This is a genomic window from Microbacterium sp. (assembly GCF_044508325.1).
GTDB lineage: Bacteria > Actinomycetota > Actinomycetes > Actinomycetales > Microbacteriaceae > Microbacterium.
The window spans coordinates 225,707-281,575 of the sequence record NZ_JBIQHX010000001.1 but is presented as its reverse complement, the minus strand read 5'-3'; the positions used below and the strand labels follow the sequence as shown (position 1 = coordinate 281,575).

The 55,869-nt window shown below is 72.0% G+C and carries 52 protein-coding genes, 2 tRNA genes and 1 pseudogene (2 of these 55 only partly in view); 36 read left to right on the top strand and 19 right to left on the bottom strand.

All coding sequences use genetic code 11. From position 1 onward, the window contains the following. On the top strand, positions 1 to 449 hold the final stretch of the coding sequence (locus tag ACIWQI_RS01340; protein WP_396655258.1) for a thioredoxin domain-containing protein. 1,357 nt of this gene lie to the left of the window's left edge; 449 of the gene's 1,806 nt are visible here — the last part of the coding sequence; its start codon lies off the left edge, out of view; it ends in the stop codon at positions 447 to 449. Here ACIWQI_RS01340 and ACIWQI_RS01335 read toward each other — a convergent pair. From ACIWQI_RS01335 to ACIWQI_RS01325, 3 genes are read right to left on the bottom strand one after another with little or no spacing between them, the layout of a single operon-like run. Next, a complete protein-coding gene (locus tag ACIWQI_RS01335) occupies positions 412 to 1,590 on the bottom strand; it encodes a cation:proton antiporter (RefSeq protein WP_396655257.1) in 1,179 nt (392 codons plus the stop codon). The genes ACIWQI_RS01340 and ACIWQI_RS01335 overlap by 38 nt on opposite strands. A gap of 14 nt (positions 1,591 to 1,604) precedes the next feature. Further along, positions 1,605 to 2,099, bottom strand: a complete 495-nt coding sequence (locus ACIWQI_RS01330) for a cation:proton antiporter regulatory subunit (protein ID WP_396655256.1) — start codon at positions 2,097 to 2,099, stop codon at positions 1,605 to 1,607. Positions 2,100 to 2,121: 22 nt separating this feature from the next. Next, entirely contained in the window at positions 2,122 to 3,720 is a 1,599-nt protein-coding gene (locus ACIWQI_RS01325) for a dolichyl-phosphate-mannose--protein mannosyltransferase (protein WP_396655255.1), read from the bottom strand. 24 nt (positions 3,721 to 3,744) lie between these two features. On the opposite strand from ACIWQI_RS01325, the gene rsmI reads away from it, so the two are divergent. The 3 genes from rsmI to ACIWQI_RS01310 all read left to right on the top strand — a co-directional run bounded on the left by rsmI (position 3,745) and on the right by ACIWQI_RS01310 (position 7,088). After that, the gene (rsmI, locus tag ACIWQI_RS01320) at positions 3,745 to 4,563 is read left to right on the top strand and encodes a 16S rRNA (cytidine(1402)-2'-O)-methyltransferase (protein WP_396655254.1); all 819 of its coding nucleotides are present in this window, start codon (positions 3,745 to 3,747) and stop codon (positions 4,561 to 4,563) included. 63 nt (positions 4,564 to 4,626) lie between these two features. Beyond that, positions 4,627 to 6,219: a methionine--tRNA ligase gene (metG, locus tag ACIWQI_RS01315; RefSeq protein WP_396655253.1), complete on the top strand. Its 1,593-nt coding sequence runs from the start codon at positions 4,627 to 4,629 to the stop codon at positions 6,217 to 6,219. Beyond that, a complete protein-coding gene (locus ACIWQI_RS01310; RefSeq protein WP_396655252.1) occupies positions 6,216 to 7,088 on the top strand; it encodes a TatD family hydrolase in 873 nt (290 codons plus the stop codon). The genes metG and ACIWQI_RS01310 overlap by 4 nt, the downstream gene beginning before the upstream one ends. Here the strand turns inward: ACIWQI_RS01310 and ACIWQI_RS01305 are convergent, their stop codons facing one another. Next, the gene (locus ACIWQI_RS01305) at positions 7,089 to 8,537 is read right to left on the bottom strand and encodes a sugar porter family MFS transporter (protein ID WP_396655251.1); all 1,449 of its coding nucleotides are present in this window, start codon (positions 8,535 to 8,537) and stop codon (positions 7,089 to 7,091) included. Between the two features lie 80 nt (positions 8,538 to 8,617). Here ACIWQI_RS01305 and rsmA point away from each other — a divergent pair, with 80 nt between their 5' ends. The 8 genes from rsmA (at position 8,618) to ACIWQI_RS01265 (ending at position 16,150) form a co-directional block, all read left to right on the top strand. Beyond that, the gene (rsmA, locus tag ACIWQI_RS01300) at positions 8,618 to 9,469 is read left to right on the top strand and encodes a 16S rRNA (adenine(1518)-N(6)/adenine(1519)-N(6))-dimethyltransferase RsmA (protein WP_396655250.1); all 852 of its coding nucleotides are present in this window, start codon (positions 8,618 to 8,620) and stop codon (positions 9,467 to 9,469) included. A 32-nt stretch (positions 9,470 to 9,501) separates the two neighbouring features. Next, positions 9,502 to 10,572, top strand: a complete 1,071-nt coding sequence (locus ACIWQI_RS01295) for an aldo/keto reductase (RefSeq protein ID WP_396655248.1) — start codon at positions 9,502 to 9,504, stop codon at positions 10,570 to 10,572. A 26-nt stretch (positions 10,573 to 10,598) separates the two neighbouring features. Next, positions 10,599 to 11,534 (top strand): 4-(cytidine 5'-diphospho)-2-C-methyl-D-erythritol kinase, encoded by a 936-nt coding sequence (locus tag ACIWQI_RS01290; protein ID WP_396655246.1) that lies wholly within the window; start codon positions 10,599 to 10,601, stop codon positions 11,532 to 11,534. 8 nt (positions 11,535 to 11,542) lie between these two features. After that, a complete protein-coding gene (locus tag ACIWQI_RS01285) occupies positions 11,543 to 12,856 on the top strand; it encodes a GNAT family N-acetyltransferase (RefSeq protein WP_396655245.1) in 1,314 nt (437 codons plus the stop codon). 116 nt (positions 12,857 to 12,972) lie between these two features. Next, entirely contained in the window at positions 12,973 to 13,809 is an 837-nt protein-coding gene (locus tag ACIWQI_RS01280; RefSeq protein ID WP_396655244.1) for an ABC transporter ATP-binding protein, read from the top strand. Further along, positions 13,806 to 14,489, top strand: coding sequence for an ABC transporter permease (locus ACIWQI_RS01275; RefSeq protein WP_396655243.1), 684 nt, complete (start codon positions 13,806 to 13,808; stop codon positions 14,487 to 14,489). Before ACIWQI_RS01280 ends, ACIWQI_RS01275 begins: the two co-directional genes overlap by 4 nt. Continuing rightward, entirely contained in the window at positions 14,486 to 15,205 is a 720-nt protein-coding gene (locus tag ACIWQI_RS01270) for an ABC transporter permease (protein ID WP_396655242.1), read from the top strand. The genes ACIWQI_RS01275 and ACIWQI_RS01270 overlap by 4 nt, the downstream gene beginning before the upstream one ends. 30 nt (positions 15,206 to 15,235) lie before the next feature. Next, a complete protein-coding gene (locus ACIWQI_RS01265; RefSeq protein ID WP_396655241.1) occupies positions 15,236 to 16,150 on the top strand; it encodes an ABC transporter substrate-binding protein in 915 nt (304 codons plus the stop codon). 18 nt (positions 16,151 to 16,168) lie between these two features. Here ACIWQI_RS01265 and ACIWQI_RS01260 read toward each other — a convergent pair whose 3' ends face one another. Further along, positions 16,169 to 17,992 carry an ABC-F family ATP-binding cassette domain-containing protein gene (locus ACIWQI_RS01260; RefSeq protein ID WP_396655240.1) on the bottom strand — a complete coding sequence of 608 codons (1,824 nt, stop codon included), beginning with the start codon at positions 17,990 to 17,992 and terminating at the stop codon, positions 16,169 to 16,171. Positions 17,993 to 18,095: 103 nt separating this feature from the next. Between ACIWQI_RS01260 and ACIWQI_RS01255 the strand changes: the two genes are divergently transcribed. Next, the gene (locus tag ACIWQI_RS01255) at positions 18,096 to 19,085 is read left to right on the top strand and encodes a flavin reductase (RefSeq protein ID WP_396655239.1); all 990 of its coding nucleotides are present in this window, start codon (positions 18,096 to 18,098) and stop codon (positions 19,083 to 19,085) included. Here ACIWQI_RS01255 and ACIWQI_RS01250 read toward each other — a convergent pair whose 3' ends face one another. Continuing rightward, the gene (locus ACIWQI_RS01250; protein WP_396655238.1) at positions 19,086 to 19,586 is read right to left on the bottom strand and encodes a MarR family winged helix-turn-helix transcriptional regulator; all 501 of its coding nucleotides are present in this window, start codon (positions 19,584 to 19,586) and stop codon (positions 19,086 to 19,088) included. A 75-nt stretch (positions 19,587 to 19,661) separates the two neighbouring features. On the opposite strand from ACIWQI_RS01250, the gene ACIWQI_RS01245 reads away from it, so the two are divergent. The 7 genes from ACIWQI_RS01245 (at position 19,662) to ACIWQI_RS01215 (ending at position 27,893) form a co-directional block, all read left to right on the top strand. After that, positions 19,662 to 19,733, top strand: a tRNA-Gln gene (locus tag ACIWQI_RS01245). Between the two features lies 1 nt (position 19,734). Then, on the top strand, positions 19,735 to 21,177 hold the full coding sequence (glmU, locus tag ACIWQI_RS01240) for a bifunctional UDP-N-acetylglucosamine diphosphorylase/glucosamine-1-phosphate N-acetyltransferase GlmU (protein ID WP_396655237.1): 1,443 nt from the start codon (positions 19,735 to 19,737) through the stop codon (positions 21,175 to 21,177). Positions 21,178 to 21,208: 31 nt separating this feature from the next. Continuing rightward, positions 21,209 to 22,186 (top strand): ribose-phosphate diphosphokinase, encoded by a 978-nt coding sequence (locus tag ACIWQI_RS01235; protein WP_396655297.1) that lies wholly within the window; start codon positions 21,209 to 21,211, stop codon positions 22,184 to 22,186. 8 nt (positions 22,187 to 22,194) lie between these two features. Further along, the gene (locus ACIWQI_RS01230; RefSeq protein WP_396655236.1) at positions 22,195 to 24,921 is read left to right on the top strand and encodes a cation-translocating P-type ATPase; all 2,727 of its coding nucleotides are present in this window, start codon (positions 22,195 to 22,197) and stop codon (positions 24,919 to 24,921) included. Between the two features lie 37 nt (positions 24,922 to 24,958). Then, a complete protein-coding gene (locus ACIWQI_RS01225) occupies positions 24,959 to 25,435 on the top strand; it encodes a hypothetical protein (protein ID WP_396655235.1) in 477 nt (158 codons plus the stop codon). A 3-nt stretch (positions 25,436 to 25,438) separates the two neighbouring features. Next, positions 25,439 to 26,314, top strand: a complete 876-nt coding sequence (locus tag ACIWQI_RS01220; protein WP_396655234.1) for an FAD:protein FMN transferase — start codon at positions 25,439 to 25,441, stop codon at positions 26,312 to 26,314. A 10-nt stretch (positions 26,315 to 26,324) separates the two neighbouring features. Continuing rightward, complete coding sequence (locus ACIWQI_RS01215) at positions 26,325 to 27,893, top strand: FAD-dependent oxidoreductase (RefSeq protein ID WP_396655233.1); 1,569 nt, start codon at positions 26,325 to 26,327, stop codon at positions 27,891 to 27,893. Here ACIWQI_RS01215 and ACIWQI_RS01210 read toward each other — a convergent pair. From ACIWQI_RS01210 to ACIWQI_RS01190, 5 genes are all read right to left on the bottom strand, one after another. Then, positions 27,887 to 29,392, bottom strand: coding sequence for a sensor histidine kinase (locus ACIWQI_RS01210; RefSeq protein ID WP_396655232.1), 1,506 nt, complete (start codon positions 29,390 to 29,392; stop codon positions 27,887 to 27,889). The genes ACIWQI_RS01215 and ACIWQI_RS01210 overlap by 7 nt on opposite strands. Continuing rightward, entirely contained in the window at positions 29,389 to 30,123 is a 735-nt protein-coding gene (locus ACIWQI_RS01205) for a response regulator transcription factor (RefSeq protein WP_396655231.1), read from the bottom strand. The genes ACIWQI_RS01210 and ACIWQI_RS01205 overlap by 4 nt, the downstream gene beginning before the upstream one ends. A gap of 70 nt (positions 30,124 to 30,193) precedes the next feature. Next, positions 30,194 to 31,666 (bottom strand): NADP-dependent phosphogluconate dehydrogenase, encoded by a 1,473-nt coding sequence (gndA, locus tag ACIWQI_RS01200; RefSeq protein WP_396655230.1) that lies wholly within the window; start codon positions 31,664 to 31,666, stop codon positions 30,194 to 30,196. 56 nt (positions 31,667 to 31,722) lie between these two features. After that, positions 31,723 to 32,250: a gluconokinase gene (locus ACIWQI_RS01195; RefSeq protein ID WP_396655229.1), complete on the bottom strand. Its 528-nt coding sequence runs from the start codon at positions 32,248 to 32,250 to the stop codon at positions 31,723 to 31,725. A gap of 4 nt (positions 32,251 to 32,254) precedes the next feature. After that, a complete protein-coding gene (locus ACIWQI_RS01190; RefSeq protein WP_396655228.1) occupies positions 32,255 to 32,377 on the bottom strand; it encodes a hypothetical protein in 123 nt (40 codons plus the stop codon). 214 nt (positions 32,378 to 32,591) lie between these two features. Between ACIWQI_RS01190 and ACIWQI_RS01185 the strand changes: the two genes are divergently transcribed. Next, entirely contained in the window at positions 32,592 to 33,233 is a 642-nt protein-coding gene (locus tag ACIWQI_RS01185) for a 50S ribosomal protein L25/general stress protein Ctc (RefSeq protein ID WP_396655227.1), read from the top strand. A gap of 18 nt (positions 33,234 to 33,251) precedes the next feature. Further along, positions 33,252 to 33,836 carry an aminoacyl-tRNA hydrolase gene (gene pth, locus ACIWQI_RS01180; protein ID WP_396655226.1) on the top strand — a complete coding sequence of 195 codons (585 nt, stop codon included), beginning with the start codon at positions 33,252 to 33,254 and terminating at the stop codon, positions 33,834 to 33,836. An 18-nt stretch (positions 33,837 to 33,854) separates the two neighbouring features. Here the strand turns inward: pth and ACIWQI_RS01175 are convergent, their stop codons facing one another. Next, positions 33,855 to 34,394 (bottom strand): hypothetical protein, encoded by a 540-nt coding sequence (locus ACIWQI_RS01175; RefSeq protein ID WP_396655225.1) that lies wholly within the window; start codon positions 34,392 to 34,394, stop codon positions 33,855 to 33,857. Positions 34,395 to 34,441: 47 nt separating this feature from the next. On the opposite strand from ACIWQI_RS01175, the gene mfd reads away from it, so the two are divergent. Next, positions 34,442 to 38,071 (top strand): transcription-repair coupling factor, encoded by a 3,630-nt coding sequence (gene mfd / locus ACIWQI_RS01170; RefSeq protein ID WP_396655224.1) that lies wholly within the window; start codon positions 34,442 to 34,444, stop codon positions 38,069 to 38,071. After that, complete coding sequence (locus tag ACIWQI_RS01165; protein ID WP_396655223.1) at positions 38,068 to 38,811, top strand: gamma-glutamyl-gamma-aminobutyrate hydrolase family protein; 744 nt, start codon at positions 38,068 to 38,070, stop codon at positions 38,809 to 38,811. The genes mfd and ACIWQI_RS01165 overlap by 4 nt, the downstream gene beginning before the upstream one ends. A 103-nt stretch (positions 38,812 to 38,914) precedes the next feature. Here ACIWQI_RS01165 and ACIWQI_RS01160 read toward each other — a convergent pair whose 3' ends face one another. Beyond that, positions 38,915 to 39,433, bottom strand: a complete 519-nt coding sequence (locus ACIWQI_RS01160; RefSeq protein ID WP_396655222.1) for a methylated-DNA--[protein]-cysteine S-methyltransferase — start codon at positions 39,431 to 39,433, stop codon at positions 38,915 to 38,917. A gap of 234 nt (positions 39,434 to 39,667) precedes the next feature. Between ACIWQI_RS01160 and ACIWQI_RS01155 the strand changes: the two genes are divergently transcribed. Both ACIWQI_RS01155 and ACIWQI_RS01150 read left to right on the top strand, forming a co-directional pair. Continuing rightward, the gene (locus tag ACIWQI_RS01155; RefSeq protein ID WP_396655296.1) at positions 39,668 to 43,351 is read left to right on the top strand and encodes an AAA family ATPase; all 3,684 of its coding nucleotides are present in this window, start codon (positions 39,668 to 39,670) and stop codon (positions 43,349 to 43,351) included. After that, positions 43,348 to 43,551: a hypothetical protein gene (locus tag ACIWQI_RS01150; RefSeq protein ID WP_396655220.1), complete on the top strand. Its 204-nt coding sequence runs from the start codon at positions 43,348 to 43,350 to the stop codon at positions 43,549 to 43,551. The genes ACIWQI_RS01155 and ACIWQI_RS01150 overlap by 4 nt, the downstream gene beginning before the upstream one ends. A 23-nt stretch (positions 43,552 to 43,574) precedes the next feature. Here the strand turns inward: ACIWQI_RS01150 and mscL are convergent, their stop codons facing one another. The 3 genes from mscL to ACIWQI_RS01135 are packed head-to-tail and all read right to left on the bottom strand — an operon-like array spanning position 43,575 to position 44,905. Further along, on the bottom strand, positions 43,575 to 43,952 hold the full coding sequence (mscL, locus tag ACIWQI_RS01145; protein WP_396655219.1) for a large conductance mechanosensitive channel protein MscL: 378 nt from the start codon (positions 43,950 to 43,952) through the stop codon (positions 43,575 to 43,577). A 31-nt stretch (positions 43,953 to 43,983) separates the two neighbouring features. Continuing rightward, entirely contained in the window at positions 43,984 to 44,292 is a 309-nt protein-coding gene (locus tag ACIWQI_RS01140; RefSeq protein ID WP_396655217.1) for an FmdB family zinc ribbon protein, read from the bottom strand. A 16-nt stretch (positions 44,293 to 44,308) separates the two neighbouring features. Continuing rightward, a complete protein-coding gene (locus tag ACIWQI_RS01135; RefSeq protein WP_396655215.1) occupies positions 44,309 to 44,905 on the bottom strand; it encodes a 5-formyltetrahydrofolate cyclo-ligase in 597 nt (198 codons plus the stop codon). A 32-nt stretch (positions 44,906 to 44,937) separates the two neighbouring features. On the opposite strand from ACIWQI_RS01135, the gene galU reads away from it, so the two are divergent. The 5 genes from galU to ACIWQI_RS01110 all read left to right on the top strand — a co-directional run bounded on the left by galU (position 44,938) and on the right by ACIWQI_RS01110 (position 48,365). Further along, the gene (gene galU / locus ACIWQI_RS01130) at positions 44,938 to 45,822 is read left to right on the top strand and encodes a UTP--glucose-1-phosphate uridylyltransferase GalU (protein WP_396655214.1); all 885 of its coding nucleotides are present in this window, start codon (positions 44,938 to 44,940) and stop codon (positions 45,820 to 45,822) included. Positions 45,823 to 45,829: 7 nt separating this feature from the next. After that, on the top strand, positions 45,830 to 46,474 hold the full coding sequence (locus ACIWQI_RS01125; protein ID WP_396655212.1) for a GNAT family N-acetyltransferase: 645 nt from the start codon (positions 45,830 to 45,832) through the stop codon (positions 46,472 to 46,474). A 191-nt stretch (positions 46,475 to 46,665) separates the two neighbouring features. Beyond that, positions 46,666 to 47,559 carry a large exoprotein gene (locus ACIWQI_RS01120; protein ID WP_396655211.1) on the top strand — a complete coding sequence of 298 codons (894 nt, stop codon included), beginning with the start codon at positions 46,666 to 46,668 and terminating at the stop codon, positions 47,557 to 47,559. A gap of 49 nt (positions 47,560 to 47,608) precedes the next feature. Then, positions 47,609 to 47,681, top strand: a tRNA-Ala gene (locus ACIWQI_RS01115). A 186-nt stretch (positions 47,682 to 47,867) separates the two neighbouring features. Next, the gene (locus ACIWQI_RS01110) at positions 47,868 to 48,365 is read left to right on the top strand and encodes a hypothetical protein (RefSeq protein WP_396655210.1); all 498 of its coding nucleotides are present in this window, start codon (positions 47,868 to 47,870) and stop codon (positions 48,363 to 48,365) included. A gap of 21 nt (positions 48,366 to 48,386) precedes the next feature. Here ACIWQI_RS01110 and ACIWQI_RS01105 read toward each other — a convergent pair whose 3' ends face one another. After that, on the bottom strand, positions 48,387 to 49,142 hold the full coding sequence (locus ACIWQI_RS01105) for a VIT family protein (RefSeq protein ID WP_396655209.1): 756 nt from the start codon (positions 49,140 to 49,142) through the stop codon (positions 48,387 to 48,389). Between the two features lie 68 nt (positions 49,143 to 49,210). Between ACIWQI_RS01105 and ACIWQI_RS01100 the strand changes: the two genes are divergently transcribed. Beyond that, positions 49,211 to 49,834 (top strand): ArsR/SmtB family transcription factor, encoded by a 624-nt coding sequence (locus ACIWQI_RS01100; protein ID WP_396655208.1) that lies wholly within the window; start codon positions 49,211 to 49,213, stop codon positions 49,832 to 49,834. Further along, positions 49,831 to 51,060 (top strand): MFS transporter, encoded by a 1,230-nt coding sequence (locus tag ACIWQI_RS01095; protein ID WP_396655207.1) that lies wholly within the window; start codon positions 49,831 to 49,833, stop codon positions 51,058 to 51,060. Before ACIWQI_RS01100 ends, ACIWQI_RS01095 begins: the two co-directional genes overlap by 4 nt. A gap of 1 nt (position 51,061) precedes the next feature. Here ACIWQI_RS01095 and ACIWQI_RS01090 read toward each other — a convergent pair whose 3' ends face one another. Further along, positions 51,062 to 52,135, bottom strand: coding sequence for a Glu/Leu/Phe/Val dehydrogenase dimerization domain-containing protein (locus ACIWQI_RS01090; protein WP_396655206.1), 1,074 nt, complete (start codon positions 52,133 to 52,135; stop codon positions 51,062 to 51,064). A gap of 117 nt (positions 52,136 to 52,252) precedes the next feature. On the opposite strand from ACIWQI_RS01090, the gene ACIWQI_RS01085 reads away from it, so the two are divergent. Then, positions 52,253 to 52,729 carry a YbaK/EbsC family protein gene (locus ACIWQI_RS01085; RefSeq protein WP_396655205.1) on the top strand — a complete coding sequence of 159 codons (477 nt, stop codon included), beginning with the start codon at positions 52,253 to 52,255 and terminating at the stop codon, positions 52,727 to 52,729. 3 nt (positions 52,730 to 52,732) lie between these two features. Here the strand turns inward: ACIWQI_RS01085 and ACIWQI_RS01080 are convergent, their stop codons facing one another. After that, positions 52,733 to 52,996, bottom strand: coding sequence for a PLDc N-terminal domain-containing protein (locus ACIWQI_RS01080; RefSeq protein WP_396655204.1), 264 nt, complete (start codon positions 52,994 to 52,996; stop codon positions 52,733 to 52,735). 140 nt (positions 52,997 to 53,136) lie between these two features. Here ACIWQI_RS01080 and ACIWQI_RS01075 point away from each other — a divergent pair, with 140 nt between their 5' ends. After that, positions 53,137 to 55,506, top strand: coding sequence for a LuxR C-terminal-related transcriptional regulator (locus tag ACIWQI_RS01075; protein WP_396655203.1), 2,370 nt, complete (start codon positions 53,137 to 53,139; stop codon positions 55,504 to 55,506). A gap of 60 nt (positions 55,507 to 55,566) precedes the next feature. Next, positions 55,567 to 55,869 (top strand): annotated as a pseudogene (locus tag ACIWQI_RS01070) (DUF998 domain-containing protein); its annotated part runs 228 nt beyond the window's last position; the annotation flags it as partial.

Here is a 55,869-nt window from a genome sequence, read left to right as displayed (position 1 = left end):
GCGACGACGGCACCCTGCCCTCGGGGCCGTCTGCGCTGGCCGAGGCGTGCCTGTCGCTGTGGCGGCTGGGCGCGGGCGACCGTTACCGCGACGCCGCCGAGGAGCGGGTGCGTCAGGCATCCGCCCGCGCCCTCGCCGAGCCGATCGGCTTCGGGGCGCTGCTGCGCACGGCGCACGGCCTCATCACCCCGCCCCGCCAGCTCGTGATCGTCACGGCCGATCCGGGGGCGGCCGCGCCGTTCCTCGCAGCGGCCCGCTCCCCGGGCCCCGGTGCGGATGTCACCGCCGTGGTCTCACCGGAGCAGGCGCTGCGGTTCGCCGAGGCCGGGTTCTCGCTCCTGGCCGGCAAGGTCGCCCTCGACGACCTGCCGACCGCCTACGACTGCCGTGACTTCGCCTGCCGGCTGCCTGTCACGGAACCGGAGCTGCTGCGGCCCGGCGCCGCGTGAGCCGCTTGAACCACCCGGCGTCGGCGACCCGGGCCAGCAGCGTCCCGGCGAAGATCGTGGTGAGCACGTAGACGGCCGCGAGGGGCGCGATGTCGGGCACGGTGATCGCGGCCAGTCCCGCGATGATGATCGAGAACTCGCCGCGCACGGTGAGCGCGAAGCCGGTGCGCCATCGTCCCGGGATGCCGATGCCCGCGCGCCGGGCCGCGTGATAGCCGGTCGCGACCTTGGTCGCCATCGTGATCACGCCGAGCACGATGCCCGGCAGCAGCATGCCGGGCAGGGTCGTCGCATCGGTCGCCAGCCCGAAGAAGACGAAGAACACCGCCGCGAACAGGTCGCGCAGGGGGCTCATGACCTCCTGCGCCTTGCGGGCGACCCGGCCCGACAGCGCGATGCCGACCAGGAACGCGCCCACCGCCGCCGACACGTTCACCTCCTCGGCGAGGCCGGCCACCAGCATCGTCGTGCCCAGCACCCCCAGCACGAGAGGCTCGGTGAGGTCGGGCGTGAACAGGCGCGAGACGACATGGCCGAACCGCACGACCAGGAAAAGGATCGCCAGGACCACGCCCACCGCGATCGCGACCGTGATCGCACCGCGAAGCAGGCTCACGCCGATCACGAGCGCCGACAGCAGCGGCAGATAGAACGCCATCGCAAGATCCTCGATCACGAGGATCGACAGGATCACCGGGGTCTCGCGGTTGCCGACGCGGCCCAGATCACGCAGCAGCTTCGCGACGACCCCGGACGAGGTGATCCAGGTGATGCCGCCCAGGGCGACCGCGCCGACCGGGCCCCATCCGAGGAGCAGACCGAAGGCGGCTCCGGGCAGGGCGTTGAGGAGCAGATCGACCGTGCCGGCGAGCTTCGAGCGTCGCAGTCCCTGCACGAGCTCGGTCGGCGAGTACTCCAGCCCGAGGAGGGCCAGCAGCAGGATGACGCCGATCTCGGCGCCCACGGAGAAGAACTCGGAGCTGTCGGCCAGCGGGATGACGCCGCCCGTTCCGAAGACGAGCCCGAGGATGAGGTAGAAGGGAATCGGCGACAGGCCGATGCGCGACGCGATGCGCGCGAGCAGGCTCATTCCGAACAGCACCGCACCGACTTCGATGAGGACGATCGTGGTGTGGTGCATCGCGGGGGCGGGTGCTATCCGGGTCCGTCTGTGATGAGGCGGGCCGCGGCATCCAATCCCTCTCTGGTCCCCACCGCGACGATGATGTCGCCGGCGGCCAGTCTCTCGGCCGGGGTGGGAGAGGGGATGACCTTCCGCTCGCGGATGATCGCGACGATCGACACGTGCGTGCGGGTGCGGGTCTTGGTGTCGCCGAGGGTCTTGTCGGCGAACGGGGAGTCCTCGGTGACCTCGATCTTCTCGGTGTACAGACCGTCGGTCTCCTCGCTCAGGCGGGTGAGCCGGCTCACCGCCACCGAGGCGCCGAACAGGTCGGCGAGGGCCTCGGCCTCGTCCTCGGTGATCGCGACCGCATAGCGGCACGAGTCGGGATCCTCGGAGTCGTAGATCGCGAGTTCGCGCTCGCCGTCGCGGTACGTGACCACGCCCAGGCGGCTGCCGCTCTCGGTCGCCAGGTCGTGACGCACGCCGATGCCCGGGAGGTCGACCTTCTCGATGCGAACTGTCACGGGTGACGACGATACGCCTGTTTCACACCCAGCTGGGCATCCAGTTGTGCAGGCGCCAGAAGTCGTAGGGAAGCTCCCAGCCCACCCACACCGGGTAGTAGAACGCCGAGACCAGCGTGACGACGACGAGGAAGACCAGCACCACCCAGCGGCCGGTCTGCGTGCGCTCGGGCGGCGAGCCCGGAACACCGGCGACCTCGCGCAGCGCCAGCGCCAGGGCCAGCAGCAGGAACGGCAGGATGACGATGGTGTAGAACTGGAAGATCGTGCGCTCCGGGTACAGGAGCCACGGCACGTACGTCGCAGCGACGCCGGTGAGGACGAAACCGAACCGCCAGTCGCGGGTGCGCACGAAGCGGTAGATCAGCCACAGCACCGCCGCGACCGCCGCGAACCAGATGATCGGGTTCGGCACGCTCGAGATCGACTCGGCACAGCCGCCGGGGCTCGTGCAGCCGCCCTCACCCTGCGGGGTGAGGTTCCAGTACATCCACGTCGGGCGGGTCAGCAGCGGCCAGGCCCAGGCCGGGTTCCCGTACGCGTGGTCGGACGTCAGCCCCACATGGAAGCGATAGATCGCCTCATGGAATCGCCACAGCGCCACGAACGGATTCGGGTCGGCGTCGCGGTCGTAGCCGCCGTCGGTGATGAGCCAGCCCGTCCACGACGCCACATACACGACCGCGGCGACGGGCACCAGCAGCAGGAAGGTCGCCGGACCCTGCCGGAAGGCGGCATCGGTCGGCCAGAAGCCCACGCCGGCCGCACGACGGACGAGGGCGTCGCTGACGACGAGGTAGATGCCGACCGCGGCGAGGACGTAGACGCCCGACCACTTCACCGCGCAGGCCGCACCTGCCGCTGCGCCCGCGGCGAGCACCCAGGGCCGGTTCCACAGCACGGGGCCCCACGGAACAGGCCGGTCGTCCCCGTCGTCCGCGCGGGCGGAGGCGCGCGCGGCGACCGCGTCGAGGATGCGCTCTCGTGTGCGGGACCGGTCCAGCAGCACGAAGTAGAACGTGAGCAGCACGAGGAGCATCAGGGAGTTGTCCAGCAGCACGACCCGGCTCAGCACGATGCCGATGCCGTCGATCGCGAGCAGGAAGGCGGCGACGACGCCCACCGTCGTCGACCCGGTGAGGCGACGTCCGACGACGAACAGCAGGAAGACCGCGGCCACGCCGACCAGTGCGGTCGTCAGGCGCCAGCCCCAGCCCGACCCGGGACCGAGCAGCAGCATCCCGAGCGCGATGATCCATTTCCCCAGCGGCGGGTGCACCACGAAACTCGGGTCGGACGTGAACACGTTCACGTCGCCGGCGAGGAACAGCTCGTTCGCGCCCTCGGGCCACTTGCCCTCGTACCCGAGGTGCAGGAGGGTCCAGGCATCCTTCACGTAGTACGTCTCGTCGAAGACGAGGGCGTGCGGATGCGCGAGGCCCTGCAGGCGGAGCACAGCGGCCAGCAGGGTGACCAGCAGCGGGGCGAGCCAGTCGTAGGCGCGCCGGGTGGAGGGATGCCGCAGCCACAGCAGCTGCAGGTGGTACCAGCGTGGCCGGCGCGGCGCCGGATCTGAGCCGGCGAGCGGCGTCTCGGGGAAGAGCGGCTCGACGGCGGTCACGCGCACCAGCCTATGCTGGGCCGCGTGATCATCCTGGCGGCGACCCCGATCGGCAATCTGGGCGATGCCAGTCGCCGGCTGGTCGACGCCCTGGAGGCGGCGACGGTGATCGCCGCCGAGGACACGCGGACGGCCCAGCGGCTGCTCGCGGCACTGGGGGTCGCGAACCGGCCGCGGCTGATCGCCCTGCACGACCACAACGAGAAGCAGAAGGCGGCGGAGCTGGTCGAGCTCGCCCGGGACGAGGATCTCCTGGTGCTGTCGGATGCCGGGATGCCCACCGTCTCCGACCCCGGATACGCCCTCGTGGCCGCCGCGGCGGAGGCCGGGGTGCCGGTGACCGCGCTGCCGGGGCCGAGCGCGGTGGTCACGGCGCTGGCCGTGTCGGGGCTTCCCACCGACCGGTTCGCCTTCGAGGGGTTCGCGCCGCGCAAGCCGGGGGAGCGGCGCGCGGCGCTGCAGGCCCTCGCCCGCGAGCCGCGCACGATGGTGTTCTTCGAGGCGCCGTCGCGGGTGGCGGCGACGCTGTCGGAGATGGCGGAGGTGTTCGGTGCGGATCGGCGCGCCGCGGTCAGCCGCGAGCTCACCAAGCTCCACGAGGAGACGGTGCGGGGACCGCTGGCCGAGCTGGCGGCGTGGGCGGATGCCGGGGTGCGCGGCGAGGTCGTCATCGTCGTCGCCGGCGCCCGGGCCGAAGAGGTGGCGTTCCCCGACGCGGTCACGCAGGTGCTCGAGCTCGTCCGCGCCGGCACGCGGCTCAAGGACGCCGCGGAGGAGGTGTCCGCCCACACCGGGCACTCCCGTCGCGAGCTCTATCAGGCGGCGCTCGCCGTCAAGCGCTGAGCGGGCGCCCCGGGCCGGCGACACACGGCGAGGGGCGGCATCCCGCGAAAGTAGACTCGGGGGGTGACTTCCGGCCGCTCCTTCTACATCACGACGCCGATCTACTATCCGAGCGACGTGCCCCACATCGGCCACGGCTACACCACCGTCGCCGTGGACGCGCTCGCCCGCTGGCACCGGCAGGCCGGCGACGACACCTGGATGCTCACCGGCACGGACGAGCACGGCCAGAAGATGCTGCGCGCCGCCGCCGCCAACGGGGTCACGCCGCAGGAGTGGGTCGACAAGCTCGTCAGCGAAGCCTGGTTCCCCCTGCTGAAGGACCTCGACGTCGCCAATGACGATTTCATCCGCACCACGCAGGAGCGCCACGAGCGCAGCGTCCAGGTGTTCTTCCAGGCGCTGTACGACCGCGGCTACATCTACGCCGGCGAGTACGAGGCCCTGTACTGCGTGGGCTGCGAGGAGTTCAAGCCGGACTCCGAGATCGTCGACGGCACCGGGCCGTTCGAGGGGCTCAAGGTCTGCGCGATCCACTCCAAGCCGCTGGAGCTGCTGCAGGAGAAGAACTACTTCTTCAAGCTCAGCGAGTTCCAGGACCGACTGCTCGCCCTGTACGACACCGGGTTCGTGCAGCCGGAGTCGGCGCGCAACGAGGTCGTCTCGTTCGTCAAGCACGGCCTCAAGGACCTGTCGGTCTCGCGGTCGACCTTCGACTGGGGCATCCGGGTGCCGTGGGACGAATCCCACGTCATCTACGTGTGGATCGACGCGCTGCTCAACTACGTCACGGCGATCGGCTACGGCTCGGACGAGGCGGAGTTCGAGCGCCGCTGGCCCGCCCACCACGTCGTCGGCAAAGACATCCTGCGCTTCCACGCCGTGATCTGGCCGGCCATGCTCATGGCTGCCGGGCTCGAGGTGCCCGCCGGCGTGTTCGCGCACGGCTGGCTGCTGGTCGGCGGCGAGAAGATGTCGAAATCGAAGCTCACCGGCATCGCACCGAGCGAGATCATCGACGTCTTCGGGTCGGACGCGTACCGGTTCTACTTCCTCTCGGCGATCCCGTTCGGGCACGACGGGTCGTTCTCGTGGGAGGACCTCGCTGCCCGGTACCACGCCGAGCTCGCCAACGGCTTCGGCAATCTCGCCTCGCGCACGACGGCGATGATCGAGCGGTATTTCGAAGGAATCGTCCCGGTGCCGGGGGAGTACACCGACGCGGATCGCGAGATCCAGCAGCTGGTGGCGGGTGCCGCGGCGAAGGCGGATGCCGCGATCGATCGCTTCCGCATCGACGAGGCGATCGACGCGATCTGGACGATCGTCGACGAGCTCAACGGATACATCACCGACAATGAGCCGTGGGTGCTCGCCAAGCGCCGCCCTGAGCGTGCCGAAGGGGACGACGCGCAGCGCGCGCGACTGGGCACCGTGCTCTACACCTGCGCCGAGGGACTGCGAGCGCTCGCGGTGCTGCTGTCGCCGGTGATGCCCGTGTCGACCGAGAAACTGTGGGTCGCGCTGGGCGCCGCCGAGTCGCTCGGCCGTCTGCAGGATCAGCCGATCCGCGAGGCGGGCGCCTGGGGTGTGCTCAAGCCCGGCACCTCCGTCAACGGCCTGGCTCCGCTGTTCCCGCGGGTGGAGCAGGCGTGACCGACCCCAGCCAGTACGTGCGCCGGCGGGAGAAGGGCGCACGGGACGTCACGTATCCCCCGGCGCCGGAGCGGCTGGCCGTCGCCGTCTACGACAATCACGCACACCTCGAGATCACCGACGGCGAGGGCTTGACCCTCGACGAGCAGCTGGCGCGTGCCGCAGCCGTCGGGGTGCACGGTGTCGTGCAGGCCGGGGGCGACATCGAGTCGAGCCGCTGGTCGGCGTGGGCTGCGGCATCCCACCCCCGCGTGCTCGCGGCGGTCGCGATCCATCCCAACGAGGCACCCGCGTACGCTGCCGCCGGTCGTCTCGACGAGGCGATCGGCGTCATCGACGAGCTCGCCGCTCAGCCGCGCGTACGGGCGATCGGCGAGACGGGTCTGGACTTCTTCCGCACGGACGAGACCGGACGCCCGGCGCAGTTCGAGAGCTTCGAGGCGCACATCGCGCTGGCCAGCAAGCACGCCATCGCGATGCAGATCCACGATCGTGACGCGCACGACGCCGTGCTGCAGACCCTCGAACGGGTCGGTGCGCCCGAGCGCACGGTGTTCCACTGCTTCTCGGGTGATGAGGCGATGGCCCGGTACGCGGCCGACCGCGGCTGGTACCTCAGCTTCGCCGGCAACGTGACCTTCAAGAACGCGCAGAACCTGCGCGATGCGCTGGCGGTCACGCCGCGCGACCGCATCCTCGTGGAGACCGATGCCCCGTTCCTGACCCCCGTGCCGTACCGGGGTCGGCCGAACGCGCCCTACCTCGTGCCGCTGACGGTGCGATTCATGGCCGCCGAACTCGGCATCGACGTCGACGAGCTCAGCGCGCAGCTGGCCGCGAACACGCTGGCGGTCTACGGCGAGTTCTGATCAGCCGCCGGTCCTCGCCGAGCGCACCGCGAACAGCGCCCCGGTCTGCTCGATGTCGACGCCCTTCGTCTCGGGGATCTTGACGTACACGAACACGAACGACAGCGCGGCGAACAGCGCGTACATGCCGTAGGTCAGCGGCAGCGACCACTCGCTCATGGGCGGGAACGTCATCGTGATGAGGAAGTTGGCGATCCACTGCGCGCCGGCGGCGACCCCCAGCGCCTTGCCGCGGATGCGACTGGGGAAGATCTCGCCCAGGAGCACCCACACGAGCGGACCCCACGACGCCCCGAAGCCGATCACGAACAGGTTCGCCGCCACCAGCGCGATCGGCGCCCAGGCTCCCGAGAGCACCAGCTGCTCGTTCGCATCGAGCTCGGCGAACGAGAACGCCAGAGCCATCGCGGCCAGTGAGACGGCCATGATCACCGAGCCCGTGAGCAGGATCGGGCGCCTGCCCACCTTGTCGACCAGGAAGATCGCCACCAGCGTGACGGCCACATTGGTGACGCTGGTGATCACGCTGATGAGCGCCGGGTTGTTGAAGCCGACCGAGTTCCACAGGCTCGTCGAGTAGTAGAAGATCACGTTGATCCCGACGAACTGCTGGAACACCGACAGGATGATGCCGATCCAGACGATCCCCTGCAGGCCGAGCACGGGGCCCCGGATCGACACGCCCGCGTTGATCCGATCGGTCTCGATCGTCGCGACGAGCTCGTCCACCGTGGTGTCCAGCTCGCCCGCGGGCACGAGACGCGCGAAGATCGCCCGCGCCTCCTCGGTGCGCCCCTTGGCGATCAGGAAGCGCGGGGACTCGGGGACCATGAACGAGAGGATGCCGTAGACCGCCGCCGGGATGACCCCCACGAGGAACATCCACCGCCAGGCGTCCAGGCCCAGCCACAGCACGTCGTTCGGGCCGCCCGCGAGGTCCTCGAGGAGGAAGTCGCTCAGCAGGGCCGCGAAGATGCCGAGCGTGATGGCCAGCTGCTGCAGCGAGGCGAGACTGCCGCGGATCTGACGTGGGGCGACCTCGGCGATGTAGGCGGGGGCGACGACCGACGCGATGCCGATGCCCAGGCCCCCGATGACGCGCCACAGCGCGAGGTCCCACACCGTCACGGTGAGCCCGGCGCCGAGCGAGCTGACGAAGAACATCAGTGCACCCAGGAACATCACGCGCAATCGGCCCCACCGGTCCGAGAGCGCACCGGCCACCATCGCACCCGCGGCGCAGCCCAGCAGCGCGATCGCGACGACCAGCCCCGTGACGAAGCTGTTCAGCGCGAAATCCGACTGGATCGACTCCACCGCGCCGTTGATGACGGACGAGTCGAATCCGAAGAGAAAGCCGCCGACCGCGGCAGCGACGGAGAGGCCGATGGCCCTCCGGCGATACACACCGCGAAGGGCCGAGGCCTCCGCGCTGACACTGGGTTCCATGAGCGTACGCTAGCGCCCCGCGACTCGCCGCGGGAGAGGCGGGTTCCGGGCGATTTCGCCGCGTGGCTACTGTGGGGTGCATGCCCGTGACCCTCCTCGGCGCCGCCGAGATCCGCGCGCTGGCCGCCGACCTCGGCGTCAGCCCGACCAAGAAGCTCGGGCAGAACTTCGTCATCGACCCGGGAACCGTGCGCCGGATCGTCCAGGTCGCAGGCGTCCGGCCGGGCGAGCGGGTCGTCGAGGTCGGCCCGGGCCTGGGCTCGCTGACCCTCGCGATCCTGGAGGCGGGCGCGTCCGTCACCGCGGTCGAGATCGATCATCGCCTCGCCGCCCGTCTTGCCGAGACCGCAGCCCGGCACGGGGCCGAGCCGGGCGCGCTCACCGTGGTGGATGCCGATGCCCTCCGCGTCACGGAGCTGCCCGGCGACCCCACGGTGCTGGTCGCGAACCTGCCGTACAACGTGTCCGTGCCGGTGCTGCTGCACCTGCTGGAGACCTTCCCGGCCCTGCGGCGCGGTGTCGTCATGGTGCAGGCCGAAGTGGGGGAGCGGCTCGCGGCGCCCCCTGGGTCGAAGACCTACGGCGCCCCCAGCGCGAAGGCCTCGTGGTACGGCGCCTGGCGGCTGGCGGGCACCGTCTCGCGGCAGGTGTTCTGGCCGGTCCCGAACGTCGACTCCGTGCTCGTCGCCTTCGAGCGCGCCTCCGCTCCCCGCGGCGACGACGTCGAGCGCCGGCGCACGTTCGCCCTCATCGACGCCGCGTTCCAGCAGCGGCGCAAGATGCTGCGGCAGGCTCTGAGCGGGCTCCTCGGCGGCACCGCGGCCGCGGCATCCGAGGTCCTGGAGCGGGCCGGGATCGCGCCCACCGCCCGCGGCGAGCAGCTCGGCGTCGACGACTTCCAGCGCATCGCCCGCGCGCAGCACGACGCCTGACGCGGGGGCCACCCCCGCGCTAGTGTCGACACGTGACCGAAGAGCCGGCCCGCTTCCGCTCGGGCGTTCCCGACATCCACCGCCCCTACGTCGCCGCCGGCGACCGTCACGAGAAGACCGCCTACCGTCAGGTCGGCAGATCCGGGCTGTATCTGCCGCCGATCTCGCTGGGGCTGTGGTGGAACTTCGGCGACAACATCCCCCTCGACGATCAACGGGCGCTGCTGCGGCACGCGTTCGATTCGGGCATCACGCACTTCGACCTGGCCAACAACTACGGCCCGCCCTACGGGTCGGCCGAGAAGAACTTCGGGCGCATCCTCGCCGAAGACCTCCGCCCGTACCGCGACGAGCTCATCATCTCCTCGAAGGCGGGCTGGGACATGTGGCCCGGACCCTACGGCGAGTTCGGGTCGCGCAAGCACGTCCTCGCCAGCGCCGACGCCTCGCTGCAGCGGATGGGTCTGGACTACGTCGACATCTTCTATTCGCACCGCTTCGATGCCGTGACCCCCATCGAGGAGACGATGGGGGCGCTGGACACCCTGGTCCGGCAGGGGAAGGCCCTGTACGTCGGCATCTCGTCGTACAGCGCCGAGCGCACGGTGGTCGCCGCGGCGGTCGCCCGGAGCCTGGGCACCCCGCTGATCATCCACCAGCCCGCCTATTCGATCCTCAATCGCTGGGTCGAGGACGGCCTCACCGGGGTGCTCACGCAGGAGGGCCTGGGAGCCATCGCCTTCACCCCGCTCGCGCAAGGGCTGCTCACCGGCCGCTACCTCGCCGACGGCACGGCCCAGCGCGCGCAGAAGCGCTCGTCGCTGCGGGGCGAGCGGCTGTCGGAGTCCACGCTGCGTGCCCTGCGCAGCCTCGATGTCATCGCGCGCGAGCGCGGGCAGACACTGGCGCAGCTGGCGCTGCAGTGGGTGCTGCGCGATCCGGTGGTCGCCTCGGCGCTCATCGGCGCCTCGCGCCCGGAGCAGCTGGACGAGAACCTCGCCGCCCTCGACGGGCCCGCGTTCACCATGGAGGAGCTCGAGCAGATCGACGCCGTCTCGGACTCGGTGGACGTCGACCTGTGGGCCGAGTCGAGCGCGGTGTGACTCCGCCGGAACCGCGGGAGGTGTGAGTGGCGCTCTCAGCGCTCGACGGCACGGTGCACGTGCGCGCACCCGGCAAGCTCAACCTGTACTTCGAGGTGGGTGCCCGGCGCGCGGACGGCTACCACGACGTCGCGTCGGTGTACCAGGCGGTGTCGCTGTACGAAGACGTGTGGGCCACCCCCGCCGACGAGTTCACGATCGCGGTCAGCGGGACGATGGATGTCTCGGGCGTGCCGCTGGACGAGGAGAACCTGGCGCTGCGTGCGGCGCGTGCGCTCGCCGGACGCATCGGCTACGGCGGCGGCGTCCACCTCGAGATCGTCAAGCACGTCCCGGTCGCCGGCGGGATGGGCGGCGGATCGGCGGATGCCGCAGCCGCCCTCGTGGCCTGCGACGCGGTCTGGGGCGCCGACCTCGGAAGCGCCGAGCTGCAGAAGCTGGGCGCCGAGCTCGGCGCGGACGTGCCGTTCGCGCTCATGGGGGGCACTGCCGTCGGCACCGGACGCGGCGACCGCCTCAGCCCCGCCCTTGCGCGGGCGCGCTTCGACTGGGTGCTGGTCACCGACGAGACCGGCGTGTCCACGCCCGCCGCCTACCGGCGGCTCGACGAGCTGCGCGAGCGCTCCGCCCCCGGCGTCCTCTCGGCCCCTGCAGTCCCCGTCGTCGACCCCGCCGTGCTGCAGGCGCTGCGCGCCGGCGACCCCGCGGCGCTGGCCCACGGCCTGCGCAATGATCTGCAGGCGGCGGCACTCAGCCTGCATCCGCGGCTGCGGGACGTGCTCGAGACGGGCGAGTCCGCCGAGGCGGCTCTGGCCGGAATCGTCTCCGGCTCGGGGCCGACGGTCGCGTTCCTCACCGACGGCCCGGAGGAGGCGCTCGATCTGCAGGTCACCCTCAACGCCTCGGGCTGGTCCGCGCTCCACGTGCACGGACCCGTGCGAGGAGCCCATCTGATCGGCTGAAGGACATCATGGCGCCCGACAATCGCACCCACCTGACCGCCCCACCCGACCCCCGTGCCGTCGAGGCGCTCGCCGCCCGCGGCTGCGAGCTGCGGGTGCTGCCCGGCGACGACACGCCGGCTTTCACCGCATGGCGCCGAGCCATGGCGCGCGGCTTCCTCGAGCCGCAGCCCAGCGACGACGAGGACGCCGCGCGCGAGCGCGCCGCATACCGTCGCCTGACGGGCGTCTACGACCCGACCGCGCCCGTCCCGCAGGAGCCGGTCGCGACCTTCGCGTCGTGGGTCGGCGAGCTGACCGTGCCCGGCGGCACCGCCATCCCGGCCTGCGCGATCTCCGCCGTGACGGTCGCCCCCACCCATCGCCGCCGCGGCATGCTGCGCGCCCTCATGGAAGGCGAGCTGCGGCTGGCCGCCGGACAGGGTCTTCCGATCGCGGCGCTCACCGTCAGCGAGTCGACCATCTACGGCCGCTTCGGCTTCGCGTCCGCAGTGGCGGCGGCCACGTGGACGCTGGATCTCACACGCGTGGCGTGGACCGGGCCCGTGCCCGACGGCCGCGTCGACTTCATCACGCGCGAGCGGTGGGTACAGCTCGCCGCCAGTCTGCATGAGCGCGCGCGCCTGCGGGATGCCGGCGAGCTGCGCATGCCGCGCGGGCACATGGACCGCTTCGCCGGCACGCACCCCGGCGCCAAGGACGCCGGCGGGCGCAGGGCGGTCCAGTACGCGGATGCCGCGGGAGAGGTGCGCGGGGTCGCCGTGTACTCGACCGCGCAGAACGACGACGACTTCGCGAACTCGACTGCGCACCTGCACTACCTGGTCGCCCTCGACCGCGATGCGTACGCGGCGCTGTGGCGCTTCCTCGTCGAACTCGACCTCATCGGACAGCTCAAGGCGGGGGAGCTCTCGGTGGACGAGCCGCTGCTGTGGATGATCGGCGACCAGCGCGCGGCGCGCGTGACGGTGACCGACCACGAGTACGTGCGGATCCTCGACGTGCCGGCGGCGCTGGGCGCCCGCCGGTACGGCGCGCCGGGCCGGCTGCTGCTGGAGGTGGACGATCCGCTCGGACATGCCGCCGGACGCTGGCTGCTCGAGGTCGGCGAGGACGGGGCGGGAGCCGTGTCCGAGGCGTCGGGGGGCGCCGGGGCGGACACGACGGTGCGCCTGGGCGTCACGGACCTGTCGGCGGCATACCTGGGCGGTGTGTCCCTGGCGACCCTCGCCGATGCCGGGCGCGTGGACGCCGACGACCCGGAGCTCGCGGCACGCCTGTTCGGGTGGCACCGCGCCCCGCGGCTGAGCTACTGGTACTGAGGACCCGGCGCCGCCGCGCCGGCGACGCAGTCCGAAATCCCGGCCCGCGTGTCGGAGTGCTCCACTAGCGTGGAACTCGCGCGTCGCACGATCGGCCAACCGGAGGGAGCAGGATCGTGATCGAGTTCGCCGGTGTGTCGAAGGTCTTCCCCGACGGCACCCGCGCGGTGGACGACTTCAGCATGGTCATCCCCGCCCACCGCACGACGGTCCTGGTCGGCTCCTCCGGAAGCGGCAAGACGACGCTCCTCCGGATGATCAACCGCATGGTCGACCCCAGCGCGGGCGTCATCTCGATCGACGGCGAGGACGTGGCATCCCGCCCGGCCGTGCAGCTGCGCCGGAGCATCGGGTACGTCATGCAGAACTCCGGGCTCCTTCCGCACTTCACCGTCGCCGAGAACATCGCCACGGTCCCCGTGCTCAGCGGAACCAGGCGCCGGGATGCCCGCTCCCGCGCGCTGGAGCTCATGAAGACGGTGGGGCTCGACCCGGGCATGGCCGACCGGTACCCCAGCCAGCTCTCCGGCGGGCAGCAGCAGCGCGTGGGTGTGGCGCGCGGACTGGCCGCCGACCCGAACATCCTGCTGATGGACGAGCCGTTCGGCGCGGTCGACCCGATCGTGCGGGCCGAGCTGCAGCAGGAGCTGATCCGGCTGCAGACCGACATCGGCAAGACGGTGGTGTTCGTCACGCACGACATCGACGAGGCGTTCCTGCTCGGCGACAAGGTCGTGATCCTCCGGGAGGGGGCGCAGGTCGCGCAGACCGGCAGCCCCAGTCAGATCATCGAGGACCCCGCCGACGACTTCGTGGCGAGCTTCATCGGCGCCGAGAAGGGCAAGCGCGCGCTGCACCTGAAGGAGACCGCGCGCGGCACGGTGGTCGTGGACGCGGAGGGACGCACACAGGGGGCGATCACCGACGAGCCGGTCGCGAGGAGGAGCGCGTGACCTGGGTTCTGGAGAACCTCGGCCTCATCGGTCAGCTCACGCTCGAGCATCTCCGGCAGAGCGTGATCCCGATCGTCATCTCGCTCGTGGTCGCGATCCCCCTGGGCTGGGTCGCCTGGCGCTATCGCCTCGTGCGGGGCACGATCGTCACGCTCACCGGGCTGCTGTACACGATCCCGTCGCTGGCCCTCCTGATCCTGCTTCCCGCCGTGTTCGGCTACAGCCCGCTCAGCGAGACGAACCTCATCGTCGCGCTCACCATCTACGGCGTGGCGCTCATGGTGCGCAGCGTCGCAGACGGGCTCGATGCGGTCAGCCCGGACGCGCGCCTGGCCGCCACCGCGGTCGGCTACAGCTCCTTCCGCCGGTTCTGGGCGGTCGATCTGCCGCTGGCGGGTCCGGTGATCGTCGCGGGCCTGCGGGTGACGGCGGTCAGCACGATCTCCCTCGCGACGGTCGGCATCCTCGTCGGCGTGGTGAACCTCGGCTATCTGTTCACGAACGGCCTGCAGCGCCGCATCGTCGAGGAGATCCTGTCCGGCGTCGTCGCCGTGGTCGTCCTCGCGGTGGCGATCGATCTGCTGCTCGTGCTGCTGGGGCGCCTGCTGATGCCGTGGACGCGGCGCACGCTGCCCGGGACCCGCGCGCGCCTCGCGCTGGAGGTGGGGGCGGCGGCATGAACCTCTTCCTGGATGCGATCGCCTGGATCTTCTCCGGCGAGCCCGGCGCGCAGCTCGACCCGATCCCCGTCGCCCTCGCCGAGCACCTCCTCTACACGTTCGTGTCGGTGCTCATCGCCGCGGTCATCGCGATCCCGGCCGGCTGGGCCATCGGGCACACCGGCCGCGGGCGCGACATCGCCGTCGCGGTCTCGGGCGCGGCGCGCGCCATCCCGTCGTTCGGGCTGCTCCTGCTGCTGGTGCTGGTCATGGGCGTGCTCCACAAGCCGGAGGCGGCGGTGATCACCTTCGTGCTGCTGGGCATCCCGTCGATCCTCGCCGGGGCGTACAGCGGCTTCGAGGCGATCGACCGGTCGGTCATCGACGCCGGCCGGGCGATGGGCATGACGGCCTGGCAGGTGCTGTGGCGCATCGAGGTGCCGCTGGGGATGCCGCTGCTGGTGGCGGGTCTGCGGGCGGCCACGCTGCAGGTGGTCGCGACGGTCACGATCGCCGCCTACGTCGACCTCGGCGGGCTCGGCCAGTACATCATCGTCGGCATCCCGCTGCGCGACTTCGCGATGGTGCTCGGCGGAGCGATCCTCGTCGCCGCCCTCGCGCTCGTGCTCGACGGCCTGTTCGCGCTGCTCCAGCACCTCGTGGTGCGTCGCGGAGTGCGGGTGCGCAGCGCCGACGGCCGGGTCGCGGCATCCCGACCTGCGGCCGCCACGACCTGATCCGTTGAACCCCCACAGAGAAGAGGAATCATGTTCACAGCACGGAAGCGACTCGCGGCGACCGCCGTCCTCGTCGCCGGTGCCCTGGCCTTCGCCGGCTGCGCCTCGGACAACCCGCTCGAGACCCCGACGACACCGGCCGGAGGCGGCGGCGAGACCGAGACGATCGTCGTGGGCTCGCAGTCGTACTACTCCAACGAGATCGTCGCCGAGATCTACGCCCAGGCGCTGGAGAACGCGGGCTTCACGGTGGAGCGCAAGTTCCAGATCGGCCAGCGCGACGCCTACATCCCCTCCATCGAGAGCGGCGAGATCACCCTCTTCCCCGAGTACACGGGCAACCTGCTGCAGTTCTTCGACCCCGAGACCGAGGCGCGCACGCCTGACGACGTGTACGCGGCGCTGGGCGAGGCGCTGCCGGACAACCTCACGGTGCTCGACCAGGCCGAGGCGAGCGATCAGGACTCCTACACCGTGACGACGGCCTTCGCCGATGCGAACGGACTCGCCACGATCGCCGATCTGGCGAACGTCTCCGAGACGCTCGTGCTGGGCGGTCCGCCCGAACTCGCCGAGCGGCCGTACGGGCCGGCGGGGCTGAAGGAGGTCTACGGCATCGACGTCGAGTTCAAGGGGACCGGGGACACCACGGTCGACGAGCTGGTGGCCGGCACCGTGAACGTGGCGAACGTGTTCACCGCCGACCCGCGCATCGAGACCGAGAGTCTCACGGTGCTGGCGGACCCGGAGGGGCTGTTCCTCGCGTCGAACGTGGTCCCGCTGGTGAACGTCGACGTCGCCGACGAGATCGCGGATGTCATCAACGCCGTGCAGGCCAAGCTCACCGCCGACGGCCTCGTGGCGCTGAACGTGCAGAGCACGGTCGACAAGAAGTCGTCGGCCGACATCGCGACGCAGTGGCTGGCTGACAATGGCCTGAGCTGAGGTCCGTCGCCCCAGTGGCTAGCCGAGCTGCTCGGAGAGCCGCAGCCAGCGGTCCTCCAGCTCGGCGATCTCGGCCACCAGGGCGTCGCGCCTGCTCTGCAGGACGAGGAGGCGCTCGTAGTCGTCGTGCGCCTCGGCCAGCTGCACGTCGAGCGCAGCGAGCTCTGTGGCGAGCTTGTCGAGCTTGCGGTCGATCGCCGACAGCTCCTTCTCGGCGGCACGGCGCGCGGCGCCGGCGAGTGGGGGGTCGGCGTGTGGCCTCGGCTGCGGCTCCGTCGATGACGGGTGAGCGGTTCGGACGACGCCGGTTCCCGAGCTCGTCGGGGGAGCCGCGCGCAGCCGCAGGTACTCGTCGACCCCGCCCGGCAGATGCCGCAGGCGCCCCGCGCCGTCCGCGCCGGGGAGGATCCCGTACTGCTGATCGGTCACCCGCTCCAGCAGGTACCGGTCGTGCGAGACGACCAGGAGCGTGCCCGGCCACGAATCCAGCAGGTCTTCGAGGGCGGCGAGCATGTCGGTGTCCAAGTCGTTGCTCGGCTCGTCGAGGATCAGCACATTCGGCTCGCCCAGCAGCACGAGCAGGAGCTGCAGGCGCCGCTTCTGGCCGCCGGAGAGGTCGCGCACGGGCGTCGACAGCTCCGACGAGCGGAACCCGAGCCGCTCCAGCAGCTGGGCGGGGGTCAGCTCCCGGCCGCCGGCGGCATACGTCGTCTTCTGCCGGGCGAGCACCTCGCGCACCCGCAGGTGGGCGAGGTCGTCGAGCTCGGTGAGGCGCTGGCTGAGCGTGGCCACGCGCACGGTCTTCCCGCGCTTGACCCGCCCCGACGTGGGCTCGACGGTCCCTGCGACCAGCCCCAGGAGCGTGGTCTTGCCCGCGCCGTTGGGCCCCAGGATCCCGGTGCGCTCGCCGGGCGCGATGCGCCACTGGACATCGCGCAGCACCACGCGATCGCCGAAGGAGACACCGGCGTCCAGCAGGTCGACGACATCCTTGCCCAGGCGCGCCGTGGCCAGCTGCATCAACTCGACGGAGTCGCGCGGCGGCGGCTCTCCCTCGATGAGCTGGCTCGCGGCATCCAATCGGAACTTCGGCTTCGAGGTGCGCGCGGGCGCCCCGCGGCGCAGCCACGCCAGCTCCTTGCGCAGCAGGTTGCGCCGCTTCTCTTCCGCGACGGCGGCCTGGCGCTGCCGCTCCACCCGCTGCAGCACGTACGCGGCATAGCCGCCCTCGAACGCCTCGACCTCGCCGTCGTGGACCTCCCACATGCGCGTGCACACCGCGTCGAGGAACCAGCGGTCGTGCGTGACCAGCAGCAGCGCGCCGGATGCCGCCGGCCACCGCGCCCGCAGGTGATCGGCCAGCCACGCGATGCCCTCGACATCCAGATGGTTCGTGGGCTCGTCCAGCGCCACGATGTCCCAGTCCTCGACGAGCAGGCGTGCCAGCGAGACGCGGCGGCGCTGACCTCCGGACAGGCTCGCCAGCGGCGTCGCGAGTTCGACATCGCCCAGCAGTCCCGCGAGCACGTCCCGGATGCGCGCGTCGCCGAGCCACAGGTGCTCGGCCCGGTCGCCGACGACCGCGTCCTGCACCGACCCCTCGGCGGGGAGGTCGTCCTCCTGCGCGAGCATGCCGACCCGCAGGCCGCCGCGACGGGTGACGCGGCCGGAGTCGGGCTCGACACGGCCGGTGAGCACCTTCATGAGGGTGGACTTCCCGTCGCCGTTGCGCCCCACGATGCCGATGCGATCGCCCTCGTCCACGCCCAGCGAGACGTCGTCGAGCACCACCTTCGCGGGGTATTCGACGTGCAGGGCCTGGGCTCCGAGCAGATGTGCCATCCAGGGAAGGCTACGTGGTGACGCCTGCGTGCCGCGCACAGGCCCCCGGCAGCGCGCCGTAACGACGGGCCGGGCGCCCGGTGCGCGGGGATACGTTGGGATCATGGGTTCAGAGCGGGTGTACCACGTCGCCATCGCCGACGACTGGGAGATGAGCGTTCCGGCCGGAGCCTATGAGGCGGCCACCCGGGGGACCCCCTACGTCGACGGCGGGCACATCCGCGCGTGCACCGCCGAGGCCGTCCAGTCCGTGCTCGACCAGCGGTACGCCGACCTCACGCTGCCGATCGTGCTGGTGGTCCTGGACGCGGAGGCGCTGCGCCGCCAGGGCATCGCGGTGGAGGTGGACGGCGCCGGCGTGCGCATCCTCGGCCCGATCCCGTCCGCGGACCGCGACGTGGTGATCGAGACGATCCCGCTCCAGCGCGGGGAGGACGGATGGCTCGCACCGCACGAGGCGGCGCCGGCGCCGGCGCCCACGCACGTGGAGGCGCATCCCAGCGTGCTGTACGTCGGAACCCCCGCCTTCCTGGTGGGCACCACCAATGACGACGGCACCCCGAACCTGTCGCCGGCCTCGTCGCACTGGGCGCTGGGGAACATGGTCGTGCTGGGCATCGAGGACGACAGTCAGACCTCGCTGAACCTGCACGCCCGCGGCGAGCTGACCATCGGCTTCCCCTCGCCGGAGAACTGGCAGGCGGTCGTGCGGCTGTCGACGCTGACGGGCCGCACCCCGGTGCCCGCGCACAAGGCGAAGCGCTACCGGTACGAACCCGACAAGTTCGGCGCCGCCGGGCTCACCGCGCAGCCCTCGGAGCTGGTGGCGCCGCCGCGCGTGCGGGAGTGCCGGCTGCAGTTCGAGGCGAAGGTGCGCCGGCTCACCCCCGGCGTCGACGGCGGCTACGACATGGTCGAGGCAGAGGTGCTGCGGGTGCACGCCGATCCCGGCCTGCTGTGCCCGGACGGGAACGTCGACCCCGTGGCGTGGCACCCGCTCGTCTACGCCTTCCGTCACCTGTTCGAGCGTGGCCCCGAGGTGGGGTGGCTGCACTCGTCGCCGACTGCGCCGCACGCACCCGTGCTGGACTGATCAGGCGTCGAACCCGAGGCTGAGCTTGCGCAGCAGGGCGGCGAGGCGCTCGCGGTCCGAGCGGGAGAGGGATGACAGCAGCACCGCCTCCGCGTCGACCAGGCGCGTGATCGCGGCATCCACCCGCACGCGCCCGTCGTCGGTGAGGGTCACCAGCACCCCGCGCCGGTCGCCCGGGTCGGCCTCGCGGCGCACCAGCCGCCGGCCGACGAGGCGGTCGATGCGATTGGTCATCGTGCCGCTGGAGACGAGCGTCTGCTGCAGCAGCTGCTTGGGGCTCAGCTGATACGGCTCGCCGGCACGACGCAGCGCCGAGAGCACGTCCCACTCCCACAGCTCCAGATCGCTGCGCTGGAACGCGGCGCGCCGCGCGCGATCGAGGTGGCGCGAGAGCCGGTCGACGCGGGAGAGCACCTGCAGGGGCGAGAAGTCGAGGTCGGGACGCTGTGCGCTCCAGGCGTCGACGATGCGGTCGACCTCGTCGTTCTCGCGCGGCGGCATGGTCCCATTATCGCGGGGCGCCCGGACCGTGCATGGCAGACTTGACGGGCGGCACGGGCGAGACCGGGGCCGCGGTCCGCCGTGGTGTAATGGCAGCACGACAGCCTTTGGAGCTGTGAGGTCCAGGTTCGAGTCCTGGCGGCGGAGCATGACAGACACCCAGCTCGCCATCGTCATCCTCGCCGCCGGCCAGGGCACCCGCATGAAGTCGTCGCTGCCCAAGGTGCTGCATCCGATCGGCGGCCGCCCGCTCGTGGCCCACGTGATCTCCACCGCCCGCGATCTGGATGCGGCGTACGTGCGGGTCGTGGTGCGTCACGAGCGCGACCGCGTCGCCGAGGCCATCGACGACGGGGGCGCCGACCTGCAGATCGTCGACCAGGACGAGATCCCGGGCACCGGCCGTGCCGTCGAGGTCGCCCTGCAGCAGCTTCCCGGCGACTTCGGCGGCGACGTGCTCGTGCTCAGCGGCGACGTGCCGCTGCTGGAGGCGTCCGAGCTGGCCGAGCTCATCGCCGCCCACCGGGCCTCGGGCGCGGCGGCGACGCTGCTCAGCGCCCGCATGCCCGATCCGACCGGCTACGGTCGCGTGGTGCGCGCGGCGGACGGAACGGTCGAGCGGATCGTGGAGCAGAAGGATGCCTCTGCCGACGAGGCCGCGATCGACGAGATCAACGCGGGCGTGTACGTGTTCCGTGCGGCGCAGCTGCGCGCGCACATCGGCGCCGTCGGCACCGCCAACTCCCAGGGCGAGCGCTACCTCACCGACGTGATCGGCCTGCTGCGCGCCGCGGGAGACCAGGTCGCCGCCACGGTGGCCCCCGACCCCCGCGTCGCGCTCGGCGTCAACGACCGCATCCAGCTGGCGGAGGCGGCCCGCATCCTCAACGACCGCATCGTGCGCCGGTGGCAGCGCGAGGGCGTGACGGTGATGGACCCCGCCACCACCTGGATCGACGAGACGGTCACCCTGGCGCCGGACGTGACGGTGCGGCCGAACACGCAGCTGCTGCGGGCCACGGTGGTCGCCACCGGCGCGGTGATCGGCCCGGACACCACCCTCACCGACTGCGAGGTGGGCGAGCACGCCCGGGTGACGCGCACCGACGGGACGCTCGCGGTGATCGGCGCGCGGGCGAGCGTCGGCCCGTTCGCGTACCTCCGCCCGGGCACGTACCTGGGCGCCGACGGCAAGATCGGCACCTTCGTCGAGACCAAGAACGCCCGCATCGGCGACGCCAGCAAGGTGCCGCACCTGTCCTACGTCGGCGATGCCGAGGTGGGCGTGGGCGCCAACATCGGCGCCGGCACGATCGTGGCGAACTACGACGGAGTGGCCAAGCATCGGACCGAGGTCGGCGATCACGTGCGCACCGGGTCGCACAACGTGTTCGTCGCGCCCGTTAGGATCGGAGACGGGGCCTACACGGGCGCCGGAACCGTCGTTCGGAAGGATGTCCCGCCGGGTGCGCTCGCGCTCCTGGCGGCCCCGCAGCGCAACATCGAGGGCTGGGTCGGGCGAAGCCGGCCGGGCACGGCCGCCGCGGAAGCGGCGGAGAGGGCGGAACAGGGTGGGCAAGAAGAAGACTGACCTCGACCGCGACCACGGCATCGCCCCCGGGCTGGTCACCAAGACCAAGAAGCGACTCGTCGTCGCGGCCGGTCGCTCGCACCCCGAGCTGGCCGCCGCGGTCGCGGAGGCGCTGGGCACCCAGCTCGTGCCGACCGAGTACCGCACCTTCGCCTCCGGCGAGATCCTCACCCGCTTCGAGGTGTCGATCCGCGGCTGCGACGTCTTCCTCATCCAGTCGTTCGGGCCGCCGGTCAACGAGTGGATGATGGAGCTGCTGATCATGCTCGACGCCGCCAAGCGCGCGTCGGCCAAGCGGATCACCGTCGTCGCCCCGTACTACCCCTACTCCCGGCAGGACAAGAAGGGTCGCGGTCGCGAGCCGATCAGCGCGCGCCTGATCGCCGATCTGCTGCGCACCGCCGGCGCCGACCGGGTCATGAGCGTCGACCTGCACGCCGCGCAGATCCAGGGGTTCTTCGACGGACCCGTCGACCACCTCTTCGCGAAGCCGGTGCTGCTCGGGCACTTCCAGCAGTCCCTCACCGACGAGGACCGTGCCCGGCTCACCGTCGTCTCACCCGACACCGGGCGCGTGCGCGTGGCCGATCAGTGGTCGGACAGCCTGGGCGCTCCGCTGGCGATCATCCACAAGCGGCGCGACCCGAACCTGGCCAATCAGGTCACCGTCCACGAGATCGTCGGGCACGTCGACGGCCGCGTGTGCCTGCTCGTCGACGACATGATCGACACCGGCGGCACGATCATGATGGCGGCCCAGGCGCTGAAGGCGAACGGCGCCGAGAAGGTCATCGTTGCGGCCACCCACGCGGTCTTCAGCGACCCGGCGACCGAGCGCCTGCAGGATCCGGCGATCGACGAGGTGGTGGTGACCGACACCATCCCGGTGCCGGAGCGTGAGCGCTTCCCGGGCCTGACGATCCTGCCCATCGCACCGCTGCTCGCACGCGCGATCCGGGAGGTCTTCGAGGACGGCTCGGTGACCAGCATGTTCGACGGGGCCGCATAGGAGCATCCGTGGACAGCGCGGCGCCGGAACCCATCGATCGGCCGCACGCGCTGACAGCCGACGACGTCGCGCAGCGGCTGCGCACCGATGCGGGCGGGCTGTCCTCGGCGGAGGCGGCCGCCCGTCTTGAGGCGCTCGGACCGAACCTCCTGCCGGAGGCGCGTCGCCGGCCCGCGATCGTCCGGTTCCTCGTCCACTTCAACGACACGCTGATCTACATCCTCCTGGGCGCCGCCGCGATCAAGGGGATCATGGGCGACTGGCTCGAGTTCTGGGTGATCATGGCGGTGGCCGTCATCAATGCCGTGATCGGCTTCGTGCAGGAGGGCCGGGCGGAGAAGGCGCTGGCGGGGATCAGGGGGATGCTGTCGGCGGATGCCTCGGCGCGCCGCGACGGAGGGTGGCACGCCGTGCCCGCAGCCGACCTCGTGCCCGGTGACGTGGTGCGGCTGGCCCCGGGCGACAAGGTGCCCGCCGACCTCCGCCTGGTGGGCGCCGCCCAGCTGCGCATCGACGAGTCCGCGCTCACGGGGGAGTCGGTGCCCTCGTCGAAGTCCGTCGACCCGGTGCCCGACGATGCCGGGGTGGGCGATCGCAGCTCGATGGCGTTCTCGGGGACGATCGTCGCCGCCGGCACCGGCCGCGGCATCGTCACCGGCACGGGCGCGCGCACCGAGATCGGCACGATCCAGACGCTCGTCGGCGAGTCGGGGTCGCTCGAGACCCCGCTGACCCGCCAGCTGGACGACTTCGGCAAGCGCCTCACGCTCGTGATCCTCGGCATGGCGGTGCTGATGCTCGCGATCGGCCGGTTCGTGCACCGGATGCCGTTCGCCGATCTCATCTCGGCCACGATCGGCTTCGCGGTGGCGGCGATCCCCGAGGGGCTGCCGGCCCTGGTCACGATCACCCTGGCGATCGGGGTGCAGCAGATGGCGCGGCGCAGCGCCATCACGCGCAAGCTCACCGCGGTCGAGACCCTCGGGTCGGTGACGACCGTCTGCTCGGACAAGACCGGCACCCTCACCAAGAACGAGATGACCGTGCGGCGGATCGTGACCCCGCTCGCCGAGTACACCGTGAGCGGGCTCGGCTACCGCCCGGAGGGGGAGATCGCTCCGGCCGGCGGCGGAGACCTGACCGCGATGCTGGCGGTCGCGAACCTCTGCAACGACGCGCACATCAGGGAGACGGATGCCGGCTGGACGCTGGTCGGCGAGCCCACCGAGGGCGCGCTGAAGGTCGTCGCGATGAAGGGAGGGATCACCGGGGCCGGAACGACGCGACTCGATGTCGTGCCCTTCGACTCGGCGAACAAGCTCATGGCGACGCTGCACGAGGCCGGAGACGGCTCGCGCGCGATCCTCGTCAAGGGCGCACCGGACCGGCTGCTGGAGCGATCGCTGACCCAGCGCGGCGCCGCCGGCAGCGAGCCGCTCGACATCGTGCGCTGGGAGGGCGTCATCGCCGAGCTCAGCGGCGAGGGCCTGCGCGTGCTCGCGGCGGCGCGGCTCCCGGTGCGACGAGATCGAGGATCGGTCGAGCTGTCCGACCTCGTCGATCTCGAGTTCCTCGGCGTCTGGGGCATCCTCGATCCGCCTCGTCCCGAGGCCGTCGCAGCCATCGCGGACTGCCACGCCGCCGGCATCCGGGTGAAGATGATCACCGGTGACCACGCCGGGACGGCGGTGGCCATCAGCACCGAGATGGGTCTGATCCCCGATTCCGGGGCGCCGGTGCTCACCGGTGCCGAGCTGGAGGCGATGAGCCAGGAGCAGCTGAAGGCCGTCGTGCGCGATGTCGACGTGTACGCCCGCACGAGTCCTGAGCACAAGATCCGCATCGTGCGCGCCCTCCAGGCGCACGGCGAGGTCGTGGCGATGACCGGAGACGGGGTCAACGACGCCCCGGCCCTCACCCGCGCCGACGTCGGCGTGGCGATGGGGATCAAGGGCACGGAGGCGACCAAGGAGGCCGCCGAGATCGTGCTCGCCGACGACAACTTCGCCACGATCCGCAGCGCGATCCGCGAAGGGCGACGCATCTACGACAACCTGCGCAAGTCGGTCGTGTTCCTGCTGCCGACCAACGGCGCACAGTCGCTGGTGATCCTCGTGGCGATCGTGTTCGGCCTCGCCATGCCCCTGACTCCCGTCCAGGTGCTGTGGGTGAACATGATCACGGCGGTCACCCTCTCGCTCGCGCTGGCCTACGAGCCGGCCGAGCGCGGCATCATGACACGGCCGCCCCGCACCCCGGGCGGCTCGATCGTGTCGCTGCGCGAGCTCGGGTTCGTCCTGCTGGTGTCACTGCTGATCGCGGCGGCGACGCTCTTCGTCTTCTACACCGTGATGGGCGGCACAGGCGACCTCGCGTACGCGCGCACGGCCGCGGTCGCGATGCTGGCGCTGGGCCAGCTGGCGTACCTGTTCAACTGCCGCCTCCTGTCGCGCTCGAGCCTGACCGTCGATGTGCTGCGGGGCAATCGGGTCGTCTGGTGGTCGGCTCTTGCCCTCGTCGTGCTGCAGCTGGTGTACACCTACGCGCCCTTCATGCACGAGCTGTTCGACTCGCGCCCGCTCGGTCCGCCCGCATGGCTGCTCGCCGTCGCCCTGTCGGCGGGGATCTTCCTGGCCGTGGAGGTGCTCAAGGCGCTGCGCCCGTCGCAGCGGCGCGACTCCAAGCAGACCCATAGGTTCGACGCCCCGGATCGGATCGACGCGCCGCTATCGTGATCCTCAGCCATCACGCGCCGACCCGAGAAAGGCCCGCATGATCCGCACCGCCGCCGCACTCCGTCCCGCCCGCACCGGAGCCGCCCTTGCCGGCGTCGCCGGCCTGCTCGCACTGGCCGCGTGCGCGCCCGCGACGGACACCGCCGACCCCGACCGCACCGTCCCGCCCGCCGACGCCGGCACCGACGGAGGCAGCACAGGTCCGGTGGCGGCGGGCTCCTACGCCGACGGCACCTACACCGCCGAAGGCACCTACGCGACGCCGGAGTCGATCGAGACCGTCCGGGTGACCGTGACGCTGCAGTCGGACACGATCACGTCGGTCGAGGTGGTGGGCAATCCGCAGAAGTCCGAGTCGCGGGAGTACCAGGGCGAGTTCATCGGCGGCATCGCCGCCGAGGTCGTCGGAAGGCACATCGACGAGTTGTCGGTCCACCGGGTCGCCGGATCCTCGCTGACCAGCGGCGGCTTCAACAGCGCCATCGAGCTGATCAAGCAGCAGGCGACGGGCTAGCCGATGGCGGCGGGGTCGATGTGGCGCTTCGACGCGATCGGCACCGTCTGGGAGATCGAGACCTCCGCACCGCTCGATGATCCTGCACGGCAGGCCGTCCGGTCGCTCATCGACGCCTTCGACCGGGACTGGTCGCGCTTCCGTCCCGACTCGCTCGTGTCGGCGCTGGCCCGCGGTGCCGGGGCTGTCGCCGCGCCGCCCGACACCGCCGCCATGCTCGACGCCTATGCCGCCCTGGCGGACGCGACCGGCGGTGCGGTCAACCCTCTGGTGGGCGCCTCCCTGGAGCGGCTCGGGTACGACGCCGACGTCACGCTCACCGCGGCGGGAGCGCCCCTTGCCGCACCGCGCGACTGGCGGCGGCAGCTGGTCTGGACGCCCGATCGGATCACGCTCTCCGAACCCGCCCTCCTCGACGTGGGCGCCCTCGGCAAGGGGCGTCTCGTCGACCGGGTGCTCGCGGTCATCGCAGAGCGGACCGAGGGGGACGTGGTGGTGGATGCCGGCGGCGACCTCGTCGCCCGCGGGGCGCCGGTGCGCGTCGCGCTGGAGCATCCCTACGATCCCGCCCGCGCGATCGGCGTCGTCGAGGTGGCGGACGCCGCGCTGTGCGCATCGGGGTCGAATCGGCGCGCCTGGGGGGACGGTCTGCACCATGTGCTCGACGCCCGCACGGGGGAGCCGGTGCGGACGGTGGTGGCCACCTGGGCGCTGTGCGACTCGGCGATGCGCGCCGACGCGATCGCGACGGCGCTGTTCTTCGACGGCGGAGAGCGCCTGGCCGCGCAGTGGGGCGCGGATTGGGTGCGCATGTTCTCCGACGGGCGCGCGGAGTGGTCGCCGGGCTGCCCGGCCGAGGTGTTCGTCCGGGCCGGTTAGCGTAGAGACCATGAGCTCGGTCGCCTTCCTCTCCGCCCCGTGGAACCGCGTCCTGCGGGTGCTCGGCCAGGTCTCGATGTACCGGCTCGTGCTGCTGTCCCTGGCAGGGCTCGCGCTCGTCGCATTCGTCCTGTCGCTGTTCGGCCTGGTCCTTCCCGGACCGCTGGAGCTCGTCGTGTCGCTGGCGGTGCTGGTGGGGGTGGCTGCGGGCGTCGACACCGTGGCGCAGCGGGCGCTGCGCCTGCCGCACCGCTATGAGTCGTCGATCATCACCGGGCACATCCTCCTGTTCGTGCTGCGGCCCACGCTCGAGCCGTGGGGACTGGCGGGCATCGCGCTGGCGGCGTTGGCGGCGTCCTCGTCCAAGTACGTCCTGGCCTGGCGCGGCCGTCACATCTTCAACCCCGCCGCGATCGGCGCCACGGTGCTGACGCTGCTGGCCCTGGCCTGGCCCGCCCTCGGCGTGCCCTCATGGTGGGTGGGCACGCCGGTGATGGCGGCGCCGGTGATCATCGCGGGAGTGACCGTGCTGTGGCGCACCGAGCGACTGCGGGTGGTCACCCTGTTCGTCGTGGTCGCCGTGGCGGTGGGCTTCTTCCGGGTCGCGGCGCAGTTCGATGCGGCGGGGCTGCCCGTGGACGCGCTGCAGCTGCTCAACGTCGTGCTGTGGTCGTCGCCGATCCTCTTCCTCGGCGCCTTCATGCTCTCGGAGCCGCTGACGCTGCCGCCACGACGGTGGCAGCAGTTCTGCGTGGCGGCGCTCGTGGGCGTGCTCGTGGGCTGGCCGATCGACCTGGGAGTGCTGAGCCTCGGCCAGGAGCGGGCGCTGCTGATCGGCAACCTGCTCGCTTTCGCCTTCACGGTGCGCACGGCCGTGCGGGTGACGCTGGAGAGCCGATCGGATGTCACCGGCACGGTGCGCCGGCTCACCTTCCGCGCCTCACGGCCGGTCCGGTTCCTCCCCGGCCAGTACCTCGAGCTGGACGTGCCGCACCGCCGCCCGGATGCCCGCGGGACGCGCCGCGAGTTCAGCATCGTCTCGGCGCCCGAGGACCTGCCCGAGATCGCCATCGCGTTCCGCGAGAACGCCGGGGCCAAGCCCTCCAGCTACAAGCGGGCCCTCGCCGGCGTGCACGCCGGCGACCGGCTCGCGGTCACGGGCGTGTGGGGAGACTTCGTGCTCCCTCGACGTCACGGGGCGCCCGTGCTGATGGTGGCGGCGGGCATCGGCGTGACGCCGTTCGTATCGCAGCTGCGCCACCTGCGGCTCGCGCAGGAGGACCGCGACGTCGTGCTCGTGTACGTCGCCTCGGATGCCTCCGAGCTCGCCTTCCGCGACGAGCTGGAGGCATCCGGCATGCCGGTCGTCGTCTTCACCCGCGACCGCCCCGAGAACCTGCCCGGGAACTGGACGTGGGCACGGGGGGTGCGGCTGGACGCGGCGGGACTGGCCGACGTGGTGCCCGACATCGCGGCGCGGCACGCCTACATCTCGGGGCCTCCCGGGCTCATCGCAGACCTGGCCCCCGCGCTCGCCAAGGCGCGATCGGTCACGACGGACGCGTTCTCGGGCTACTGATCCGGCTCGGCGGGCCGGGCCGCGGGCAGGCGCACGGTGAACGTCGTGTCGCCGGGCTCGCTCGCGACCGTCACCGAGCCGTGGTGGGCGTCCACGATCGCCTTCACGATCGACAGCCCCAGTCCCGTGCCCCCGGTCGCGCGGGCGCGCGAGCGGTCCGCGCGCGCGAAGCGCTCGAACAGCTCGCCGGCGATCGCCGGGTCGACGCCGGGGCCGTCATCGTGCACGCGGAGCACGGCATCCGACCCCATCCGCTCCAGACTCACCGTCACCGTCGTTCCCGCGGGGGTGTGCGTGCGGGCGTTGGCCAGCAGGTTCGACACCACTTGGGTCAGCCGCGCCGCGTCTGCGGCGACCACGACCGGCTCCTCGGCGAGGTCGAGGCCCCAGGAGTGGTCGGGGCCGGCCGCGCGCGCATCGCCGACCGCCTCGATCACCAGACGGCTCACATCGACCGAGCCGTATACGAGCTCCTGGCCCTCGTCGAGCCGGGCGAGCAGCAGCAGGTCCTCCACGAGCGCGGTCATGCGCACCGACTGCGCCTGGATCCGCTCCAGCGACGCCTCGGTGCCTTCCGCGGGGGCGCCCTGCTGGAGCGCCCGCAGCGAGAGCTCGGAGTACCCGCGGATCGACGACAGGGGCGTGCGCAGCTCGTGGCTCGCGTCCGCGACGAAGCGCCGCATCCGCTCCTCGTTGCGCTGCCGCGCCTCCAGCGACGAGCCGACGTGGTCGAGCAGGGTGTTCAGCGCCGCGCCCACCCGCCCGATCTCGGTGCGCTCGTCGGACTCGGCAGGCGGCACGCGCTCGGCGATCGACACCTCCCCGCGCGCGAGGGGCAGCGCGGCCACCCGCGCAGCGGTGTCCGCGACGGCGCGCAGAGGCCGCAGCCCCATGCGGATGACCACGATGATCGCTCCGGCGAGCACCACCAGGCCCGCGGCGGTGACCAGGCCCACGGTCACCAGCATCGCGCCGATCGTCTCGTTCACCCCGCGCAGGGGCAGGCCCGCGATGCCGCTGATCAGGGCGGTGGGCCACGCCACGGACGTGATCCGGTATCCGCCCAGGCCTGTGAGGGTCACGTCGTGGCGGCCGCTGTGCACGGCATTCTGCAGCTGGTCCTGCTGGGTCTCGGTGAGACTCGTGACCACGCCGTCGGCATCGACCACCGCAGCGCTGACGGCGCCGTCGGCGCTGCGCAGCACGAGGAGGAAGCCGTAGGGTGCCCGGCTGCCGGCGAGGGCCTCGTGGGCGGTGAGCGCCTGCGGGGGGAAGCCGGGGGAGAACAGCTGCACGGAGCGCGCGGTGGACGCGATCTCGCTGTCCAGGCCCTGCTTGAGGACGCTCCCCAGGATGGTGCTCGTCGCGGCGGCGACCACGACCAGCAGCAGGCCGACGATGCCGATGACCGTGACGATGAGCCGGCTCTGCAGGCTCCAGGGCGCCCGTGTGCGAGCCGCCGTCGGCGGGGAGTCCGCGGCGCCGGCGGCCTCGGTCACTGCGGGGCCTTGATCATGTACCCGACGCCGCGCACGGTGTGGATCAGCGGAGTGCGGCCGTGATCGATCTTCTTGCGCAGGTACGAGATGTAGAGCTCCACGACGCTGGAGCGGCCGCCGAAGTCGTAGTTCCACACGCGATCGAGGATCTGCGCCTTCGAGACCACGCGGCGCTGGTTGCGCATGAGGAAGCGCAGCAGCTCGAACTCGGTCGCGGTGAGCTCGATCTCGTCGCCGGCGCGCTCCACCTCGTGCGAGTCCTCGTTGAGCGAGAGGTCTCCCACCCGAAGAGTGGGATCGACGTCGCCGGTCAGCGCGGTGCCCGCTCGGCGCATGAGACCGCGCAGCCGTGCGACGACCTCTTCGAGGCTGAACGGCTTGGTCACATAGTCGTCGCCGCCCGCCGTCAGCCCGGCCACGCGGTCTGCGACGGCGTCCTTCGCGGTGAGGAACAGCACCGGCACGTCGTTGCCCGTCTGACGCAGCCGCTGCAGCACCGCCATGCCGTCGAGGTCGGGCATCATGATGTCGAGCACCATGGCGTCGGGGTCGAAGTCCCGCACACCGTGCAGGGCCTCGAGGCCCGAGCCCGCGGTGCGAACCTCCCAGCCCTCCATGCGCAGCGCCATCGAGAGCAGATCGGTGAGCATCTGCTCGTCGTCGACGACGAGCACGCGCACGGGAGCGCCGTCGGGGCGGCGGAGGGCGGGTGCAGGGACGGCGGCGGTCATGCCCCCATTGTGAAGGCCGTTCTATGAGTTTCCTATGGAGGACGCTATGCGCCGGCTGTGAAGCCCGGCGTCACGGCGCCTCGATCTCGGTGCGGTCGCCGGACCAGAGCGTGTGGAACACGCCGGGCCGGTCGGTGCGCCGGTACGTGTGCGCGCCGAAGAAGTCGCGCTGTCCCTGGATGAGCGCGGCGGGCAGCCGGTCGGCGCGCAGCCCGTCGTAGTAGGCCAGCGACGACGAGAAGGCGGGGGTGGGGATGCCGGCGCTCGCCGCGTACGCGACGGTGCGACGCCATGCGTCCTGGCCACGGGCGAGCGCCTCCTCGAAGTACGGCGCCGTCAGCAGCACCGGGAGGTCCGGCTGGGCGGCGTAGGCGTCGGCGATGCGGCCCAGGAACTGGGCGCGGATGATGCAGCCGGCCCGCCAGATCCGCGCGATCGCGCCGAGATCGATGTCCCAGCCGTACTGCGCGGCGCCGGCGCGGATCTCGTCGAAGCCCTGGCTGTACGCGACGATCTTCGACGCGAACAGGGCGAGTCGCACGTCCTCGATGAAGCGATCCGGATCCTCGGCCGGTTCGTCCCCGCCCCCGGTCCCGTTCCCGCTCCCCGAGCCTGTCGAGGGACCGGGCAGGCCGCGCGCCGCCGTCCGCTGCCCGGGGTGCGACGACAGCGCCCTCGCGAACACGGCCTCGGCGATGCCGGACACCGGCACGCCCAGGTCGATCGCCGTCTGCACCGTCCAGCCCCCGGTTCCCTTGGCGCCCGCCTGGTCGACGATGACGTCCACGAGCGGAGCGCCGGTGGCCGCATCCGTCTGGCGCAGCACCTCGGCGGTGATCTCGATGAGGTAGGACTCCAGCTCGCCGCGGTTCCACTCGGCGAACACGTCGGCGATCTCGGCCGGCGTCTTCCCGGTGCCGCGGCGGATGAGGTCGTAGGCCTCGGCGATCAGCTGCATGTCGGCGTACTCGATGCCGTTGTGCACCATCTTCACGAAGTGCCCGGCGCCGTCGTGACCGACGTGGGTGACGCACGGCTCGCCGTCGGCGACGGCCGCGATCGAGTGCAGGATCGGGCCGAGGGTGGCCCAGGACTCGTCCGGCCCGCCGGGCATCAGCGACGGACCCAGCAGCGCGCCCTCCTCACCGCCGGAGACGCCCATGCCCACGAAGTTGACCCCCGTGGCGCGCACCGCCTTCTCCCGCCGGATGGTGTCGGTGAACAGCGCGTTGCCGCCGTCGACGATGATGTCACCGGGCTCGAACACCGCCAGCAGGTCGTCGATCACCGCATCCGTCGGCGCGCCGGCCTTCACCATGACGATCGCGGTGCGCGGCCTGCGCAGCGCGGCGGCGAACTCCGCGTACGATCCGGTGGGCACGAAGCCGGCCTCCGGGTGCTCGGCGACCAGCTCGTCGGTCCTGGCGCGCGTGCGGTTGAACACCGCCACCGTGTTGCCCTCCCGGCTCGCGAGGTTGCGGGCCAGGTTCGAGCCCATCACCGCCAGCCCGACGACGCCGATGTTCGCAGCTGGCTCGGTCATGGTGCACTCCTCATACCGTGATGCTCCGTGGGGGAGGGGACAGGTCCAGCCTAGGGTCAGACGTCGTCGCCGACGTGACGGCGGATCCATGACGCGGCGGCGGCGGCGATCTCGGCGACCGGAGGTGTGACGTCGATGGTCACACCGGCCTCATCGGGCTCGAGCGGCTCGAGCACCGCGAGCTGGGACGGCAGCAGGGAGGGCGGCATGTAGTGCCCCTTCCGGGCGGCCGCGCGGGCGGCGAGCAGCTCCGGCGGTCCGGTGAGGTGGACGAACAGCGCGGTCGGCGCGTGCTCGCGCAGGCGGTCGCGATAGGCGCGGCGCAGCGCCGAGCACGCCATGACCGGGCCTTCGCCCATCGACCCCGCCCCGAGCTCGCGTCCCACGGTATCCAGCCACGACCACCGGTCCGCGTCGGTCAGGGGCCGACCCCTCGCCATCTTCGCGATGTTCTGCGGCGGGTGGAGAGCATCGGCGTCCCGCCACGGGACGCCGAGGATGCCGGCGAGGCTCTCGGCGACGCTCGACTTTCCGGCCGCCGACACACCCATGACGACGACGGGCGGTGTGAGGCGGTGCGGCACCCGGTCAGTTCTTGCGGTAGTTCTGCCGCCCCAGGAACCAGAACGAGAGGACCACGCCGATCGTCCCGACGACGCCGATCGCCGCGACGACCCACAGCACGATGTGGGACAAGAAGCCGTAGTCCATGGGTCCTCCGATGTGCCAGACGGTGCGTCTTCATCGTAGCGGGGCCGCTGGTAGACTGTGGGATCGAACTTCGGCGAGGGATGCCACGGGCATCCGTGATCGACGCGGTCGGCAGGCTTCACGGCCTTCCTCACGCGTGTGCGTTCGAGTCGAAGACCACAGACCACATACACAGGGCTCCTGCGCGACCGCGGGCGCCGCAAGGAGAATCCACATGTCGACCGACACCGACAACAAGGTCCACGCCGAGCCGCGCGAGCAGTTCGGGAAGGGCTTCGCCCGGCGCCTGCGCGCGGCCGGCAAGATCCCCGCCGTCATCTACGGCCACGGCTCAGAGCCCGTCCATGTCGCCCTGCCCGGTCACCAGGTCTCGCTGCTCGTGCGGCGCGCCAACGCGGTGCTCGAGCTCGACGTGGCCGGCAAGGAGCAGCTCGCGCTGGTCAAGGACGTGCAGAAGGACCCGGTGCGCCAGATCATCGAGCACATCGACCTGCTCGTCGTGAAGAAGGGCGAGAAGGTCCAGGTGGAGGTCCCGGTCCTCATGGTCGGCGAGCCCTTCTCGGGCACCATCGCGACCCTCGACAACACCACGGTGCGACTCGAGGTCGAGGCGACGAACATCCCCGAGCACGTCGAGGCCGACGTCGAGGGCCTCGAGGACGGCACGCACATCACCGCCGCCGACCTCGTGCTGCCCAAGGGCGCGACGCTGCTGGACGAGCCCGACCTGCTCTTCGTCGCCGTGTCGATCCCGACGGTCGCCGCCGAGCCTGAGGAGGAGGCCGCCGAGGCCGAGGCCGCCGAGGCTGCTGCCGAGCCGGCCGCGGAGGCCGCCGAGGAAGCCGCGGCCGAGTAAGGCGGCGGCTCCCCGGCGATGGCGCAGACGTGGCTCGTGGTCGGGCTCGGCAATCCCGGCCCGCGCTACGAGCTGACCCGGCACAACATCGGGCAGCTCGTGCTCGACGAGCTCGCCGAGCGCCGCGGTGAGCGCTTCAGGGCGCACAAGGCGAACGCGCGCGTGGCCGAGACGTGGCTGCGCCCCGGCGACGCCAAGCTGGTGCTGGCCAAGCCAAACTCGTTCATGAACGTGTCGGGCGGGCCGGTCGCGGCGCTCGCGAAGTTCTACGGGGTCGAACCGGAACGGGTGATCGTCGTGCACGACGAGCTCGACATCCCGTTCGACTCGGTCAAGCTCAAATCCGGAGGCGGGCACGGCGGCCACAACGGGGTGCGAGACGTGGCCAAGGCGCTCGGCACCCCCGACTTCCCGCGGGTGCGGGTGGGCATCGGCCGGCCCGCCGGACGTCAGGATCCCGCCGACTGGGTGCTCGATCCGTTCAGCTCCGCCGAGCGCGGTCAGCTGCCGCTGGTGATCGGCGACGCGGCGGACGCGGTCGAGCTGCTCGTGGACGAGGGACTGATCGCGGCGCAGCAGAAGCACCACGCGCCGCGCGTGTGAGCGATGGCGTGACGCGCGTCAGACGCCGGTGAAGCCCCCCGCCTCGATGCCGGCGCCCAATGCGAGCACCGTCGCCACGGCGAACACGATCGGCGCCAGCACGGCCACGACCACGGCCACGACGCCGGGCGCCCGGCCCCTGTTGCGCGCGATCGCGACGATGCCCTGCACGATGGCCCAGATGCCGAGGACCGTGCCGATCCAGAACGACAGCTCGCCGACGAGCACCCAGTCGCGCACCGGCGAGAGGATGCTCAGATCGAACTCGGATGCCGGGGGCCGGTCGACCAGTCGAGCCCCGGTGCCGGCGCCGATCCGGAAGGCCGCCACCGCGGCAAGGATCGGGGTGATCGCCGCCAGGCCCGCGACGATCACCGCGACGATTCCGAGCATGTTCGACGCACGCGCCGGCGGCGCCACCGCCGACGCGTACTGCGGGTGCACCGGGGCCAGGTACGGCGCGGCGTACGGGCCGCTGTAGGGGGCGACCGGCGGCGCCGTGGGAGGCGGCCCCGGCGGGTGCGGTGCCGGCGGCACCGGATGCTGCGGGTCGCTCATGCGCCCCATCTTCGCACGACGCTTCCGAGGCGCCGTAGACTCGTGCGGTGATGGTTTCCGGGATCGCGCGCGCCCTGGCGCAGGCCGAGACCCTCCAGGAGACGCTCGCCTCGGCATCCGTCGATGCCGACCTCTCGCTCGTCGAGGGGCTCGACGCCCCCGTGCTCGCGGCCCTGCTCGAGCGGCGCGCGCAGCGCGGAGCGCCGCCGGCCCTGCTCGCCGTGGCGCCCACCGGTCGACGTGCCGACGACATCGGCCCCGCGCTGGAGGCGCTGCTGCCCGGGTCGCTGGTGCTCCACCTGCCGGCGTGGGAGACGCTGCCGCACGAACGGCTGAGCCCGAGCGCCGAGACCGTGGGACGCCGACTCGACGTGCTCCGCCGGGTCGCCCTGTGGGGCCGGTCGCCCGCGCCCGAGCGGCCGCCGCTGGTGGTCACCACCTCGGTGCGCGGCGCGCTGCAGCCGCTGGCGGCAGGGCTCGCGGACGATCAGCCGCTCACGCTCGCCGTGGGCTCGCGCGGCCACGAGCTCGGCGAGATCGCGGCGCACCTCGTGCAGCGCGCCTATCTGCGGGTCGACATGGTGTCGCGGCGCGGCGAGTTCGCGGTGCGCGGCGGCATCCTCGACGTCTTCCCGCCCGCCGCCGACCACCCCTTCCGCATCGAGTTCTTCGGCGATGAGGTGGACCAGATCCGAGCGTTCTCGGTCGCCGACCAGCGGTCCCTGCCCGGCGACGTGCCCGCGGTCGAGCTGCTCGCCGCTCGCGAGCTGCTGCTGACCGATGCCGTGCGGCAGCGGGCGCGCGAGCTGACCGGCGAGCTGCCCGGGATCCGGGGGATGCTCGAGAAGATGGCCGAAGGCATCCCGGTCGAGGGCATGGAGTCCCTCATGCCGATCCTCGTGGAGCGGGTCGTGACCATCGCCGACTATCTGCCCGAGGGCGCCGCCGTCGCGCTGCTGGACCCGGAGCGGTCGGTGACGCGGGCGATCACGCTGTCCGAGACGAACCGCGAGTTCCTGGATGCCGCCTGGAGCGCCGCCGTCTCGGGGGCCGAGACGCCCATCGACCCCGCTTCGCTGCTCGCCCACCGCAGTGCGGGCGACTTCCTCACGCTTCCGCAGCTGCGGCAGGCGGCTGCCGATCGCGGCGGCGTGTGGTGGACGCTCAGCGCCTTCGACTCGGGCGCCGCCGATGCGGCCGCGGAGGGGCTGGATGTCGGCGAGGGCACCGCGATCCGGGTGGCCGCGGCCTCCGTCCCCTCCTTCCAGGGCAATGTGGAGGGCGCCACAGCCCATGTCGCAGAGCTCGTCGCGGACGGGTGGAGCGTCGTGGTGACCGCCTCGGGTGCCGGGCTGGCCGACCGCGCCCTCGATGTGCTCGCCGAGCGCGGCGTCGCCGCACGCCGGGTCGAGGACGTGCTCGAGCCGCCCGAGCGCGGCGTCGCCCTGGTCACCGCCGCGCCGCTGGAGCGCGGGTTCGAGGCTCCGGACGCGAAGCTGGCGGTGCTCACCGAGACCGAGTTCTACGGCCGCACCATCGGCTCCGACTCGCGGGTGGTCAGGCGGCTCGCGTCCAGGCGGCGCAACGTCGTCGACCCGCTGCAGCTCAAGCCCGGCGACTTCGTCGTGCACGCCACGCACGGCATCGGCCGGTTCGTCGAACTGACCCAGCGTGAGGTCTCCAGCGGCGGGCGCCACCCGGTCAAGAGCAAGCGGGAGTATCTGGTCCTGGAGTACGCGCCGTCCAAGCGCGGCTATCCGGGCGACAAGCTCTACGTGCCCACCGATCAGCTCGACCTGCTCTCGCGCTACGTCGGCGGCGAGTCGCCGACGCTGTCGAAGATGGGCGGCAGCGACTGGGCTGCGGCCAAGGGTCGTGCGCGCAAGGCGGTGCGCGACATCGCCGTCGAACTCGTGAAGCTGTACTCGGCCCGGATGGCGTCGAAGGGGTACGCGTTCGGCCCCGACACGCCCTGGCAGCGCGAGTTGGAGGAGGCGTTCCCGTTCGCCGAGACGCCCGATCAGCTGCAGACGATCGATGAGATCAAGGCCGACATGGAAAAGCCCATCCCGATGGACCGGCTGCTGTCGGGCGACGTCGGCTTCGGCAAGACCGAGGTCGCGGTGCGCGCCTCGTTCAAGGCCATCCAGGAGGGCAAGCAGGTCGCCATGCTCGTCCCGACGACGCTGCTGGTCAAGCAGCACCTGGAGACGTTCAGCGAACGTTTCGCCGGATTCCCGGTGAAGGTGCGCGCGCTGTCGCGGTTCCAGACCGACAAGGAGGCGCGGGACGTCGTCGCCGGCCTCGCCGACGGCACGATCGACATGGTCGTCGGCACGCACCGGATCCTGACCGAGAAGGTGCGCTTCAAAGACCTCGGCCTGCTGATCGTCGACGAGGAGCAGCGCTTCGGGGTCGAGCACAAGGACGCGCTGAAGAAGCTGAAGACGAACGTCGACATCCTCGCGATGAGCGCCACGCCCATCCCGCGCACCCTGGAGATGGCGGTCACCGGGATCCGCGAGATGTCGACCCTGCAGACCCCGCCGGAGGACCGGCATCCGATCCTCACCTACGTCGGGCCGCGCAACGAGAAGCAGATCGCCGCAGCGATCCGTCGCGAGCTGCTGCGCGAGGGCCAGGTGTTCTTCGTGCACAACCGGGTGAAGTCGATCCAGCGAGTAGCCGCCGAGCTGGCCGAGCTCGTGCCCGAAGCGCGCATCGCGGTGGCGCACGGGCAGATGGGCGAGCATCAGCTCGAGCAGGTCGTCGACGACTTCTGGGAGCGCCGGGCCGACGTGCTGGTGTCGACCACGATCGTGGAGACCGGTCTCGACATCTCGAACGCGAACACGATCATCATCGATCGCGCCGACAAGTACGGTCTGTCGCAGCTGCACCAGCTGCGCGGGCGGGTGGGGCGCGGGCGCGAGCGCGCGTACGCGTACTTCCTCTATGACGAGCAGAAGCCGTTGTCGGAGACGGCTGCGGACCGGCTGGAGACGATCGCCGTCAACAACGAGCTGGGCTCGGGCATGCAGGTCGCGCTCAAGGACCTCGAGATCCGCGGGGCGGGCAACCTGCTCGGCGCCGAGCAGGCGGGACACATCGCCGGCGTCGGCTTCGACCTCTATCTGCGGATGATCGGCGAGGCCGTCTCGGCGTTCCGGGGAGAGGATGTCGAGGGACCGGCCGAGCTGCGGCTGGAGCTGCCCGTGCAGGCGCGCATCCCCGAGGCGTACATCGACAGCGAGCGGCTGCGGCTGGAGGCGTACCAGAAGCTGTCGGCGGCCGCCGCGGCGTCGGCGAAGGACGACGCGATCGACCTCGTCGTCGACGAGCTGCGCGATCGGTACGGTGAGCCGCCGGCCGAGGTGGAGGGCCTGGTCGCGGTGGCGCGCCTGCGGCGACGCGCCGCGCGTGCAGGTCTTGCCGACGTCGTGGCCATGGGGCCGAACCTGCGCATCGCCCCGGCGCGCCTGCCCGACTCGATGCGGGTGCGGCTGCAGCGTCTGCACCCCAAGGCGAAGCTGCTGCAGGGCGGCGAGGCGCTGGTGCTGCCGCTGCCCACAGCCGGCGGCGAGCCGCTGCCGGACGCCGAGCTCATCGCCTGGACCGGTCAGCTGCTCGACCAGCTGTGGCCGGAGCCGGTGCCGGTCGCCGAGGACGCGCCGTGATCGGGCCGGTCGTCATCTCGTACTCCAGCGAGACCCCGCGGCACGATGCGCGGTTCGCCCGTGAGCTGCGCGACCTCGCCGCCGGCGCGGCGGCGGCCGCCGCGGATGTCGGCATCGACCTGCGCTGGGTCAATGCGGCTGCGGCGGATGCCGCCGCGGACGCGGTGACGGCCGGGGCGGCGGGTGTGATCGTGCTGGGGGGCGCAGATGTCGACCCGGCGCTGTACGGGCAGGCGCCCGCCGGTGCGCACGTGCGGTCGATGGATGCCGCCGCCGACATGTTCGAGTGCGAGCTGATGCGCCGTGCCCTCGACGCCGGCAGGCCGCTGCTGACGATCTGCCGCGGCATGCAGCTGCTGAACGTGGTGCTCGGCGGCACTCTCGTGCAGGATCTCGGCGAAGGCATCCACGTGCGCGACGACGTCCCGATGATCTCTCACCCTGTCCACGTGCACCCGGGGACGCGCCTCGCGGGCATCGTGGGAGCCGGAGCGCACGACATCCGCTCCGGTCATCACCAGGCCGTCGATCGCCTCGGTGCGGGCCTCGCGGTCAGCGCGACGGCGCCGGACGGCGTGATCGAGGCGGTCGAGCTGCCCGGTGCGTGGGTCGTGGGCGTGCAATGGCACCCCGAGGACGCGGGCGCCGATCCGGCGCCCTTCCGGTCGCTGCTCGCCGACTTCGCGCGCGCAGCGGCGGATGCCCCGCGCTCGGGCCCGGCACAGCGGACCCCTGCGTAGCCGCGGGCACGACTCGCGACACGCCGGATCGGGCGCCCTGCGCGGGCATACGGACACGCGCCCCCGGGGTCCATGACCCGGGGGCGCGTCGCGCGCAGGCGGCCTACACGCCCGCGCGCGCGTTCGCGCGCTCGAGGTCGACGAGGAAGCGCTTGACCTCGGGGTGGCGCCCGTACCGGCCGATGGAGCCGTCGGAGCGGACCACCCGATGCACCGGCACGACGAGGCTGATGGGCGTTCGCGCGCACGCGGTGCCGACTGCACGGGCAGCCCCCGGCGAGCCGGCGGAGATCGCCACCTCGCCGTACGCGGCCGTCTCGCCGTAGGGGATCTCGCAGATCGCCTGCAGGGCGGCGCGGGGGAAGCCGTGCGTGAGCGACCAGTCGATGTCGACGTCGAACGCGGTGCGCTCGCCGGCGAAGTACTCGCGCAGCTGCGCGGCGATGTGCTCGACCGCGGTGGGGTCGTGCACGGCGACCGCGCCCCGGCTCTGCATCACCGGCTCGAGCGTGTGCTCGGGCGGCGCTTCGTCGAACTCGAGGGCGAGAAGGCCCGCGTCGCCGACGGCGATGACAGCCGTTCCGACGGGGGTGGGCTCGGTTCCGAAGCGCAGCGGGGTCATGCGACCATCCTGTCGCGCCGAGGCGACGGCGCTGCCGCTCGGAGCCGGATCGGTGCAGAAACGCCTCGTCGGACCCGCTGTGCAGGAGCGGATGCGGCGACAACCTCCTGGTGGCGACGGCGTGTCGTGCAATCCGGCGAAACTCGGCGGGGATGCGGAGCGCGGGCACCGGGCCCGCCTAGTCTTGCGGGTGTGTGGCGAGCAGGGAGCGTCGTGACCGGCGCGGGAGACGAGATGTCCGCGGCGGCGGTGACCCCCGGAGATCTCGGCGTCGCCGAGTCGGACGCGCAGGTCGCCCATGCGGCCGACGCGGAGCGTGAGCGCCTGCGCGCCGAGGCCGCCGAACTGGGCGGGCGCTCGACGCTGCTGCAGTTCGCCGACGACCCCGAGTCGGGCATCGAGTTCACCAAGGCCCATCCCGGCAGCATCCCGCCGTTCATCACCGGCAAGTCGACCCTGCTGTCCAACCTGTTCCGCGACGAGGTGGCGCTGCGCACCGCCGGCATCGCGGCATCGCGCATCACCGCGAAGCACCTCGAATTGCGCACGGTGCGCGGCATCGACGCGGTGCACCTGGCCGTCGGCCTGGCGTCCTGGCGGATCGGCGGCCCGTCGTACACCGCGCCCGTGCTCCTGCGGCCCATGGCGATCCGCCGCCACCACGACGACTTCGAGGTGAAGCTGCACGGTGCCTTCACGGTGAACCCCGAGCTGGTGCGCGCCCTGCGCGAGCACTTCGGCATCGACCTCGACGGCGAGGCCCTGGCGCGGATCGCGCTGGCCGACGGCGTCTTCAAGCCGCAGCCGGTGATCGACCACCTCCGCGCGGTCACCTCGTCGATCGAGACCTTCAGCGTGCGGCCGCGGCTGGTCGCCTCCACGTTCGCCGACGTCGGAGCGCGCATGGCGCGGGATGCCGCCGATCTCGCGCATCCCGTCCTGGATGCCCTCGCCGGCCATGCGGCCGCGCGCGAGGAGGTGATGCAGGAGGAGCCTCTGCCGCCGCGCCGGGGACCCGACGAGCGCCCGCCCGCGTCGGACACGCTGCTGCTGGACGCCGACGCCGAACAGGAGGACGTGCTCGCGCGCATCGTGGCCGGGCAGTCGGTCGCGGTGCGCACACTCCCGGGCACCGGCGGCACCCAGACGATCATCAACGCCATCGGCGCGCTGGTCGAGGCCGGCCGGCGCGTGCTCGTCGTCAGCGCCCGTCGGTCGACGATCGACGGGGTGCGCCATCGCCTGGCGGGGATCGGGCTGCCCGGGCTCGCGGTCGCGCCGTCGAGTCTGCGCCGCGACCTCATCCGCGCGATCGGCCGCAACGAGAAGGCCGAGAAGCCCGCGCTGGCCGAGGTCGACGAGGCGCTGGTGCGACTGCGCGGCGTGCTCGTCGACTACCGCGAGGCGCTGACCGCGCGCGACGCGCGGCTGGGCGTCTCGGCGCTCGAGGCGCTGCGCACCCTCACCCAGCTGGCGGCGAAGGATCCGCCGCCGGCCACCTCCGCCCGCCTGGATGCCGTCACGCTGGAGTCGCTCGCCCAGGGGAGGGAGGCCGCCGCATCCGCCCTCGCCACCGCCGCGCGCCTGGGCGAGTTCCGCTTCGGGCCGGACGACTCCCCCTGGTACGGGGTGTCGTTCGCGACGTCGGAACAGGCGCGCGCCGCCCATGAGCTGGCGGTCCTGCTGCACCGCGACGAGCTCCCGCTGCTTCTGGAGCGGGCGTATGAGCTCATCGGCGGTACACGCATGCGCCCCTTCGCGACGATCGACGAACTCGGCGAGTACCTCGACCTGCTCGCGGGCATCCGCGACTGTCTCGACCGGTTCAGCCCCACTGTCTTCGAGCGTCCGCTCGCCGAGCTGATCCAGGCGCACGGCCCCCGCCGCGACGCGCCGCGCATGAGCGGCGGCACGCGCCGGCACCTGAAGCGGCTCTCCCGTGAATACGTCCGCCCCGGCGTGCACATCACCGACATGCACGAGTGGCTGCTGCGGATACAGCAGCTGCGCACCCGGTGGCAGCGCTACGTCGATGTGGGCACGGCGCCGGAGGTGCCTCTGGGGCTGGCCGATGTGCGCGCGCTCTGGCAGCGTGTGCACGACGATCTGGCCGAGCTCGACCGGCCGCTCGAGCGCACCGGCGCCGAAAGGCTCGCCGCCCGGCCCGTCGCCCAGCTCGTCCGCGTGCTGGCGGGACTGGCCGCCGAGTCCGCGTTCTTCGACAACCTGATCGAACGTGCGACGCTGCGCACCGAGCTGTCGGCGCTCGGCCTGGAGCCGCTGCTGACCGATCTCTCGATCCGGCACGTGCCGGAGGACCGCGTCGGCGACGAGCTCGAGTTCGCGTGGTGGCAGTCGGCGCTGGAGCACCTGCTGAGCACGCGGCGCGCCCTCCTGGGCGCGAACACCTCGGTCGTCGACCGGCTCGAACGCGACTTCCGCCTCGTCGACGAGGCGCACGCGTCCGCGTCGGGGCCGCTGCTGGCCTGGACGCTCGCGACCCGCTGGCGGATCGCCGTCGTCGACGAGCCGGAGGAGGCGGACGCGCTCAAGCGCGTGCTGCGCGCGACGCCGACGCCCGACGCCCTGTTCGCGGTGGCCCCCGCGCTGACCAGGGCACTCGTGCCGGTGTGGATCGCCTCCCCCTACGAGGTGCCGCTCATCCCCGCCGACGTGCGCTTCGACGCGGTCATCATCGCGGACGCTGCAGCCCTGTGCCTCGCCGAGGCGGCTCCGGCGCTGCGGCGCGCGGGACAGGTCGTCGTGTTCGGCGACCCGGTCACCCAGCGACCCACTCCCTTCGAGGTCGGCGCCGGGCCGGCGCCCGAGCCGGTCGCGGACGACCCGCTCCCGTTCGACGACGTCTCCGTGTTCCAGCGGCTGGGCGAGCTGTTCCCGACGCTGACCCTCACCCACAGCTACCGCGCCGGGGGAGAGGACCTCGCCTCTCTCGTCAACGACGCCTTCTACGACGGCGAGATCGTCTCGCTGCCGTGGGCGGGATCGTATCTCGGCCGCGGAAGCCTGAGCGTCGACTACGTCGAGGGAGGAGTCGGCGCACCCGATCCCGAGACCGGCGCGGTGGAGAGCCCGGAGGCGGAGGTCGCCCGCGTCGTCAGCCTCGTCGTCGAGCACGCGGTGAACCGGCCGACCGAGTCGCTCATGGTCGTCACCGCCAGCCGCCGGCACGCTGAACGGGTGCGTGCCGCGGTGATATCGGCGTTCGCCGGCCGGTCGGATGTCGCCGACTTCGTCTCGCGGGACACCGCGGAGACCTTCGCGGTGCTGACGCTGGAGGAGTCGGTCGCCGAGAGCCGTGACCGCGTCATCTTCTCGCTCGGCTTCGGCCTGACCAAGCACGGCCGCGTGCTCAGCGACTTCGGCGACCTGTCGTCGCCCGACGGCGACCGGCTGCTCACCGTCGGCATGACCCGCGCCCGCCGCTCCATGGTGATCGTGTCGTCGATCCGCCCCTCCGCCTTCGACGACGGGCGTCTGGAGCACGGCGCCCAGACGCTGATGACGATCCTCGGCGGCATCGCCGCCCGCGCCCGGGAGGCACGGCTCGAAGACCTCGCCGATCCGCTGACCCTGACGCTGGCCCGCGAGCTGCGGCGCCTGGGCGCCTCCGTGGATGTGGACTACCGCGGACTGCTGCCGCTGGTGGCCCAGCACGCCGGCAAGGCCGTCGTCGTGGAGAGCGATCCCGAGTCCCGCGGCGAGTCGCTGCGCGAGTCCCTGCGGCTGCGCCCCCAGGTGCTGCGGCGCCTGGGCTGGCACTATGTGCGGGTGCACGCCTTCGATCTGTACAGCGACCCGGCCGCGGTGGCTGCGCGCGTCGCCGGCATCCTCGGCATCCAGCCCGAGACGCCGACGGCCGACACCGACACGCAGCCCATCGCCGTCATCGACGAATGAACGACGAGCCGGCCGCGCCGCGGCAGCGCATCGTGCGCTCGCGGCACGGCCGCCGCGCCCAGCTCACGCCCGCGCCCGGCACGACCTCGGAGCCGCCGGCCCCGGACGACGAGGAGCCGGATGCCGCGGCCGCACGGGACGACGGGGCATCCGGCCCCAACGACGAGCGGATGCGGCGCGAGAAGCCGCCGCACTACTGATCTGCGCGGCCGCTCGGCGCCGGTCAGGAGCTCTGCTTCTCGAGCAGGTCGCGGATCTGCACGAGGAGCTGCTGTTCGCTGGGCAGCTCGGCCTCGTCGACGACCCCGGCCTTCGCAGCCTGCCGCTCCTTCAGCTTGTTCATGGGGTACACGAACACGAAGTAGACGACGAGCGCGACGGCGAGGAAGTTGATGATCGCGCCGATGACGGCTCCGACCGCGAAGACGCCGATCGTCAGGTCGTTGAGCGAGTCGGCCTGGAAGAACAGCCCGATGAGCGGGTTGATGATGCCGTCCACGAACGCGTTGACCACCAGCGTGAACGCAGCGCCGATGACGACGGCCACGGCAAGGTCGATGACGTTGCCGCGCATGATGAATTCCTTGAAGCCCTTGATCATGCGAACCCCTCCGGTCTCCGGCGTGCGCCGGTCACGAACCCGACGATGCGGGCGAGGCCTTCGCCTCGGTCTTCGATCCTGTCGGACTCGGGCTCGGTGCGCCACCGTTTCCGGTGCCGCCGGCATCCCCGCCCCCCTTCGCACCGGAGCCGCCGCGCGCGTCCGCCCGCGAGTCGGTGCGGTAGAAGCCCGAGCCGTTGAAGGTGACCCCGATCGAGCCGTACTCCTTGCGCAGCGGTCCGGTGCACACGGGGCACTCGGTCAGCGCCGGCTCGCTGAAGGACTGCACGGCGTCGAAGCGGTGCCCGCACTGCTTGCAGGCGTAGGCGTAGGTGGGCATAGGGGCCTTTCGGATATCAGCGCGCCTCGCGCGCGATCGGGATCGTGCGAGTGGGGGTCACGACGCCGTCGACGCGCTCGTCCTGCGCGTCCGACGGAACCTCGTCGACGAATTCGGAGTCGAACACGACCGCGTACACCGGCGGGCGCCGCTCCATCGAGCCGAGCGTCTTGTCGTAGTAGCCGCGCCCCCATCCCAGGCGCATGCCGGTGCGGTCGACCGCGGCGGCGGGGATGATCATGACGTCGACGTCGCCGACTGCGATCGGGCCGAGCACCTCGGCGACCGGCTCGGGCACGCCCAGCGCCGCCTCGACGACCTCCTGCCCCGGGTCGGAGACGACCCAGTCGAGCAGCCCGTCCGCGCGCATGATCGGCAGCAGAACACGGATGCCGCGCTCCATCGCGCCACGGATGAAGTCCCGGGTGCCCGGTTCGGTCGCCGTGGACAGGAAGCAGGAGACGGATCTCGCGCCGTGGGCCTCCACGAGCGCGTCCAGCTGCGCGGTGACACCGTCGGCGGCGGCGCGTCGCTGTGCGTCGGAGAGCAGCTGCCGACGTTCCCTCAGCTCGGCGCGCAGTGCGCGCTTGGCGTTGTCGACGTCGGACGGCATGCTCCGATTCTAGGCTCGATAGACTGGGGGCCATGTCGCATGCAATGAAGGCTGTGATACCCGCCGCGGGTCTGGGCACCAGATTCCTGCCCGCCACCAAGGCGATGCCGAAGGAGATGCTCCCCGTCGTCGACAAGCCCGCGATCCAGTACGTGGTCGAGGAGGCCACCCGGGCCGGGATCGAAGACATCCTCATCATCATCGGCCGCAACAAGAACAATCTGTCCAATCACTTCGACTCGGTGCCCGAGCTCGAGCAGAACCTGCGCGAGAAAGGCGACGAGGAGCGGCTGGCGAAGGTCCAGCAGTCCAATGAGCTCGCCGACATCCACTTCGTCCGTCAGGGCGAGCCCAAGGGACTCGGCCACGCCGTGCTGCGCGCGCGAGCCCATGTGGGCGATGCGTCGTTCGCGGTGATGCTCGGCGACGATCTCATCGATGAGCGCGACGGGCTGCTGGCGGAGATGATCGCCCAGCACGAGCGCCGCGGCGCGACGGTGATCGCCCTGATGGAGGTCGACCCGGAGGCGATCCACCTGTACGGGGCCGCGGCGGTCGAGCCCACCGATGAGCCCGACGTGGTGCGGGTGACGGGGCTTGTGGAAAAGCCCGCCTCCGAGGACGCGCCCTCGAACCTCGCGATCATCGGCCGGTACGTGCTCACGCCGGAGGTCTTCGACATCCTCGAGCGGACCGAGCCCGGCAAGGGCGGCGAGATCCAGCTGACCGACGCGCTGCAGGAACTGGCGGCGGACTCTGCCGGACCGGGCGTGTACGGCGTGATCTTCCGCGGTCGCCGATACGACACCGGGGATAGGCTTGATTACATCAAGGCCATCGTGCAGCTCGCGGTCGACCGCGAGGACCTCGGTCCGGAGCTGCGGCCGTGGATCAAGGACTTCGCGGCGAACCTCTAGCCGCCCGATGAGGGGAGGGCGAGTGGAAGCGACCAGTCCGCACGCCTACGGCCCCGTGTCCATTCGTCTCGTGCGCCAGCGTGACGCGCGCACGCTGCAGAACGAGCTGCTCTCGAACCGCTCCTGGCTGCGGCCGTGGGAGGCGACGAGCCCCGACGGCCCGGTCTCGTTCGACATGCGCGCAGGCGTCCGCCGGCTGCTCCAGCAGCACCGGGACGGGAACGGCGTCCCCTACGTCATGGAGTACGAAGGCGAGATCGCCGGTCAGCTCAACGTATGGGGCATCGCCCGCGGCTCGCTGTCGTCGGCGACCATCGGCTACTGGGTGAGTGAGCGGTTCGCCGGGCGGGGGATCACTCCGACCAGCGTGGCGCTGGCCACCGACATCTGCTTCACCGACCTGCACCTGCACCGCATGGAGATCTGCATCCGGCCCGAGAACCGCGCGAGCCTGCGCGTCGTCGAGAAGCTCGGCTTCCGCTACGAGGGGCTGCGCAGACGCTACATCCACATCGACGGCGGCTGGCGGGACCACTACGCGTTCGCGCTCGTGCGTGAGGAGGTGCCCGAGGGGGTGCTGCGCCGCTGGGTCTCCGGTCGTGCTCCGCAGGACGCCGCGACGGTGCCGCCGTCGGATCGCATGCCCGCCTGACCTCACCCGCCGGGCCGAAAGTCGGGTCGGTGATGTGACACGCCGAGTGCGGCATCGCCACCATCGGCGTGTCTCGTGACGGGCCAGGCTTTTGGCTCGCCGGACGAGGGTCACCTTCCACCTGACGTCGAGAGTGCGACACGCGCGAGGATGCCGCAGCGCGACGCCGCGGGTCGCTTACCGTGGACCGCATGGGCGGGCAGGTGCTGGGCGGGGGCGTGATCGTCCTGGTGGCGGTGCTCCTGTGGCTGGTATACCTGCTGCCGAGCTGGCACAGCCGTCACCGCTTCAACGCCGCCGAGCGCAACGCCGTCCGGCTCAACCAGGCGCTGCGCATCCTCGCCGAGACCAGCGAGACGCCGGAGGAGGTCCGCCTCGAGCTCAGCACCCGCACGGCGCTGGCCCAGCAGCGTCTCGCGCGGCGGGCCGCCGCCGAGCGCGAGGAGGCTCGGCTGGAGGCATCCCGTGCCGAGCTCGAGCAGGCGCGGCTGGCCCGCGAACGCGCGCGGGCCGAGCGCGCCGCCGCCCGCGCGCAGCCGGAGATCCGGCGCGCCCGCGCCCGCTCGCGGGCGAGGGCGACGCTCATCGCCCTCGGGGTGGCCGGACTGGGCCTTGCCGGATGGGGCGCCTGGGAGGTCGTCGCCACCGGCTCGCAGGTGGCGCTCTGGGCGGGAGTCGGCGTGACCGCGCTGAGCGGGCTCCTGCTGCGGCGGATGGCGCGGATCGCGGCGCGCACCGCCGCGCGCGCCGTCGTTCCAGACCCCGTTCCGGCCGCGCCTCCGATGGCTGCGGCGCCGTCCACGGCACTCGTGGACGACCGCACCTGGACGCCGCGCTCGCTGCCGCAGCCGCTCTCCTCGGCGGCGGGATCGAGCGCCGCTGCCGTGCTCGACACCGCCGAGGCCCGACGCGCGCTGCGCGAAGCGGCGCTCGAAGAGGCGCTGCGCTCCAAGGCCGAGCGGCAGCGTCCGCCCGACATCGCCGCCGCCCGCGCGGCGCGCGCGGATCTCCTCGCCGGCCCGGCCGACGACGCCGAGATCGAGGCGCACGTTCGTCGGCTGCTCGCCTCCCGTGCTGCCGGCTGACGCCTCGTCCTGCGGGTTCCGCGGAGCGTGATAATCTTGCTGAGTTCACGGGCCTGTGGCGCAGTTGGTAGCGCGTCTCGTTCGCAATGAGAAGGTCAGGGGTTCGAATCCCCTCAGGTCCACCCTGTGAGAGCCCGGCCCCATCGGCCGGGCTCTTCTCGTCGGCGCCGCCCCTGGGTCGTGGGCCTCTGCGTCGCGCGCGCCCCGCAATGCCGCTGGTCGTGCGCTTTCTATCACCAAGAGTCTTGACGAAAGAGTTCGCCGCTGGCATTCTAAACACATTGATCGTGTATTTAGAAAGGCCGAAGATGTCCGAATCGACTGACACCGTCGTCGCGCCCGCGCGCACGTCCGCTTCCGCCGAGTCCGCGTCTGCCGCGGGGGAGGGGTTCTGGTCGCGCCTGCGATCCGATCCGGCCTTCGCGGCGTTCTGGATCCTGCGCGCCGGCTTCGTCGTGCTGCCGCTGTGGATGGGGATCGACAAGTTCTTCAACGTCCTGACCGACTGGCCGGGCTATCTGGCGCCCTGGATCGTGACGCTGCTGCCGTTCTCGGCCCAGACCGCGATGTACGTCGTGGGCGTGGTCGAGATCATCGCGGGCATCGCGATCGCGATCAAGCCGCGGTACGCCAGCTATGTGGTGGCGCTGTGGCTCGCCGCGATCATCATCACCCTGCTGACCTACTCCGGGTTCTACGACGTCGCCCTGCGTGATCTCGGGCTGCTGGTGGCGGCTCTCGCGCTGTCCCGGCTGGCGGTCCTGTACGACCGGCCCTGGGGCCGGAGTGCCCGCACATGCCGGTGAACGACGCGGTCGCCGCCGCCTTCAGCCGAGGCCGGCCGTGCCCAGCAGCGTTCCGATGCCGAACGTCGCCACGAGTGCGAGCGCTCCGCCGATCACGGTTCTCACCATCGCGCGCAGGCGGGAGGCCCCGCCGAGGTGAGCGGCCACGGCGCCGGTCACCGCGAGTGCCGCGATGACCGCGACGAACGTGATCGGCACCCGCCAGCCCTCCGGGGGCAGCAGGATCGCCGCCAGCGGTAGCAGCGCGCCGACCGTGAACGCGACCGCCGAGGCGAAGGCCGCGTACCAGGGGCTGACGACGTCGGCTTGATCGATCTTCAGCTCGACCTCGAGGTGGGCGGCGAGGGCGTCGTGGGCGGTGAGCTCGATCGCGACCTGCCGCGCGGTGTCGGCGGACAGTCCTTTGGCGCGATAGAGGTCGGTGAGCTCTTCGAGCTCCTCGGCGGGCATCTCGCGCAGTTCGCGACGCTCCTTCGCGATGAGCGCGCGCTCGGTGTCGCGCTGGCTGCTCACCGAGACGTACTCGCCGAGCGCCATCGAGACGGCGCCGCCCACGAGGGCCGCAAGTCCCGCGAGCAGGATCGCGCCGGAGTGAGAGGTCGCACCGGCCACGCCGACGACCACCGCCGCCACCGAGACGATCCCGTCGTTGGCGCCGAGCACTCCGGCGCGCAGCCAGTTCAGCCGCTGGGCGAGGCCTTCGCGATGGGGCTCGTCGTGTGTCGCATCCGCCACGCAGGCCACGATAGCGGCACGGGGGGGGGTGCAGATGCTCATGCGGAAGCGAAAGATCACTTGCGAAAGAACCCTTGCGAAAGGTCTCTTTCGAGTTGTATCGTCGTCGCATGACGGACGACAGCGCAACCCCCGACGCCGCCCCGTATCAGCAGGTGACCGACCCGGTGCGCATCCGCGCCCTGGCACACCCGCTGCGGCTGCAGATCTTCGACATCCTCACCGAGCGCAACGAGATCACCGCGACCGAGTGCGCCGAGCTGCTGGGTGAATCGGCGGCCAGCTGCTCGTTCCACCTGCGCATGCTCGAGAAGTACGGATTCGCCGAACGGGCTCCCGCGCGCGGCCGCGAGAAGCCGTGGCGGGCGGCGGCACGGTCGTGGGACATGCGTCCGGAACCCGGCTCGATCGGGTCGACGCGCGCATTCCAGGAGCTGGCGGTCCTCGGGCTCGACGCCGAATGGGAGCGCATCCGCGGCTACTTCGCCAACGCCGATCAGGAGAGCGACGAGTGGGTGCAGGCATCCACCTTCACGCGCTCGACCTTCTGGGCGACCGCGGAAGAGCTCGCCCAGCTCAGCCGCGATCTGCAGGAGATCACCGAGCGTTTCGCCGGCCGCAGCGCCGATCCGTCCAAGCGCCCCGAGGGGGCGCGGTTCGCGCGGATGGTGGCCGTCGCCAACCCGGAGCCGTACTCCAGCCCGACCGCACGCGCCGCCGAGGAGCAGCGATGAGCGCCGAGGCGCCCGCTCGCACGTCGGTGTGGCGCGCACCGGGGTTCCGGCGCCTCGCGAGCGCCTGGGTGTTCACGAACCTCGCCGACAGCGCACTGTTCCTCATGGCGGCGGTGTGGGTCAAAGAGCTCACCGGATCGGATGTCGCGGGCGCCTTCGTCTTCGTCGCGCTCGGGCTTCCGGCGGTGCTCGCGCCCTTCCTCGGGATGCTCGCCGACCGATTGCCGCGCAAGCGGCTGCTGGTGGCGTCCAACCTGGTGCTGGTGCCCGTGATCCTCACGCTCCTGCTGGTGGGATCGGCCGAATCCGTGTGGATCGTCTACGCCGCGATCTTCGTGTACAGCTCCTGCGGCTACCTGACCGGCGCTGCCCAGTCCGGCATCATCCGCTCGATGCTCAGCGACGACCAGCTCGCACCGGGCAACGGCATCCTGTCCACGATCGACAACGCGCTGCGTCTGGTCTCGCCGCTGATCGGCACGGCCCTGTACGTGTGGATCGGCCCGCAGGCGGTCGTCGCGCTGACGGCGGGATGCTTCGCCGTCGCCGCGGCGATCCTGACGGCCCTGCCGGTGGGAAGCACCGCGCCCGAGCGGGGCGAGACCGTGCGCAGCGGCGTGCGCGGCTACCTGCGCGAGCTCGGCGCGGGGTTCGAGCACCTGTACCGCGTCCGCCCCCTGCGGATGCTCACGATCGCGATCGCGATCGCGTTCGGCGCCACCGGCATCCTGAACATCGCGGTGTTCGCCGTCCTCGACGCGATGTCGGTCGACCCCGCGGTGCTGGGACTGCTCATGCCGCTGCAGGGCATCGGCGCCGTCGTCGGCGGTCTGCTGTCGGGGTTCATCGTCACCCGCATGGGCGAGGCACGCGCGGCGGCGCTCGGGATGCTGCTCGTGGCCGTGGGCACCGTGCCCCTGCTGGGAACGTCGGTGTGGTTCGCCGGGGCCGGCATGGTCGTGATGGGCCTGGGCATCCCGATCGTCGTGGTCGCGTTCGTCACGCTGCGCCAGCGCGCCACGCCCGACGAGCTGCAGGGCCGGGCCTCGGCTGCCGGAAACGTCATGTTCAACCTGCCCCAGACGGCGATCTCGATCGTGGGCGCAGGACTGCTCGTCGCGATCGACTACCGGGTGCTGCTGGCCGTCACGATCGCCGCCGTCCTGGCGGGCGGCGTCATCGCCCTCATCGGCCGGCGTGCTCCCGAGGTGCCGGGCGCAGACTGAGTCAGGCGGTGGCGTGGGCGCGGGAGCCGTCCCGCAGGCGTTCGGCGGCCAGCTCCTCGGCGGCTTCGAGGGGCGTGATGCCGCGCGATTCGGCCTCGTCGAAGACCCGGCGGACCGTGTCGCCGATGTGGCCCACGCGCTCCATGATCTCGGCGCGGGTGCCGAGCTTCTTCGCCTCGAGGTCGAGATAGATGACGCCGCCCGCGTTCACGACGAAGTCGGGAGCGTAGAGGATGCCGCGCTCGGCGAGCCGGCGTGCTCCGCGCCGCTCGGCGAGCGGGTTGTTCGCGGGGCCGCAGACGGCCTCGGCCTCGAGCGCGTCGATGACCTCGTCGGTGAGCAGGCCTCCGATGCCGGCGGGCACGAACACGTCCGCGGCGATCAGATGCTCCTCGCCCGGGGGCACCCACGCGGCTCCGAGCTCGGCAGCCAGGTCGCGCTTGGCGGGGTTGACGTCGGTGACGGTGAGGTCTGCTCCCTCCACCGACAGGCGCACCGCGAGGCGGCTGCCGACCTGGCCGAGACCTGAGATCGTGATGCGGCGTCCGGTGATGTCGGACGAGCCGGTGACCCGCTCGAGGGTCGCGCGCAGCGCCTCATAGACGCCGACGCTCGTGGGCCCGGCGGGCTCGCCCGAACCGCCGACGGCGTCGGGAAGCCCCACGACGTGCGCGGTGCGCTCGCTGACGACCAGCATGTCCTCGGTCGTCGAGCCGACGTCCTCGGCGGTGCGGTACAGGCCGGCCATCGACTCGACGGCATCGCCGAGGTCGAGGAAGGCGGCGCGCCGCCGTTCGGGGTCGAGCACGGTGCCCTCGGGCAGGCCGATGACCGCCTTGCCGCCGCCGGCGTCGAGCCCCGCTGCGGCGTTCTTCAGCGTCATCGCGGCAGACAGCCGCAGCGCGTCGCCGAGGGCGTCGCTCCAGTGCGGGTAGTTCCACAGCCGCGCGCCGCCGAGGGCGGAGCCGAGCACCGAGGAATGCAGGGCGACGACGATGAACAGTCCGCTGCGCGGACCGGTGATCACGTCCACGCGTTCGTGCGTGAAGTCGGGCAGGGGCAGAGTGTGCGTCATCGCTTCTTTCCTTCGGCCGGCCTTGTGGGCGCTGCGCTGCGGACGCGACGGCGTTGCCGCGCCCGCCTCCATCACACCACCGTCGGCCGAAGGCTTCAACCGCCGTAGGCTGGTCGGGTGACTGTGAACCTTCCCACTCGAAGCCGAATCGTCCACGACGCGCTGCGTACGGCGGGCATCGACGGAGAGATCGTGGTGCTCCCCGACGCGGCGTCCACCGCTCCGCTGGCCGCGGCCGCCCTGGGCGTCGAGGTGGGCGCGATCGCGAACAGCCTGGTGTTCTGGTCGGACGGCGAGCCGCTCCTGGTGATGACCAGCGGCGCGCACCGGGTCGACACCGCGGCGCTCGCGCAGCGTCTCGACCGCGCGACGATCGCGCGCGCGACGCCCGAGCAGGTACGGGATGCCACGGGGCAGGCGATCGGCGGTGTCGCACCGACCGGCCACCCGGCGCCGCTGACGACCATCGTCGACGAGGATCTCGCGCAGTACCCCCAGATCTGGGCGGCCGGCGGAACACCGCACACGGTGTTCCCGCTGACCTTCGACGAACTCGTGCGCCTCACCGGCGGCACCGTCGCCCGCGTCGACTGACTCTCACACGCCGGCGGCGCCGCGCTGCGGGAAGGCGACCGCGCGACGGCCGATGGCGAGCCACGCGATCGCCCCGATGATCGGCGAGATGAGCACGACGATGCTCCACACGCCCTTCTCCACGGCGGTCGCGGTGGACCGGCCGATGCTGATGAGCGCGATCAGCCACAGCACCAGCAGGGCGACCGCCAGCACGAACCACAGCACCGCGAGGAAGACGGCGGCGCCGGAAGCCACTGCGGTCTCGACGCTCTGAAGGAAGACCATCACGTTCTCCGTTCTGCGCGGACGGACTGTTCCGGCCGCGTGTGACGAGACTAGGGGGCGGTTGCGCCGCCACGGCCCGGTCGGGACACTTGTCCCGAGGCGGGGAGAGGCCGCCGTCGGTCGCACGCAGGAGGGCAGCGATGCCAGGGCAGTCCGTTACGCTGCGCCCGCACGAGCTGACGACGCTGCTGGCTGCGATCGCCCAGCGCCGCCGCGTGATCATGGTCAGCGGCGCCGGCGGCATGGGCAAGACCACGCTCGCACGCGAGGCCGCCGCCGCGCTCACCGCCGAGGATCCCGGCCGGCCGATCCTGTTCGTCGAGGTCGGCGGGAAGGATCTGCCGCGGCTGAGCGCCGAGATCCGCGACGCCGTCGGGGAGACGCTGGATGCCGCGGAGCGCACGAGCGCGGACGAGCCGCCCGTCGTCGTGCTCGATGCCGCCGAGCGGGTGCTGCGCACGCCGGATGACTGCGAGCGGGTGCTGGCGCTCGCGGCGGGGGCCGTCGTGATCGTCACCACGCGGTACGCCGTCGCGCTTCCCGGCGCGGTGAACATCGTGGTGCGCGGGCTCGACACCCACGCCGGCGGTGCCGCGGTGCGGCTGCTGCGGGAGAGCACGCACCTGGACGACGAGGTCTCGGCGCGCACCAGCGACTACGAGCTCAGCCGCATCGCCCGGGCCCTGCACGGCAACCCTCTCGCCCTGACGGTGGCAGCGGCGCTGTTCGCCGGCCTCAGCCCGCAGGACCTCCTCGAGCGGCTCCGCGAGACGGGCCCTGGGTTCCTTCTGGACGAGCCGGTGCCGCAGCCCGGACCGGAGACCCGACTGCGCGACGTGGTGACCTGGGGCATCGACACGCTGCCCCGCGATGCCCTGGCCGGGCTGTGCGCCCTCGCGGAGTTCGCCGGCTGGACGAGCGCGGCCTCGTTCGAGGGTGTCCTGCGCGCCGCGGGCTCCGACGCGGCTGCGCGGGCTCCCGGCATCCTCGGCCGCCTCGTCCGTGCGCATCTCGTGGAAGTCTCCGACGTGGGCACGACCCGTCGGGTGCGGCTGCTGGACACGGTTCGCGACACGGTTCGCGACCTCGTCACCACGGTCGACCTCGATCGGGATGCGATCCGGTCCGCCCACGCGCGGTGGTACACGGCGCAGGCCCTCCACGCCGGCGGGCAGACCGCGCATCGCACCGAGGCTCTGCGGCGGATCGGCGAGGAGGCGGCGAACTATGTCGTCGCGCTGACCGCCTCGGCGCGCACGGACCCTGCGTCGGCCGCCCGGGCCGCCGCAGCGCTCGGGCCCTGGCTGCTGACCACCGAGTACTGCTGGACCGGCCTGCAGATCATCGACGAGATGCTCGCCGCCGACCGCCCGCGTGCCGCGCTGTCGGCGGCCGATGTCGCGCTGCTGCGCGCCTGGCGATCTCGGCTGCGGGTCCACCTGGGCGCCCGCGACGAGCTCGACGTGCTGCGCGAGATCGCCCGCGCTGCGGGCGTGCTCGATGCAGACGGGTCCCTGATCCCGGAACCCCTGGTGCAGACGGTCGTGGCCGAGCACCTCGCCTACGCGGAGCTGCGTGCGGGCGATGCCGAGGCCGCCATCCGGCTCTGCGCGGCCGCCGAGCAGACCGCCCAGGGCGCGGGCCTGGCGTTCCGGCGCGGTCAGCTGAAGTACCAGCTGGCGCGCGCCCTCCAGCAGGCACGACGCGACGCGGAGGCGCTTCGCGAGGTCTCGGCGGCGGAGCGGCTCGCGCAGAGCCTGGGCGATGAGTCGCTCGCCGCGCGCTGCGCGCTCACCCGCGTGCAGCTGACCCCCGGGGTCACCGCCGCGTCGGCGCTCTCGGTGATCCGGCCGCTGGCGCGCATCCACCTGGAGGCCGGGGACCGCCGCGAGGGCTGTCACGGATACCTCGCCCTGGGCGCCGCGGAGTCCTCGGCAGGCGATCAGGATGCCGCGCTCGCCGCCTACCGCCAGGCGCTGCGGCTGGCCCGGGGCCTGCGCTACTGGCACGGCCAGCTGTACGCCGCGATGGGGATCTCGCTCGCCGCGGCGACCGACGACACCGTCCACACCTGCCTCCACCTCGCGGAGTCGGTGCTCGCGTACATCCCGCAGGTGCGGGCGCTGCTGCCGCCGACGTACGTCGACTCGTTCGTCGCCGACTGCGAACCGCTCCGGGAGCGGTCGCATCGCCTGGGCGCCCCGCCGCTTCCGCCGCCGCTGGACTGGCGGGCGATCGTGGCCGCGGCGGAGCGGCTGAGCACTCCGCGTGAGGAGCGGGGGCACTCCCGCTTCGAACAGCGGGTGCACCACGCCGCCCGGCACCACGGGCTGACCGAGCGGGAGCGCAGCATCCTGATCCTGCTCGCGCGCGGCCTCAGCGACGCGGAGATCGCGAACCGCCTCGGACTCGCGCCGAAGACGCTGCGCAACGCGAACTCCGCCATGTACCGCAAGCTCGGCGTGCGCACCCGCGCCCAGGCGGCCGCGCTCGCCCACGCCGGCGGCTGATCGCGGGACAAGTGTCCCGGCGCCCCCGCGCGGCCGCGGCGCGTCCCTACGGTGACCGCCATGGTGCGGACGGCGATGCGGGCGATGGCGGCGGCGAGCGCGGCGGGGATGCTGTCGAGCGTCGTGATGATCTGGATGCTGCGCGGGCGGCATCCGCTCGACGTGTACGTCTCGGGTCTGGGAGCCCCCGACTCGCCGGTGGCCGGCGCGTTCAACACGACGCTGCTCGCCATCGGCGTGTGCGGGGTGCTGCTGGCGGTCGCCGTGGGCGCCGTCCGTGCCCCCGCCGATCGCGTGGGGGCTTGGCTGGCCGCCGCGATCGCGGCGGCCGGCGCGAGCTTCGTGGTGGCCTCGCGTGTGACC

Excerpts from the sequence above, each read along its gene's own strand:
- ACIWQI_RS01185 (WP_396655227.1), top strand. The coding sequence starts at position 32,592 with ATGTCGACCGACACCGACAACAAGGTCCACGCCGAGCCGCGCGAGCAG.
- ACIWQI_RS01095 (WP_396655207.1), top strand. The coding sequence starts at position 49,831 with ATGAGCGCCGAGGCGCCCGCTCGCACGTCGGTGTGGCGCGCACCGGGG.
- mscL (WP_396655219.1), bottom strand. The coding sequence starts at position 43,952 with ATGATCAAGGGCTTCAAGGAATTCATCATGCGCGGCAACGTCATCGAC.
- ACIWQI_RS01255 (WP_396655239.1), top strand. The coding sequence starts at position 18,096 with ATGGGTTCAGAGCGGGTGTACCACGTCGCCATCGCCGACGACTGGGAG.
- ACIWQI_RS01285 (WP_396655245.1), top strand. The coding sequence starts at position 11,543 with ATGGCGCCCGACAATCGCACCCACCTGACCGCCCCACCCGACCCCCGT.
- ACIWQI_RS01080 (WP_396655204.1), bottom strand. The coding sequence starts at position 52,996 with ATGGTCTTCCTTCAGAGCGTCGAGACCGCAGTGGCTTCCGGCGCCGCC.
- rsmA (WP_396655250.1), top strand. The coding sequence starts at position 8,618 with ATGCCCGTGACCCTCCTCGGCGCCGCCGAGATCCGCGCGCTGGCCGCC.
- ACIWQI_RS01120 (WP_396655211.1), top strand. The coding sequence starts at position 46,666 with ATGGGCGGGCAGGTGCTGGGCGGGGGCGTGATCGTCCTGGTGGCGGTG.
- glmU (WP_396655237.1), top strand. The coding sequence starts at position 19,735 with ATGACAGACACCCAGCTCGCCATCGTCATCCTCGCCGCCGGCCAGGGC.
- ACIWQI_RS01090 (WP_396655206.1), bottom strand. The coding sequence starts at position 52,135 with ATGACGCACACTCTGCCCCTGCCCGACTTCACGCACGAACGCGTGGAC.
- ACIWQI_RS01125 (WP_396655212.1), top strand. The coding sequence starts at position 45,830 with ATGAGGGGAGGGCGAGTGGAAGCGACCAGTCCGCACGCCTACGGCCCC.
- ACIWQI_RS01105 (WP_396655209.1), bottom strand. The coding sequence starts at position 49,142 with ATGAGCATCTGCACCCCCCCCCGTGCCGCTATCGTGGCCTGCGTGGCG.
- ACIWQI_RS01155 (WP_396655296.1), top strand. The coding sequence starts at position 39,668 with ATGTCCGCGGCGGCGGTGACCCCCGGAGATCTCGGCGTCGCCGAGTCG.
- ACIWQI_RS01220 (WP_396655234.1), top strand. The coding sequence starts at position 25,439 with ATGGCGGCGGGGTCGATGTGGCGCTTCGACGCGATCGGCACCGTCTGG.
- ACIWQI_RS01265 (WP_396655241.1), top strand. The coding sequence starts at position 15,236 with ATGTTCACAGCACGGAAGCGACTCGCGGCGACCGCCGTCCTCGTCGCC.
- pth (WP_396655226.1), top strand. The coding sequence starts at position 33,252 with ATGGCGCAGACGTGGCTCGTGGTCGGGCTCGGCAATCCCGGCCCGCGC.
- galU (WP_396655214.1), top strand. The coding sequence starts at position 44,938 with ATGTCGCATGCAATGAAGGCTGTGATACCCGCCGCGGGTCTGGGCACC.
- ACIWQI_RS01225 (WP_396655235.1), top strand. The coding sequence starts at position 24,959 with ATGATCCGCACCGCCGCCGCACTCCGTCCCGCCCGCACCGGAGCCGCC.
- ACIWQI_RS01075 (WP_396655203.1), top strand. The coding sequence starts at position 53,137 with ATGCCAGGGCAGTCCGTTACGCTGCGCCCGCACGAGCTGACGACGCTG.
- ACIWQI_RS01260 (WP_396655240.1), bottom strand. The coding sequence starts at position 17,992 with ATGGCACATCTGCTCGGAGCCCAGGCCCTGCACGTCGAATACCCCGCG.
- ACIWQI_RS01190 (WP_396655228.1), bottom strand. The coding sequence starts at position 32,377 with ATGGACTACGGCTTCTTGTCCCACATCGTGCTGTGGGTCGTCGCGGCG.
- ACIWQI_RS01270 (WP_396655242.1), top strand. The coding sequence starts at position 14,486 with ATGAACCTCTTCCTGGATGCGATCGCCTGGATCTTCTCCGGCGAGCCC.
- ACIWQI_RS01110 (WP_396655210.1), top strand. The coding sequence starts at position 47,868 with ATGTCCGAATCGACTGACACCGTCGTCGCGCCCGCGCGCACGTCCGCT.
- ACIWQI_RS01175 (WP_396655225.1), bottom strand. The coding sequence starts at position 34,394 with ATGAGCGACCCGCAGCATCCGGTGCCGCCGGCACCGCACCCGCCGGGG.
- gndA (WP_396655230.1), bottom strand. The coding sequence starts at position 31,666 with ATGACCGAGCCAGCTGCGAACATCGGCGTCGTCGGGCTGGCGGTGATG.
- ACIWQI_RS01150 (WP_396655220.1), top strand. The coding sequence starts at position 43,348 with ATGAACGACGAGCCGGCCGCGCCGCGGCAGCGCATCGTGCGCTCGCGG.
- ACIWQI_RS01205 (WP_396655231.1), bottom strand. The coding sequence starts at position 30,123 with ATGACCGCCGCCGTCCCTGCACCCGCCCTCCGCCGCCCCGACGGCGCT.
- ACIWQI_RS01135 (WP_396655215.1), bottom strand. The coding sequence starts at position 44,905 with ATGCCGTCCGACGTCGACAACGCCAAGCGCGCACTGCGCGCCGAGCTG.
- ACIWQI_RS01305 (WP_396655251.1), bottom strand. The coding sequence starts at position 8,537 with ATGGAACCCAGTGTCAGCGCGGAGGCCTCGGCCCTTCGCGGTGTGTAT.
- ACIWQI_RS01335 (WP_396655257.1), bottom strand. The coding sequence starts at position 1,590 with ATGCACCACACCACGATCGTCCTCATCGAAGTCGGTGCGGTGCTGTTC.
- ACIWQI_RS01250 (WP_396655238.1), bottom strand. The coding sequence starts at position 19,586 with ATGCCGCCGCGCGAGAACGACGAGGTCGACCGCATCGTCGACGCCTGG.
- ACIWQI_RS01160 (WP_396655222.1), bottom strand. The coding sequence starts at position 39,433 with ATGACCCCGCTGCGCTTCGGAACCGAGCCCACCCCCGTCGGAACGGCT.
- ACIWQI_RS01100 (WP_396655208.1), top strand. The coding sequence starts at position 49,211 with ATGACGGACGACAGCGCAACCCCCGACGCCGCCCCGTATCAGCAGGTG.
- ACIWQI_RS01215 (WP_396655233.1), top strand. The coding sequence starts at position 26,325 with ATGAGCTCGGTCGCCTTCCTCTCCGCCCCGTGGAACCGCGTCCTGCGG.
- ACIWQI_RS01140 (WP_396655217.1), bottom strand. The coding sequence starts at position 44,292 with ATGCCCACCTACGCCTACGCCTGCAAGCAGTGCGGGCACCGCTTCGAC.